At 66.3% G+C, this 56,539-nt stretch carries 54 protein-coding genes (1 of these 54 cut by a window edge); 37 read left to right on the top strand and 17 right to left on the bottom strand.

Going from position 1 to position 56,539, the window contains the following annotated elements:
- On the bottom strand, positions 1-183 hold a 183-nt coding region (locus ACPT9U_RS10880; RefSeq protein ID WP_435750946.1), incomplete at its 3' end, for a hypothetical protein.
- Between the two features lie 109 nt (positions 184-292).
- Between ACPT9U_RS10880 and ACPT9U_RS10885 the strand changes: the two genes are divergently transcribed.
- The 14 genes from ACPT9U_RS10885 (at position 293) to ACPT9U_RS10950 (ending at position 15,647) form a co-directional block, all read left to right on the top strand.
- Complete coding sequence (locus tag ACPT9U_RS10885) at positions 293-1,258, top strand: methyltransferase regulatory domain-containing protein (protein ID WP_435750947.1); 966 nt, start codon at positions 293-295, stop codon at positions 1,256-1,258.
- Positions 1,251-2,003, top strand: a complete 753-nt coding sequence (locus ACPT9U_RS10890; protein WP_435750948.1) for a hypothetical protein — start codon at positions 1,251-1,253, stop codon at positions 2,001-2,003. The genes ACPT9U_RS10885 and ACPT9U_RS10890 overlap by 8 nt, the downstream gene beginning before the upstream one ends.
- A 31-nt stretch (positions 2,004-2,034) precedes the next feature.
- Positions 2,035-3,147 carry a transposase gene (locus tag ACPT9U_RS10895; RefSeq protein WP_435750949.1) on the top strand — a complete coding sequence of 371 codons (1,113 nt, stop codon included), beginning with the start codon at positions 2,035-2,037 and terminating at the stop codon, positions 3,145-3,147.
- Positions 3,148-3,169: 22 nt separating this feature from the next.
- A complete protein-coding gene (locus ACPT9U_RS10900) occupies positions 3,170-3,400 on the top strand; it encodes a DUF4160 domain-containing protein (protein WP_435750950.1) in 231 nt (76 codons plus the stop codon).
- An 8-nt stretch (positions 3,401-3,408) separates the two neighbouring features.
- Positions 3,409-3,657, top strand: coding sequence for a DUF2442 domain-containing protein (locus ACPT9U_RS10905; protein WP_435750951.1), 249 nt, complete (start codon positions 3,409-3,411; stop codon positions 3,655-3,657).
- Between the two features lie 110 nt (positions 3,658-3,767).
- Positions 3,768-4,364 (top strand): hypothetical protein, encoded by a 597-nt coding sequence (locus ACPT9U_RS10910; RefSeq protein WP_435750952.1) that lies wholly within the window; start codon positions 3,768-3,770, stop codon positions 4,362-4,364.
- The gene (locus ACPT9U_RS10915) at positions 4,361-6,115 is read left to right on the top strand and encodes a type I secretion system permease/ATPase (protein ID WP_435750953.1); all 1,755 of its coding nucleotides are present in this window, start codon (positions 4,361-4,363) and stop codon (positions 6,113-6,115) included. The genes ACPT9U_RS10910 and ACPT9U_RS10915 overlap by 4 nt, the downstream gene beginning before the upstream one ends.
- A gap of 34 nt (positions 6,116-6,149) precedes the next feature.
- A complete protein-coding gene (locus tag ACPT9U_RS10920; RefSeq protein WP_435750954.1) occupies positions 6,150-7,904 on the top strand; it encodes a type I secretion system permease/ATPase in 1,755 nt (584 codons plus the stop codon).
- A 61-nt stretch (positions 7,905-7,965) separates the two neighbouring features.
- Positions 7,966-9,312: an HlyD family type I secretion periplasmic adaptor subunit gene (locus tag ACPT9U_RS10925; RefSeq protein WP_435750955.1), complete on the top strand. Its 1,347-nt coding sequence runs from the start codon at positions 7,966-7,968 to the stop codon at positions 9,310-9,312.
- 2 nt (positions 9,313-9,314) lie between these two features.
- Positions 9,315-10,661: a TolC family outer membrane protein gene (locus ACPT9U_RS10930; RefSeq protein ID WP_435750956.1), complete on the top strand. Its 1,347-nt coding sequence runs from the start codon at positions 9,315-9,317 to the stop codon at positions 10,659-10,661.
- A 94-nt stretch (positions 10,662-10,755) separates the two neighbouring features.
- Positions 10,756-11,673: a glycosyltransferase gene (locus ACPT9U_RS10935; protein WP_435750957.1), complete on the top strand. Its 918-nt coding sequence runs from the start codon at positions 10,756-10,758 to the stop codon at positions 11,671-11,673.
- Entirely contained in the window at positions 11,670-12,638 is a 969-nt protein-coding gene (locus ACPT9U_RS10940; RefSeq protein ID WP_435750958.1) for an NAD-dependent epimerase/dehydratase family protein, read from the top strand. Before ACPT9U_RS10935 ends, ACPT9U_RS10940 begins: the two co-directional genes overlap by 4 nt.
- On the top strand, positions 12,635-13,651 hold the full coding sequence (locus tag ACPT9U_RS10945; protein WP_435750959.1) for an MraY family glycosyltransferase: 1,017 nt from the start codon (positions 12,635-12,637) through the stop codon (positions 13,649-13,651). Before ACPT9U_RS10940 ends, ACPT9U_RS10945 begins: the two co-directional genes overlap by 4 nt.
- Positions 13,652-13,775: 124 nt before the next feature.
- On the top strand, positions 13,776-15,647 hold the full coding sequence (locus ACPT9U_RS10950) for a polysaccharide biosynthesis protein (protein WP_435750960.1): 1,872 nt from the start codon (positions 13,776-13,778) through the stop codon (positions 15,645-15,647).
- A 96-nt stretch (positions 15,648-15,743) separates the two neighbouring features.
- On the opposite strand, the gene msbA is transcribed toward ACPT9U_RS10950, so the two are convergent.
- Both msbA and polA read right to left on the bottom strand, forming a co-directional pair.
- Positions 15,744-17,543, bottom strand: coding sequence for a lipid A export permease/ATP-binding protein MsbA (msbA, locus tag ACPT9U_RS10955; protein ID WP_435750961.1), 1,800 nt, complete (start codon positions 17,541-17,543; stop codon positions 15,744-15,746).
- Positions 17,543-20,308, bottom strand: a complete 2,766-nt coding sequence (gene polA / locus ACPT9U_RS10960) for a DNA polymerase I (RefSeq protein ID WP_435750962.1) — start codon at positions 20,306-20,308, stop codon at positions 17,543-17,545. Before polA ends, msbA begins: the two co-directional genes overlap by 1 nt.
- Before the next feature lie 23 nt (positions 20,309-20,331).
- Here polA and ACPT9U_RS10965 point away from each other — a divergent pair, with 23 nt between their 5' ends.
- The 11 genes from ACPT9U_RS10965 (at position 20,332) to rng (ending at position 28,415) form a co-directional block, all read left to right on the top strand.
- Complete coding sequence (locus ACPT9U_RS10965; RefSeq protein WP_435750964.1) at positions 20,332-21,057, top strand: TIGR00730 family Rossman fold protein; 726 nt, start codon at positions 20,332-20,334, stop codon at positions 21,055-21,057.
- 93 nt (positions 21,058-21,150) lie between these two features.
- Positions 21,151-21,474: a DUF2782 domain-containing protein gene (locus ACPT9U_RS10970; RefSeq protein WP_435750965.1), complete on the top strand. Its 324-nt coding sequence runs from the start codon at positions 21,151-21,153 to the stop codon at positions 21,472-21,474.
- Complete coding sequence (locus tag ACPT9U_RS10975) at positions 21,471-22,121, top strand: DNA-deoxyinosine glycosylase (protein ID WP_435750966.1); 651 nt, start codon at positions 21,471-21,473, stop codon at positions 22,119-22,121. Before ACPT9U_RS10970 ends, ACPT9U_RS10975 begins: the two co-directional genes overlap by 4 nt.
- 35 nt (positions 22,122-22,156) lie before the next feature.
- A complete protein-coding gene (locus tag ACPT9U_RS10980) occupies positions 22,157-23,113 on the top strand; it encodes a homoserine kinase (RefSeq protein WP_435750967.1) in 957 nt (318 codons plus the stop codon).
- Between the two features lie 27 nt (positions 23,114-23,140).
- Entirely contained in the window at positions 23,141-23,953 is an 813-nt protein-coding gene (locus ACPT9U_RS10985) for a BPSS1780 family membrane protein (RefSeq protein ID WP_435750968.1), read from the top strand.
- Positions 23,954-23,971: 18 nt separating this feature from the next.
- Positions 23,972-24,772: a BPSS1780 family membrane protein gene (locus ACPT9U_RS10990; protein WP_418364532.1), complete on the top strand. Its 801-nt coding sequence runs from the start codon at positions 23,972-23,974 to the stop codon at positions 24,770-24,772.
- Positions 24,762-25,466, top strand: a complete 705-nt coding sequence (nadD, locus tag ACPT9U_RS10995; RefSeq protein ID WP_435750969.1) for a nicotinate-nucleotide adenylyltransferase — start codon at positions 24,762-24,764, stop codon at positions 25,464-25,466. Before ACPT9U_RS10990 ends, nadD begins: the two co-directional genes overlap by 11 nt.
- 30 nt (positions 25,467-25,496) lie before the next feature.
- Entirely contained in the window at positions 25,497-25,847 is a 351-nt protein-coding gene (rsfS, locus tag ACPT9U_RS11000; RefSeq protein ID WP_418364530.1) for a ribosome silencing factor, read from the top strand.
- 1 nt (position 25,848) lies between these two features.
- On the top strand, positions 25,849-26,319 hold the full coding sequence (rlmH, locus tag ACPT9U_RS11005) for a 23S rRNA (pseudouridine(1915)-N(3))-methyltransferase RlmH (RefSeq protein WP_435750970.1): 471 nt from the start codon (positions 25,849-25,851) through the stop codon (positions 26,317-26,319).
- Between the two features lie 10 nt (positions 26,320-26,329).
- The gene (locus ACPT9U_RS11010; RefSeq protein ID WP_435750971.1) at positions 26,330-26,947 is read left to right on the top strand and encodes a Maf family protein; all 618 of its coding nucleotides are present in this window, start codon (positions 26,330-26,332) and stop codon (positions 26,945-26,947) included.
- 13 nt (positions 26,948-26,960) lie between these two features.
- Positions 26,961-28,415, top strand: a complete 1,455-nt coding sequence (gene rng / locus ACPT9U_RS11015; protein ID WP_435750973.1) for a ribonuclease G — start codon at positions 26,961-26,963, stop codon at positions 28,413-28,415.
- A 73-nt stretch (positions 28,416-28,488) separates the two neighbouring features.
- On the opposite strand, the gene ACPT9U_RS11020 is transcribed toward rng, so the two are convergent.
- The 5 genes from ACPT9U_RS11020 to ACPT9U_RS11040 form a co-directional block, all read right to left on the bottom strand.
- Positions 28,489-29,202 carry an ABC transporter ATP-binding protein gene (locus ACPT9U_RS11020; protein ID WP_435750974.1) on the bottom strand — a complete coding sequence of 238 codons (714 nt, stop codon included), beginning with the start codon at positions 29,200-29,202 and terminating at the stop codon, positions 28,489-28,491.
- Positions 29,203-29,278: 76 nt separating this feature from the next.
- The gene (locus ACPT9U_RS11025; RefSeq protein WP_435750975.1) at positions 29,279-30,034 is read right to left on the bottom strand and encodes an ABC transporter ATP-binding protein; all 756 of its coding nucleotides are present in this window, start codon (positions 30,032-30,034) and stop codon (positions 29,279-29,281) included.
- Positions 30,031-30,984, bottom strand: a complete 954-nt coding sequence (locus ACPT9U_RS11030) for a branched-chain amino acid ABC transporter permease (RefSeq protein WP_435750976.1) — start codon at positions 30,982-30,984, stop codon at positions 30,031-30,033. Before ACPT9U_RS11030 ends, ACPT9U_RS11025 begins: the two co-directional genes overlap by 4 nt.
- 8 nt (positions 30,985-30,992) lie before the next feature.
- Positions 30,993-31,913, bottom strand: coding sequence for a branched-chain amino acid ABC transporter permease (locus ACPT9U_RS11035; protein ID WP_435750977.1), 921 nt, complete (start codon positions 31,911-31,913; stop codon positions 30,993-30,995).
- A 21-nt stretch (positions 31,914-31,934) separates the two neighbouring features.
- A complete protein-coding gene (locus ACPT9U_RS11040; RefSeq protein ID WP_435750978.1) occupies positions 31,935-33,101 on the bottom strand; it encodes an ABC transporter substrate-binding protein in 1,167 nt (388 codons plus the stop codon).
- A 307-nt stretch (positions 33,102-33,408) separates the two neighbouring features.
- Between ACPT9U_RS11040 and ruvA the strand changes: the two genes are divergently transcribed.
- The 3 genes from ruvA (at position 33,409) to ACPT9U_RS11055 (ending at position 35,494) form a co-directional block, all read left to right on the top strand.
- Positions 33,409-34,008: a Holliday junction branch migration protein RuvA gene (gene ruvA / locus ACPT9U_RS11045; protein WP_418364521.1), complete on the top strand. Its 600-nt coding sequence runs from the start codon at positions 33,409-33,411 to the stop codon at positions 34,006-34,008.
- Positions 34,009-34,072: 64 nt separating this feature from the next.
- Positions 34,073-35,134 (top strand): Holliday junction branch migration DNA helicase RuvB, encoded by a 1,062-nt coding sequence (gene ruvB, locus ACPT9U_RS11050; RefSeq protein WP_435750979.1) that lies wholly within the window; start codon positions 34,073-34,075, stop codon positions 35,132-35,134.
- 9 nt (positions 35,135-35,143) lie between these two features.
- Positions 35,144-35,494 (top strand): hypothetical protein, encoded by a 351-nt coding sequence (locus ACPT9U_RS11055; protein ID WP_418364519.1) that lies wholly within the window; start codon positions 35,144-35,146, stop codon positions 35,492-35,494.
- An 82-nt stretch (positions 35,495-35,576) separates the two neighbouring features.
- Here ACPT9U_RS11055 and ACPT9U_RS11060 read toward each other — a convergent pair whose 3' ends face one another.
- From ACPT9U_RS11060 to ACPT9U_RS11085, 6 genes are all read right to left on the bottom strand, one after another.
- On the bottom strand, positions 35,577-36,119 hold the full coding sequence (locus tag ACPT9U_RS11060) for a helix-turn-helix domain-containing protein (protein ID WP_435750980.1): 543 nt from the start codon (positions 36,117-36,119) through the stop codon (positions 35,577-35,579).
- A 167-nt stretch (positions 36,120-36,286) separates the two neighbouring features.
- Positions 36,287-37,207, bottom strand: coding sequence for a tyrosine recombinase XerC (locus ACPT9U_RS11065; protein WP_435750981.1), 921 nt, complete (start codon positions 37,205-37,207; stop codon positions 36,287-36,289).
- A gap of 59 nt (positions 37,208-37,266) precedes the next feature.
- Entirely contained in the window at positions 37,267-37,932 is a 666-nt protein-coding gene (locus ACPT9U_RS11070; RefSeq protein WP_418364516.1) for a DUF484 family protein, read from the bottom strand.
- A gap of 119 nt (positions 37,933-38,051) precedes the next feature.
- On the bottom strand, positions 38,052-38,885 hold the full coding sequence (gene dapF, locus ACPT9U_RS11075; RefSeq protein ID WP_418364515.1) for a diaminopimelate epimerase: 834 nt from the start codon (positions 38,883-38,885) through the stop codon (positions 38,052-38,054).
- Between the two features lie 21 nt (positions 38,886-38,906).
- Complete coding sequence (locus ACPT9U_RS11080) at positions 38,907-39,779, bottom strand: lysophospholipid acyltransferase family protein (RefSeq protein WP_435750982.1); 873 nt, start codon at positions 39,777-39,779, stop codon at positions 38,907-38,909.
- A complete protein-coding gene (locus ACPT9U_RS11085; RefSeq protein ID WP_435750983.1) occupies positions 39,776-40,657 on the bottom strand; it encodes a lysophospholipid acyltransferase family protein in 882 nt (293 codons plus the stop codon). Before ACPT9U_RS11085 ends, ACPT9U_RS11080 begins: the two co-directional genes overlap by 4 nt.
- A gap of 402 nt (positions 40,658-41,059) precedes the next feature.
- Here ACPT9U_RS11085 and metK point away from each other — a divergent pair, with 402 nt between their 5' ends.
- Positions 41,060-42,223, top strand: coding sequence for a methionine adenosyltransferase (metK, locus tag ACPT9U_RS11090; RefSeq protein WP_435750984.1), 1,164 nt, complete (start codon positions 41,060-41,062; stop codon positions 42,221-42,223).
- Between the two features lie 161 nt (positions 42,224-42,384).
- Positions 42,385-43,464 carry a calcium/sodium antiporter gene (locus tag ACPT9U_RS11095; protein ID WP_435750985.1) on the top strand — a complete coding sequence of 360 codons (1,080 nt, stop codon included), beginning with the start codon at positions 42,385-42,387 and terminating at the stop codon, positions 43,462-43,464.
- Between the two features lie 15 nt (positions 43,465-43,479).
- Here the strand turns inward: ACPT9U_RS11095 and ACPT9U_RS11100 are convergent, their stop codons facing one another.
- The gene (locus ACPT9U_RS11100) at positions 43,480-45,114 is read right to left on the bottom strand and encodes a methyl-accepting chemotaxis protein (protein ID WP_435750986.1); all 1,635 of its coding nucleotides are present in this window, start codon (positions 45,112-45,114) and stop codon (positions 43,480-43,482) included.
- Between the two features lie 439 nt (positions 45,115-45,553).
- On the opposite strand from ACPT9U_RS11100, the gene ahcY reads away from it, so the two are divergent.
- From ahcY to ACPT9U_RS11135, 7 genes are all read left to right on the top strand, one after another.
- The gene (gene ahcY / locus ACPT9U_RS11105) at positions 45,554-46,969 is read left to right on the top strand and encodes an adenosylhomocysteinase (RefSeq protein WP_435750987.1); all 1,416 of its coding nucleotides are present in this window, start codon (positions 45,554-45,556) and stop codon (positions 46,967-46,969) included.
- Positions 46,970-47,039: 70 nt separating this feature from the next.
- Positions 47,040-47,696, top strand: a complete 657-nt coding sequence (locus tag ACPT9U_RS11110; RefSeq protein WP_435750988.1) for a GNAT family N-acetyltransferase — start codon at positions 47,040-47,042, stop codon at positions 47,694-47,696.
- A complete protein-coding gene (locus ACPT9U_RS11115; protein ID WP_435750989.1) occupies positions 47,693-48,568 on the top strand; it encodes a carbon-nitrogen hydrolase family protein in 876 nt (291 codons plus the stop codon). The genes ACPT9U_RS11110 and ACPT9U_RS11115 overlap by 4 nt, the downstream gene beginning before the upstream one ends.
- 7 nt (positions 48,569-48,575) lie before the next feature.
- Positions 48,576-49,427, top strand: coding sequence for a TlyA family RNA methyltransferase (locus ACPT9U_RS11120; protein WP_435750990.1), 852 nt, complete (start codon positions 48,576-48,578; stop codon positions 49,425-49,427).
- Positions 49,428-49,459: 32 nt separating this feature from the next.
- On the top strand, positions 49,460-50,299 hold the full coding sequence (gene metF, locus ACPT9U_RS11125; protein WP_418364505.1) for a methylenetetrahydrofolate reductase [NAD(P)H]: 840 nt from the start codon (positions 49,460-49,462) through the stop codon (positions 50,297-50,299).
- 20 nt (positions 50,300-50,319) lie between these two features.
- The gene (locus ACPT9U_RS11130) at positions 50,320-52,686 is read left to right on the top strand and encodes an ATP-binding protein (RefSeq protein ID WP_435750991.1); all 2,367 of its coding nucleotides are present in this window, start codon (positions 50,320-50,322) and stop codon (positions 52,684-52,686) included.
- A 105-nt stretch (positions 52,687-52,791) separates the two neighbouring features.
- A complete protein-coding gene (locus ACPT9U_RS11135; RefSeq protein WP_435750992.1) occupies positions 52,792-54,693 on the top strand; it encodes a diguanylate cyclase in 1,902 nt (633 codons plus the stop codon).
- 21 nt (positions 54,694-54,714) lie between these two features.
- Here ACPT9U_RS11135 and ACPT9U_RS11140 read toward each other — a convergent pair whose 3' ends face one another.
- Together ACPT9U_RS11140 and ACPT9U_RS11145 are read right to left on the bottom strand one after the other, a co-directional pair.
- Positions 54,715-56,226 (bottom strand): helicase HerA-like C-terminal domain-containing protein, encoded by a 1,512-nt coding sequence (locus ACPT9U_RS11140; protein WP_418364502.1) that lies wholly within the window; start codon positions 56,224-56,226, stop codon positions 54,715-54,717.
- A 38-nt stretch (positions 56,227-56,264) separates the two neighbouring features.
- A protein-coding gene (locus ACPT9U_RS11145; RefSeq protein WP_435750993.1) for a hypothetical protein crosses the window boundary here: on the bottom strand, positions 56,265-56,539 show its end. Its footprint extends 370 nt past the window's final position; 275 of the gene's 645 nt are visible here — the last part of the coding sequence; its start codon lies beyond the right edge, outside the window — the gene reads right to left on this strand; it ends in the stop codon at positions 56,265-56,267.

Raw genomic sequence — 56,539 nt, forward strand, 5'->3', positions numbered from 1 at the left:
GAACGTCGACAGCGCCAGGCCGGTGGCCTGGCAATACTGCGGAATGCTCAAGCCTTGCCGACGCCGCTGCTGCTCATGCGCGCGCCAGAATGCATCGTCGCGGTGTACGCGCCGCTGTACGGCCACCTCGCCACGGCGCTGAGCCGGTAGCTCCGCCTGCGCCATCAGTCTCTCCTGCTCCATCGTCGTTCTCCAGAAGTGAGTTCGGAGATGCAACGATCGATGATTCAGCTCTGATCGGGAACTACGGGGTTGCTCGGACGGTTACAGTGCGCTCGCCTTTGCCGACCAGTTGCTCGCCGCCAACCCGGCCTACGCCCGCGCCAACCCGCAGATCGCCGAGCGCATCAAAATGATCAAGGGCCAGGACCGCCACTACGTCGCCCACGAATACTTCAACCGCGACTGGCAGCCCATGGCTTTTGCCAAGATGGCGCAGTGGCTGGAGCCGGCCAAGCTGCAATGGGCCTGTTCGGCCAATTATCTGGACGCCATCGACGCGGTGAACCTCACTGCCGAGCAGCAGGCGCTGCTGGCCGGCATTCCCGACCCGATGTTCCGCCAGACCACGCGCGATTTTTGCGTGAACCAGCAGTTCCGCAAGGACTACTGGGTCAAGGGCGCGCGCAAGCTCTCCGCGCTGGAGCAAGCCGAAGCGCTACGCGCCCAGCGCATCCTGCTGGTGCAACCGCGCGCCGACGTCAGCCTGAAAGTCACCGGCGCCCTGGGTGAGGCCAATCTGCAAGAAGCGGTGTACGGTCCCATCCTCGACCAACTCGCCGACCACAAGCCCAAGACGCTCGCCCAGCTGGAGCAGGCCCTGCAGGCGAGCGGCGTCAATTTCCCCCAGCTCGTCCAGGCCGTGATGGTGCTGGCCGGCGCCGGCGTTGTGCTCGCCGCCCAGGAAGACACCGCCGCCACCAAAGCGAGAAAGCATACCGAGCGCCTCAATACGCATCTGATGCAGAAAGTCAGGAGCAGCAATGACCTGAACTACCTGGCCAGCCCGCTCACCGGCGGTGGCGTCACCGTGCCCCGCTTCCAACAGCTGTTTCTGCTGGCCAAGCAGCAGGGCCACAAGCAGCCGCAGGACTGGGCCCGCCTCGTGTGGAATATCCTCGCCGCACAAAGCCAGCGCCTGCTCAAGGACGGCAAGACGCTGGAAAGTGCCGAAGAGAATCTGGCCGAGCTCACCCGCCAAGCCAGCGAGTTTGCCGAGAAACGGCTGCCGATTTTGAAGGCCTTGCAGATTGCGTGAAGCCAGCTTGGGGCGCCTGCGCCCGCTGCTGCCCAACGAACCCTGCCTGCACCTGCCCGCTGCTGAAAGGGCGCTGAGCGAGCGCCATCTGCTGCCGGTGCTCGCCGAGTTGGAGGCCTTCTTTATGGCCGTGCGCTTGCAGCTCGACCCCGCACTGGAACGCCTGCAGCCGGTGAAGCTGGGCAAGCCGTATCCGCTGGGCCAGTGCCTGGAAATTGCGCTGGCGGTCGAAAAGCGCCTGCGCAAGGTGAAGGAAGCGGCGCTGCCGCCGCAGGCTGTGCCGGGGTGGCGGGCTTTCAAAGCCTTCCTGCGTGCAGGCGGTTCGTTCCGCCAGGTGTGGGGTGACCTGCGCGGCCAGTATTTCCAGAACGCCTTTCAGTTGGGCAGCCTGTATGTGGATGTCTCCAACGACACGGTGGTGCCGACCAAGCCCAAGGTGGAGGTGCTGCCCTTCGAGGCTGCCCGTTTCGGCCCTGTCCGCTGCTTCGCCCAGTTCCGCCAGATTGCCACGTCCTACTGGCAGGACCAGGTGTACCCCAACCATGTGCTGCCCGAACTTGCGCCGCACTGCCCGCTGATCCACGTCAGCAAGGCAGGCCGCATCAAGCTGCACGACGCCACCCTGTACATGCTGGCCATGACACGTAGCCAGGCATTCGAACCCAGCGAGGCCGTGCTGCGCGAAGCCCCCATGCCGCGAGCGGTGTTCGAGCGTGCAAAACCAAAGGACACCCACTTTGTTTGACGTTGGCATGTTGATGGTCTAGTCTTACGTCATGACGCGCCCACGCTCCACCCTCGTCTCCGTCTCCGATACCCCGTGGTATCACGTGGTATCGCGCTGTGTCCGCCGCGCCTTTCTGTGCGGTTCAGACGCTCATAGCGGCCAGAGCTTCGAACACCGCCGCGGCTGGATCGTCGAGCGGGTCAAGCAACTGTCCGGGGTGTTCGCCATCGATGTGGCGGCTTACGCGGTGATGAGCAATCACTACCACCTAATACTGCGCATCGACGCTGAGCGCGCCCGCAGCTGGACCCGCGACGAAGTGCTGCGTCGCTGGACCCAGCTCTTCGACGGTCCGTTGGCTGTGCAACGCTTGCTGGCGGGCAAGGGCGATGAGCTGGATGCAGCCACCCATCTGGCCATCGACGAATGGGCGCAGAAGGTCCGCGCCCGCCTGTGCGACCTGTCCTGGTTTATGCGGGTGCTCAACGAAACCATCGCCCGCAAGGCCAATGCGGAAGACGACGTCACCGGTCGCTTCTGGGAAGGGCGCTTCAAGAGCCAGGCCTTGCTCGACGAGCAAGCCATCCTGACCGCGATGGTCTACGTGGATCTCAACCCCATCCGCGCCCAGATGGCGCAAACGCCGGAAGACTCCGAACACACCTCGGTGGCCGAGCGCATCAAGCAGCTCAAGCCCGCGGCCCAGCGGCAACGCCGCAAGTCACCCACAACCGCCCCCGCACGGAGCAACGCCGCGGCGCCGCAATCGGTCAGCGCCGTCGCGACCCCTATCGTCGCCCTCAAGTGCGAAACCCACCTCGCCCAGTTGCCCCAGCAGCCGCTGATGCCCTTCGACGCCACCGCCCGGCTCAAGGCGGCGATTCCCTTCGCTTTTGACGACTACCTGGACCTGGTCGACACCACAGGCCGCTGCATCCGCCCCGACAAACGCGGTGCCATTGCCGGGCGTACGCCGAAGCTGCTTAACCGCCTGAACATCGACCCCGAGCACTTCATCGACTGCGCTACGAACCTGATGAAGCAATTCGGCAGCGCCGTCGGCGCGCCTGCGCACCTGACCGAGTTGTGTGCGACACGGCAGGTGAAGTATCTGCGCGGGATGACGGTGGCGAAAGCGGTGTTTGAGCTTAGGGCGGCGTGAGAGAGCCGGACGGCTGGTTCTGATGTTCAACCGGGATAACCGCCGCTACCATCTTGCTCACATCAATGGGCGCTACCAGGGCTACGGGGCGGCTGTCGCCACTGAAGATGGCAATATTCTCGACGAGACCTTTCCGGCTAAACAGCTCAAGATGGTGCAGGCGTGGATCGAGACTCACAAGGAAGAACTCTATGTGGATTGGGAACTGGCGGTGAATGGCGATGCCCCATTCAGGATTGCCCCTTTGCAGTGAGGAATCTCATGTTGCTTGATGTGGTTGCGGTTCAGATACAACCGGATTTTCAGATGGATCTTGAGTTTGATAACGGCGAACGCCGCCGCTTTGATATGCGTCCCCTGCTGGCGATGAAGCCCTGGAATCGAGTCGCTGCGACGGCCCTTTTCGAGCGCGCCCGAGTCGATTACGGGACGGTCGTCTGGCCAGGCGAAATCGATATCGCGCCTGAGACGCTATACGACGATTCGGTGCCCTTGGATAACTACTCCTGAGACGGGGGCGGCTACGGTAGGTCCTAGGTGTTAGTCCCGCGCTCGCCGGATCGTCAGTTCTTTGCGCGGCAGAAATTTCATATAGGACTTGCTGTACAATCGCGCCGCACATGTACATCCTTCGCCTCCGGCTCGATACCTCACCCGAACAGAAAGCCCGCCTGCTCACCCTGCAGGCCGCCTTTGCACGCCTTTGCAACACCCTGGCGCCCGTGGTCCGCGACACTCGCTGCTGGAACCGGGTGGCGCTGCATCACATGACTTACAAGGGGCTGCGCGAGCAGTTTCCCGAGATTGGCTCACAGATGGTGTGCAACGCGATCTACTCGGTGTGCCGCGCCAGCCGCCTTGTTTATCAACATCCGAAGAGCCCCTTCAACGTAGCACGCCTGGACAACAGCCCGCTGCCGTTGCTGCGCTTTGCCGACAGCTGCCCGGTGTATTTCGACCGTCACACCCTCAGCCTCAAGGCGGGACAGGTGTCGATGTATACGCTCGACGGCCGCATGCGCTTTCAGCTTGCGCTGCGCCCCGAGGACGAAGCCGCCTTTCATGAACAGAAGCTACGCGAGATCGTGCTGTCACAGCAGTCCGGCGGGGGCTTCGAACTTGCGTTTTCGTTCGCAGAGACCGATACGGATGCGGCCGACGCGGCGGCGGCTGCCGACGAGATTCCCGAATACCTGATGGTTGAAGAGACCGCATGAACCCGAACAAAAAACCGTCCGAGCTTCACGAGGCTGTGCTGGCTTTCAAGTCGCATTACTGGCGCGCGTTCTGCTTCGCTCTTATCGGCGCCTTGCTCGTGCTTGCGCCCACCGCATACATGTTTGAAGTGTACGACCGCGTGGTGAACAGCCGCAGCTACATTACCCTGGGCATGCTGACCCTCGTGGTGGTGCTGGCCTATATTGTAATGGAGGTGCTCGACTGGGCGCGCTCCGAAACCATGCGCGAAGCCGGGCAGTTGCTCGATCGCCGTATGGCACCGCGCGTGTTCCAGGCGATGTATCAATCCAACCTGCGCCGCCTGGGGCCGCCGAGCGTGCAGCCGATGAACGATTTCCGCACCGTGCGCGACTTCCTGCCCAACCCGGTGGTTGGCGCCATGATGGAGTCGCCAGTGTCGCTGGTTTTCATGGTGATCCTGTTCCTCGCCCACCCCCTGCTCGGCTGGGCTGCGGTGGCGGGCGCAGTGGTCCAGGTCGGACTGGCCTGGCTCAACGAGCGCAGCACCAACCCGCCACTCACCGAAGCCAACCGTTCGGCGATCGCCGCGCAGCAGTATGCCGACGGATCCCTGCGTAACGCTGAAGTCATCGAGGCGATGGGCATGCTGCACCATATTCACCACCGCTGGATGGAAAAGCAGCACGAGTTCCTCGGCAAGCAGGCGCAGGCTTCGGACAAGGCCGGCGCCTTTCAGGCCGGCACCAAGTTCGTGCAGACCACGATGGGTTCGCTGCTGCTTGGTCTCGGCGGCTGGCTGATTCTCGAGGATGCACTCGCCGGTGGCCCCGGCATGATGATCGTAGCCTCGGTGCTGGGCGGGCGAATGCTGGCGCCGCTGGTGCAGATGGTTAGCCAGTGGCGCGCGGTGGTGAACGTGCGCGATGCTTGGCGCCGTCTCGACCAGTTGCTCACCCAGGTGCCCGACACTGCACCGGCGATGGCGTTACCCGCGCCGCGCGGTCAGCTCAGCGTGGAGAACGTGATCGCAGGCGCACCTGGCAGCAACACGCCGATCCTGCGCGGCGTCGCATTTGCCCTGCAGCCGGGCGAGGTGCTTGCAGTGGTGGGGGCCTCGGCCTCCGGCAAGACCTCACTCGCCAGGCTGCTTGTGGGGTTGTGGCCGTGCATCAGCGGGAAGGTACGCCTGGACGGCGCTGACGTATTCGCATGGGACAAGCTCGAACTCGGCCCCCACCTCGGCTACCTGCCGCAGGGGGTGGAGCTGCTAGAAGGCACGCTCGCCGAGAACATTGCCCGCTTCGGCGAGGTGGACACCGCTAAGGTGCACGCGGCAGCGAGCCTGGTGGGGCTGCATGATTTCATCCTGTCCCTGCCCCAGGGTTATGACGCCCCGGTCGGGCGCGACGGCGCCATTCTGTCTGGCGGCCAGCGCCAGCGTGTGGCCCTAGCGCGTGCCCTCTATAACGACCCAGTGTTCGTCGTACTCGACGAGCCCAACTCCAGCCTCGATGAGGCTGGCGACGCTGCGCTGGCACAGGCGATCGCTCAGCTCAAGGTGCGTGGCACAACCTTCGTCATCATGACCCACCGTACCAGCGTACTCGCCGTGGCAGACAAGATGCTGGTACTGCGCGACGGCGTGCAGCAAGCCTTCGGGCCGCGTGATCAGGTCCTGGCCGCGCTCAACCAGGCGGCGCAGGCCGCCCAGCAGCCCCAGGGCGGACAGGTCTCTGCACCGGCGCCCGCGATGGTAGCCGCACGCTGAACGCTCCCTCACACACGAATCGATCGAATCCAACATGGCAGCCTCCGGCTTCTTCGGGCGCAGCGAACTCGCCGCCACCCTCTACGCTTTCCGGCGTGAATTCCTCATCGTGGGCATCTTCAGCATGGTGGCCAACGTGCTGATGCTCGCCCCCACGCTCTACATGCTGCAGGTCTACGACCGCGTGCTGGTCAGCCGCAGCGAGCTCACCCTGCTGGTGGTGTCGCTGATCACGCTTTTCTTCTTCGCGGTGATGGCGTTCGCCGAGTGGTCGCGCTCGCGCCTGCTGGTGCGCGCTGGCGTACGCCTCGATGCGGTGCTCAGCACCAGGGTCTTCAACGCCAGCTTCGAGGCCAACCTCAGCCAGTCGGGCGCCCCCGCGCAGCGTGCATTCAATGATCTCACCGAGGTGCGCCAGTTCCTCACCGGCAATGGCATCTTCGCATTCTTCGATGCGCCCTGGGCACCGATCTACATCGCTGTGCTGTTCTTCCTGCACCCCTTTCTGGGCTGGGTCTCGATCGGCTTCGCGCTGGTGCAGGCGGCGCTTGCCTGGTTCGGCCACCGCCGCACCATCGCCCCGTCCGAAGCGGCTTCCAAGGCAGCGCTCGACGTCAACCTCTACCTGCAGGGCAAGATGCGTAATGCTGAGGTAGTCGAGTCGATGGGCATGCTGTCCGGCTTGCGCGAGCGCTGGCGCAGCCGCCATGCCGAGTACATGGACCGCCAGGGCGAGGCACAGGGGCTTACCCACCGCATCACCGCAATCAGCAAGTGGGTGCGCTACTGCCAGCAGTCGCTGGCACTGGCCGCCGGCGCGCTGCTGGTGATCGAAGGCGAACTCACCGCCGGCGGCATGATCGCTGCCAACGTGCTGATGACGCGTGCCCTGGCGCCGATCGATCAGATGGTCAATACCTGGCGCAGTTTTATCGGCGCGCGCAGCGCCTTCCTGCGTCTGGAAACACTGCTCCGGGCCCACCCCGAGCGCGACCCCGCGCTCAGTCGCGTGCCGCCGACCGGTCAGGTGGTGGTACGCGATGTGGTGGCGAGCGCACCGGGCCGGGCACAGCCGATCCTGCAGGAGGTGAGCCTGCAGGCCAGTCCAGGCACGGTCACCGTGGTGCTGGGTCCGTCGGGGTCGGGCAAGTCGACGCTGGCGCGCGTGCTGATGGGGATCTGGCCAGATGTCTCTGGAGAGGTCCTGCTCGATGGCCAGCCACTCGGTGGCTGGAGCCGCGCCGAACTGGGACCTCATGTCGGCTACCTGCCGCAGGACGTCGAACTGTTCGACGGCACCATTGCCGAGAACATTGCGCGCTTCGCCGAGGTCGAGTCCGATAAGGTGATCGCCGCCGCACGCAGTGCCGGGCTGCATGACATGATCCTGCGCTTCCCCAAGGGCTACGACACGCCGATGGGCGAGGCCGGCAGCCTGCTCTCGGGCGGCCAGCGCCAGCGCGTCGGGCTGGCGCGCGCGATCTATGGCGACCCGGCGCTGATCGTGCTCGACGAGCCCAACGCCAACCTCGACGACGTCGGCGAGGTCGCGCTGATGCGGGCCGTCCGCGAGCTCCGGGACAAGGGGCGCACGGTGTTTCTGATTACGCACCGCCCCGGTGCGGTCGCAGTCGCTGACCAACTGCTGGTGCTGCGCGACGGCCGCGTGCTGCGCCAGGGGCCGCGCGACGCAGTGCTGACCTGGCTGCAGGCGCAGGTCCGCCCGGCAGCCGCCGCGCCGACTGCACCGGCCTCGTCCGCAGCGCCGCCAGCACACGCGCTCGGCTGAGTGCGGCGCCGACTTCACTCGCAGACCGAATTCGCAACGATTTCAGCTGGATACGACAAACATGGCTAATTCCGATTTCAACAACCTTCCGACGGCGGCGCCCGGCAAAGGAGCGCCTCCGGCCGACACCGGCCGCGCCGCCCGCGTCGGCCTGTGGGCGCTCGGTCTCGGCTTCGGCGGCTTCCTGCTGTGGGCGGCCTTCGCGCCGCTCGACGAGGGCGTGCCCGCGCAGGGCACGGTGATGGTGGACACCAAACGCAAGACGGTGCAGCACCTGAGCGGCGGCATCATCAAGCGCGTACTGGTGGGCGAGGGCGAGCTCGTCGAGGAAGGCCAGATCCTAATCGAACTCGACGCTGCTACCGCACGCGCCAACTTCGAATCTGTGCGCCAGCGCTATCTCGGCCTGCGTGCGATGCAAGGCCGCCTCGAAGCAGAGCAGACTGATGCCGACCGCGTGAGCTTCCATCCCGACCTGGTCGAGGCCGCGTCCGATCCGCTGATCAAGATCCAGATGGACACCCAGCGCCAGCTCTTTCAATCGCGACGTGCCTCGCTGCGTGCCTCGCTGCAGGGCATCGAAGAAAGCATTCGCGGTCAGGAGGCACTGCTGCAGACCTACCAGAGCATGCTCGGGCCACGCCGCAGCCAGCTCGCGCTGGTGATGGAGGAACTCGGGCACACCCGTGGCCTCGTCGCCGAAGGCTATGCGCCGCGAAATCGTCAGCTCGAACTCCAACGACAGGTGGCCGAATCCAACGCCGCCATCGCTGAGTTGCTGGGCAACTCGGTGCGTGCGCAACGTGCCATTGCCGAACTGCGCCAGCAGGCCATCTCTCGCCGCCAGGAATACCGCAAGGAAGTCGAGACAGAGTTGGGCAACGTGCTGCGCGAGGTGCAGTCCGATGCCGAGAAGCTGGTCGCCGTCCGCGCCGACCTCGAGCGCACCGAGATCCGCTCCCCAGCCTCCGGTCAGGCCATTGGCCTCGCCGTGCAGACGGTGGGCGGCGTGATCCAGGCCGGCCAGAAGCTGATGGACATCGTGCCGGAAGGCGAGCCGCTGCTGCTGGAGGCGAAGATCGAACCGCACCTGATAGACAAGGTACGCACCGGCCTGATGACCGACGTCCGCTTCAACGCCTTCTCGCATTCGCCGCAGCTGGTGGTCGAGGGCGAAATCGTGTCGGTATCGAACGACTTGCTCACCGAGCAGGTTGGCGGCGGGCAGATTTCTTACTATCTCGCCCGCGTGAAGGTCACGCCCGAAGGCATGCAGGTGCTCGGCAACCGGCGCTTGCAGCCCGGCATGCCGGTCGAAGTCATCGTCAAGACCGGTGAGCGTTCAATGCTGACCTACCTGCTCAACCCGCTCACCAAGCGTCTCGCAGCTTCAATGAAGGAGGAATGAGCATGCGCGCATCTCGCTTCTTGTTGGCGGCAGCGCTGGCTGGACTGCTCGGTCCGCTAAGCGCACCTGCCTGGAGCCTGGACCTGATGCAGGCCTACCAGGCCGCCCTCGCCCAGGATGCCCGCATCCGCGCCGCGCGTGCAGCTCGCGATTCGGCCATCGAGCGCCTGCCCCAGGCTCGCGCCCAGATGATGCCCAATATCGCCATCAACCTCGGCCGCAACAAGAACGACATCGATCGCACGCAGGAAAACGCGCTCGGTCAGGACGTCAAGTTCAACGAGGAATACTTCAGCTACAACCAGACCCTGCAACTGCGCCAGCCGCTGTTCCGGATGCCGCTTTTTGCCGGCCTGCGCCAAGCCGGTTTTGTCGTTGACGATGCCGAAGCCACGCTTGAGCGAGAGCTGCAGGACCTGGGGGCTCGCGTCACGGGTGCCTACATGGAGGCCCTGCTGGCTCAGGATGCGCTCGACCTGGTGCTGAAGCAAAAGGCGGTTACCACCACCCAGCTCGATGCCGCCCGCAAGTCGCTGGAAGCCGGCTTCGGCACCCGGACCGACATCGACGAGGCGCAGGCCCGGCTCGACATGAACATCGCCGATGAACTCAGCGCGCGTCAGCACGTCGAGTTCACCCGCCGTCAGCTCGAGATCCTCATCAACCAGCCGGTCGATACCCTGCTTGCAGTCGATGCCCGGCGCTTGCCGCTGCTGCCGCCCGAGCCGGCGGAGGTGGCGGAATGGATCCGACTGGCGGAGGACGGCAGCCCCGAGGTCCGCGCACTCAAGGCTCGTGTTGAAGCTGCCCGAGCCGAGATCGCCAAGGCCCGCGGCGGGCACTACCCCACCGTTGATGCTGTGGCCCAAATCTCCAAGAGCGGGAGCGAAAACGTCACCTCGCCCCGTTCGAGCTATACCAACCACCTCATCGGCCTGCAGGTTAACATTCCATTGTTTGCAGGGGGTTACGTGAACTCCACTGTGCGTCAGGCCATCGCCGAGCAGGTTCGCGCCGAGGAAAATCTGGAAGCTGCCCGCCGCGATCTGGCTGTGCGGGTGCACCGCGAGCACCGCGGCGTAACCGAAGGGGTTTTGCGGGTGCGGGCACTCGAACAGGCCGTACGCTCGGCGCAACAACTCGTGACCTCCAGCAAGCGCTCTTTCGAGGCCGGCAGCCGGACCATGGTGGATGTCCTGAATGCCGAACAACAGCTGCAGACCACGCTGCGCGACCTGGCCGAGGCCCGCTATCTTTACCTCGTGTCACGAGTCCGACTGCGGGCGCTGGTGGGGATGGATCGGGAGAGAAGCATCAGGGAGGTCAACGGCTGGCTATCGCAAGGCTAAAGTACTGTAGCGATCCCTGGCCTTTCCCCGCAGCATTCACACCAATCTCATGCCCGACGAAAGACTCGTACCCTCCCCTGAGGCCAAACCCCGCGTGGCGGTGCTGCTTGCGGCGTACAACGGGGTGCGTTGGCTACCGGCTCAACTGGCTTCGATCCTGAATCAGGAAGGTGTGAGCGTGACGGTCTTCGCGAGCATCGATCAATCGAGCGATGGCACCCAGCAGTGGCTGGAGGCGCAGACGCGATACGATGCTCGCGTCGTGTTGCTGGCGCCTGGATACTTCGGCGGTGCCGCGAGCAACTTCTTCCGTCTCTTTCGTGATGTGGCGGTTGAAGACTTCGACTTCGTCAGTCTGGCCGACCAAGATGATGTATGGCTGCCTGACAAACTCTCGAGGGCTGTCCGCCGTCTGATTGAAACGCAGGCGGCGGGGTATTCAGCTAACGTTACCGCCTTTTGGGACGACGGCAGAAAGCAAGTAATCGACAAGGCCCAGCCGCAGAGGGCGTTTGATTTCGCCTTCGAAGCGGCGGGGCCCGGCTGCACCTACGTCATGCGGCGAGATCTGGCGATCACGCTGCAGGATTTTGCTCACGCCCGCCCTCTGGAACTTGCACAGGTGTACCTGCACGACTGGTTCATCTATGCGTTCGCGCGGGCACGTGGATTTTGCTGGGTGATCGATCCGTCGCCCTGCATGTACTATCGTCAGCACGCCTCGAATCAGGTGGGGGTGAACAAGGGCTTGGGGGCCCTGCTGCGCCGGGTGCGCATGATCATCGACGGCAGGGCATTCACTCAAGCGAAGACCATTGTCCGCCTCGTCGGCGCGGACCGCATGCCACGCGTTGCAGCATTGCTGCATGGGGGACGCATCGGGCTACTCCGGCTGTCGCTCCATGCTCGTGAATGCCGTCGTCGCCCGCGGGATCAGGTCTTCTTCTTTTTCGCCTGCCTGGCGTACGCGCTGAGCCCAGGCCCATCGGTTGGCAGGGGTGCCGACAAATGATTCAGAGCAGTCATCATCACCGTCCGAACCGGTTGCTGGTGACCGGTGCGAACGGCTTCATCGGTTCGCGAGTGCTGGATCGTCTTGCAGCGGAGTGCTGCGAGGCGGTCGGTGCCGTTCGCCAAGGGGCAATGAAGCACCCTGGCTGGACGAAATGGATGCACGGACCCGACCTCGGCCCGGACGCGGACTGGGAGCCCCTGCTCACCGGCACGGACGTCGTGATTCATACGGCCGCGCGGGTGCACATGATGCAGGAGGATTCGAACACGGCCGGCGAGGCGCATAGGCTGGTCAACACGCAGGGGACTCTTGCCCTCGCCAGACAGGCCGCGGCGGCAGGCGTGAGGCGCTTCATCTTCATCAGCACGATCAAGGTCATGGGTGAACAGTCAAGGCGACCTTTTCGTGCGGGCGACACCCCGGCGCCAAGTGATGCCTACGCAAGATCGAAGCTCGATGCAGAACAAGGCCTGGAAGCCATCGGCCACGAGAGTGGTATGGAATGGGTGATCATCCGTCCACCGCTGGTCTATGGCCCCGGCGTGGGGGGCAATTTCGCAACACTGGTGAAATGGCTCGCGCGGGGCATTCCCCTGCCGCTGGGCGCGATCGACAATCGACGCTCGCTGGTAGCACGCGACAACCTGGTGGACCTGATCGCAACCTGCGTGGACCATCCTGCCGCGGCAAACAGGACGTTTATGGTGTCGGACGGAGAAGATCTTTCGACAACGGCACTGATCAGACGCCTGAGTGAGGCGATGGAGATCCGGCCCTGGCTGATCCCGGTTCCGGCGCGCGCACTGTTGCGTGTGGGCAGGCTGCTTGGTCAGGGCCCGCTACTAGAGCGCCTTTGCGGCGACCTGCAGGTCGATATCGAAGACACCAAAAGCCGCCTGGGTTGGCACCCCAGGATCGACGTCGATACCGGTTTGCGCCAAGCGTTAATGGAGCCGCGATGAAAGTCGCGCCGGCTGTTATCGCCTTGCTCGGTATCGCTCTGGCAACTGGCATGCTTACCGCTGTGCTGCGCCATTACGCCGTGCGAAGACGCTTGATCGACGTCCCCAATGCGCGCAGTTCCCATACGGTACCAACGCCGCGTGGCGGCGGGCTGGCCATCGTGGGCTGCATGTCGGTGGTCATGCCGATGCTGGCATGGTCTGACGCAATCTCGTGGGCGGCGGGCTGGGCGTTGCTGGGTTCTGGCCTGTTGATAGCGGGGGTCGGTTTTGTCGATGACCATGGCCATGTCCCCGCACGCTGGCGCCTGCTGGTGCATTTTGCGGCAGCAGGTTGGGCGCTGTGGTGGATGGGCGGCGCTCCCCCGGCAACAATCGGTGGCCACGAGTTCGAAACCGGGTTGATCACGAACTTGATCGCCACGGTGTACCTCGTGTGGGTGTTGAATCTTTACAACTTCATGGACGGTATCGACGGCATCGCGGGCGTGGAGACAATCACCGTGTGTCTGGGCGCAGCAGCACTTCATTTACTTACCGGAACATCGGGAGCGGCACTCCTCGCGCTGACTCTGGCGGCGTCAACGTCTGGCTTCCTCTACTGGAACTTTCCTCCAGCACGGATCTTCATGGGAGACGCGGGCAGTGGCTTCCTGGGAATCATCCTGGGCGTCATGTCCCTTCATGCAGGATGGATGAGACCAGACCTATGGTGGGCTTGGCTGGTCCTGCTCGGCGTATTCATCGTGGATGCCACGGTCACGCTGCTGCGGCGCATGCTGCGTGGCGAGAAAATCTACCAGGCGCATCGTAGTCACGCCTATCAGCATGCTTCACGCCGGCTGGGACGACATCTGCCGGTAACGGCGGTGGTGGGTGTCATCAACTTGTTCTGGCTGTTGCCGATTGCACTTTGGGTCGGCTCGGGTAGCCTGGACGGTGCCTTGGGCTTGGTCATTGCCTACGCCCCGTTGGTACTGCTCGCACAGCGTCTTGGCGCAGGCCACCCGTAACCATTCGACATGACACTGCCAGAAAGCAAGCGTTTGTTGCAAAACGCATTTTTTGCCGACTCACGAGCTTAGAATCCTGGCCCATTCGGCAAGAATGGACTCTCGCCCGCGCCACGCCCTCTAGATGATCAATACGACCCTTCTTTCGTCACTCGTTTTTCTGTTCGATCTGATTGCGGCAGCGCTCGCATGGACCGGGGGTCTGCTACTGCGCTTCAACTTCGAGTGGCCGCTTGACTACGGAGCCAGGCCGCTCGTGGCGGGTGCAGTACTGTTGCTGGTGCATGCCGTCGCGTGCCGGCTGGCGGGGTTGTATCGCGGGATGTGGGTCTTTGCTAGCCTGCCCGACCTCAAGCGAGTGCTGAAGGCCGTCGCAATGACCTCGACGGCGATGCTCCTGGTGCTCGCCCTCGACCATGGCAGCCCGGCACTGCCGAGATCGATGATGGTCCTGTTTCCGATCCTTCTGCTGGTGATCATGGGCGGAGGACGCGCAACCTGGCGCATGTGGAAGGAACATCGCTTGTATGGCGGCCTGATCGGCGCAGGCAAGCCGGTAGTAATCGTGGGCGCTGGCAGCGGTGGAGCGATGTTGGTACGGGAACTCGAGCGAAGCCCCGACTGGCAAGTGGTAGCGCTGGTAGATGACGATCCGAGTAAGTGGCGGCGCGAGCTTCACGGTCATCTGGTGGCTGGCGCTATCGAAATGCTGCCGCGCGTGCTCGAGGACACCAAGGCCCAGCATGTGATTCTGGCCATGCCCTCAGCCGCAGGCGGACAACTGAAGCGAGCCGCCGACTTGGCAATACGCGCCGGAGCGCATGTATTTACCGTGCCCGGCCTGGAAGACCTGATGAACGGTAAGGTGGCCATCAATGCGATGCGCCCGGTCGACATCGAGGATCTGCTTGGCCGCGAACCGGTGTCGATCGACTCGGCCCACGTTCGTCAGATGTTAGATGGCAAAACGGTGTTGATCACCGGAGCGGGGGGCTCGATTGGCAGCGAACTGTGCCGCCAGATTGTGCGCTTCCGGCCCGCGCGCCTGATATTGCTCGAGTCAAGCGAGTTCGCGCTGTACAACATCGAGCAGTGGTTCGCCAATACGCAATCCGGGCTGGAGATCGTAGCCCTGACGGGCGACGTGAAGGATCCTGTGAGAGTGGAAGCAATCTTCGCGGGCTGGAAGCCCCAGTTGGTGTTCCACGCCGCAGCGTACAAGCATGTTCCGCTGATGGAGGTCGGGAACGCTTGGGAGGCGGCGCGCAACAACGTGCTCGGCACGCTGCAAGTTGCCTCGAACGCGCGGCGACATGGAGCCGAGCGCTTCGTGCTGATTTCCACCGACAAAGCCGTCAATCCGACCAACGTGATGGGGGCCACAAAACGGCTGGCGGAAATGGTGTGCGAGGCACTGCAACGACCGCTTAGCCGCGTCGGCGCAACCGATGAGCAAGAACAGGGCACGGCAAGTACGCAGTTCGAGATGGTGCGCTTCGGAAACGTTCTGGGCAGTACCGGTAGTGTGATCCCGAAGTTTGCTGAGCAGATTGCGCGCGGCGGCCCAGTAACGGTAACTCACCGGGACATCACGCGCTTCTTCATGTCGATCCCGGAGGCCGCGCAACTCGTCTTGCAGGCTTCGGCGATGGGGCACGGCGGCGAGATCTTCGTTCTCGACATGGGCGAGCCCGTGCGCATCGCGGATCTGGCACGCAACATGATCCGGCTGTCAGGCTACAGTGAGGACGCAATCCGCATCGAATACATCGGACTGCGTCCAGGCGAGAAACTCTACGAGGAGTTACTCGTGGACGCCGAACAGACTCGAACGACACCACACCCCAAGCTTCGTATTGCACAGTCACGCCCGGTACCGGCAGGCTTTATCGAGGAACTGGAGCAATGGCTGTCGCAGCGCGGACCACTCGGCGACGACGAGGTCAGGCAAGCGTTGAAGCGCTGGGTGCCTGAATACTCGCCCGCGCAGCACTGAAATGCGTCGCCCCGGCTTGAGAAGACAGCTGGTATGTCAGCACTTGAATCTGCACATCGCAGCGCGAGGAATCACGGTCGGATGAAGAGCCGTGGATTAAGCCTCGCTTACATCTGCTCCCATCGCCTGCAACCTCGCATACACCCCGCCCCGCGCCACCAGCTCGGCATGCGTCCCCCGCTCCACGATCCGCCCCGCCTCCATCACCAGGATCTGATCCGCCTTCTCGATCGTCGATAGCCGGTGCGCGATGACGATGGTCGTGCGCCCTGCCATCAGGCGCTCGATCGCCGCCTGGATGAGCCGTTCCGACTCGGTATCCAGCGCAGACGTCGCCTCGTCCAGAATCAGGATCGGCGCGTTCTTCAGCAGCGCGCGCGCGATCGCCAGGCGCTGGCGCTGGCCGCCGGAGAGGAGCACGCCGTTCTCGCCGATCTCGGTGTCGAAGCCCTGCGGCAGGCGGTCGATGAACTCGCGCGCGTTGGCGGCTTCGGCGGCGGCGACGATCTCTTCCCGGCTGGCGCCGGCGAGTTCGCCGTAGGCAATGTTCTCGGCCACCGTGCCGTTGAACAGCGTGACCTGCTGGGTGACGAGCGCGATGTGGTGGCGCAGGTTGGCGAGCGTGTAGTCCTCGACCGCCACGCCATCGACCAGCAGGCGGCCTTCGTCGTGCTGGTAGAAGCGCGGGATCAGGTTGGCGAGCGTCGATTTGCCGCTGCCCGACTTGCCGACCAGCGCGATCATCTGGCCGGGCTCGGCCCGGAAGTCGATGCCGTGCAGCGCGCGGCCTTCCGCCCCCGGGTAGCCGAAGCCCAGCCCCTGCGCCTCGACGCGACCGGCGACGCGCTCGCGCTCGACCGTGCCGGTGTCGGGCTCGGGGGCCTCGTCGAGCTGCTCGAAGATGCTGTCGGCCGCCGCCACGCCGCGCTGGATGCGCGCGCTGACGCCACCGAGCAACTGGATCGCGCGCGGCAGCAGGCCGGCGGCGGTGATGTAGGCGACCACGTCGCCGGCCGAGGCATCACCGCGCACCTTGAGCACGGTGAATAGCAGCAGGCCCATCGACGAATACACGATCAGGTGCATCAGCGCGGAGAAGGTCTCCTGCGTGCGCACCATCTTCAACTGGCGCTTGGTGTTGTCGGTACTCGCCTTGACGAAGCGCGTGCGCTCGTAACCCTCGCCGCCGAAGCTGCGCACCACGCGATAGCCCTGGATGGTCTCGGAGGCGACGTGGGTGACCTCGCCCATCGAGGTCTGGATGTTCTTCGACAGGCGGCGGAACTTGCGGCTGGCGTTGGACACCAGCCAGGCGATCACCGGCAGCACCACGAGCAGAGTCAGCGTCAGCCGCCAGTTCATCCACAGCAGGTAGCTGAGCAGCGCGATGACGGTGAGGCCCTCGCGAAACAGGATCTTGACCGCGTCGGTGGCGGCGTCGGTCACCATCGACACGTTGTAGGTGAGCTTGGAGACCAGGTGGCCGGAATTGTTGGCGTCGTAGAAGCGGTTGGGCAGCACCAGGAAGCTGCCGAAGAGCTGGGTGCGCAGGTCGTGGATGAGGCCGAGCGAGACGCGCGAGATGCCGTAATTGCCGAGGAAAGTGCCGAGGCCCTCGATGAGCGCGATAACCACGATCATCAGCGGAATAGCGAAGATGAGATCGAGCGCGTCCAGCCAGGGCAGGCCGGTCGCGATCGGTGCTTCGGGCGAGGCGAGGCCGTCGATGAAGTACTTGAGCACGCTCGCCAGCCCGGCCTTGCAGGCGCCAGCAATCGCGAAGCCGAGGATGCTTAGCAGGAAGTAGGCGAGGAAGGGCCTCGTGTAGCCGAGCAGACGCAGGTACACCTTCATGCTGCTGGCGGCAGGCCTCTCCGCGAGCGTCTGCGAGTTCATCAGTGCGCCTCATCCCAGTTGTCGCCCGCACCGACTTCGACCAGCAGCGGCACCTTCAGCTCGGCAACGCCGCCCATCAGCCGAGGCAGCGCTTCACGGATGGTGTCGAGTTCGACCGCCGGCACCTCCAGCACCAGCTCGTCATGCACCTGCAGCACCAGCTTCGACTTCAGGCCCGACGCCGCAAGCCAGTCGCTCGCCGCGATCATCGCCCTCTTGATCAGGTCGGCTGCGGTGCCCTGCATCGGCGCGTTGATCGCCGCGCGCTCGGCGGCCTGGCGGCGGCCGGCCTGGCTGGCGCGGATGTCGGGCAGGTACAAGCGGCGGCCGAAGACGGTCTCCACAAAGCCCTTGTCGCGCGCCTCGTTGCGGGTGCGCTCCATGTACTCGGCCACGCCCGGGTAGCGCGCAAAGTAGCGGTCGATCCAGCTCTGCGCCGCGGCGCGCTCGATGCCCAGGTTCTTGGCCAGGCCGTGCGCGCTCATGCCGTAGATGAGGCCGAAGTTGATCACCTTGGCGTAGCGGCGCTGCTCGCTGCTGACCTCCGCCGGCGGCATGCCGAAGACCTCGCCGGCGGTGGCGCGGTGCACGTCCTCGCCTTTCGCGAAAGCCTCGAGCAGGCGGGCATCGTCCGACAGGTGGGCCATGATGCGCAGCTCGATCTGCGAATAGTCGGCGGAGACGATGAGGTGGTCGCGCGGCGCGATGAAGGCGGCGCGGATGCGGCGGCCTTCCGGCGTGCGGATCGGGATGTTCTGCAGGTTGGGCTCGGAGCTCGACAGCCGGCCGGTGACTGCGGTGGCCTGCGAGAAGCTGGTGTGCACGCGGCCGGTCTTCGGATTGACCATGCGCGGCAGCTTGTCGGCGTAGGTGCTCTTCAGCTTGGCCAGGCTACGGTGCTCGAGCAGCAGCTTGGGCAGCGGGTAATCTTCGGCGAGCTTCTCCAGCACCTCCTCGTCGGTGGAGGGCTGGCCGGTGGCGGTCTTCTTGACCACCGGCAGGCCGAGCTTGCCGAACAGGATCTCGCCGAGCTGCTTGGGCGAGCCGAGGTTGAAGGGCTGGCCGGCGAGCGCGTGGGCCTCGCCTTCGAGCGCATGCAGGCGGCGCCCGAGCTCCTCGGAGTGCTGGCTGAGCAGGAAGGGGTCGATCAGCACCCCGGTGCGCTCCATCTGCTGCAGCACGGACAGCACCGGCAGCTCGATGTCGCGATACAGCGCGGCGAGCTGCGGCGTGGCCTCGAGCTGCGGCCACAGGCGCTGGTGCAGGCGCAGGGTGACATCTGCGTCCTCGGCCGCGTACTCGGTAGCGCGGTCCATGGCGACCTCGTCGAAGCCGATCTGCTTGGCCCCCTTGCCGCACACCTCGGTGTAAGGGAGGGTTGTCAGCCCGAGGTGGCGCTTGGCGAGCGAATCCATGTCGTGCGGCTTGTCGCTTTCGAGCACGTAGGACTGGAGCAGCGTGTCGTGTGCGATGCCGCGCAGCGTAATGCCATGGTTGGCGAGCACGTGGGCGTCGTACTTCAGGTTCTGGCCAACCTTGGCGTGCTGATCCGACTCCAGCCAGGGACGGAGCTTCGCCAGCACCTCGTCCAAAGGCAGTTGCGCCGGCGCGTCGCTCCCCCGGTGCGCCAGCGGCAGATAAGCCGCCTCGCCCGGTTCAACCGCAAACGACATCCCCACCAGCTTCGCCGCCATCGGATCGAGGCTGGTGGTTTCCGTGTCGAAGGCGGTGAGTTCGGCCGCGAAGATCTTCACCAGCCAGACGTCGAAGCTCGGCCAGTCGAGGATGGCAACGTAGCCCGCACGGTGCGCGCCGGGCGGGTCATCGGAAATAGCGGAAATTGGGTTCTGTCCCCTATTTCCTTGGTCATCGAACCGGCGAGCCTCGGCTGCTGCCTTCGACGCAGCGACACTCTCCGCGCCGCCATCCAGATCCTTCAGCCAAGACTTGAACTCGAAGCGCTCGTACAGTGCGCGCAGCACTGCCTTGTCGTCCTCACGCGCCGGCAGTTCGTCCAGCGCCGCCGGTAGTTCGACGTCCGTTGCCACGGTCACCAGCTTGCGCCCGAGCGGCAGGAAGTCCAGGTGCTTGCGCAGGTTCTCGCCCACCTTGCCGCCGACCTTTTCGGCGTTGGCGACGAGATTGTCCAGGGTGCCGTATTCGGTCAGCCACTTTACCGCGGTCTTGGGGCCACACTTTTCCACCCCCGGCACGTTGTCCACCGTGTCGCCGACCAGCGCCAGGTAGTCGACGATACGCTCGGGCGGCACGCCGAACTTCGCCTCGACGCCGGCCGCATCCAGCACCTCCTCGCTCATGGTATTGACCCAGCGCACCCCGGGACGCACGAGCTGGGTGAGATCCTTGTCGCCGGTGGAAATCACGACTTCCCAGCCACGCTCAAGCGCCTGGCGGGTCAGGGTGCCGATGACATCGTCGGCCTCCACGCCCTCCACCGACAGCAACGGCCAGCCCTCGGCCTGCACCGCTTCGTGCAGCGGTGCGATCTGCACACGCAGATCGTCGGGCATCGGCGGCCGATGCGACTTGTACTCGGGATACCAGTCGTCGCGGAAGGTCTTGCCCTTGGCATCGAACACGCAGGCGCGAAATTCTGCCTTGTAGTCGCTTTCCAGCCGCCTTAGCATCGACAGCACCCCCCGGATCGCGCCCGTCGGCTCGCCTTGCGAATTGCGCAGGTCGGGCAAGGCATGGAAGGCGCGATAGAGATAGCTCGAGCCATCTACGAGCAGCAGCGTGGGCATTCTGGATCCTAGAGAACGACAACATGACCGCGAAAGAAAAACTTCCCCGCAGCGTGCCCGACAGCACCGCGCCGCGCTACAACGCGCGCGAATCCTGGCGGATCTTCGGAATTATGGCAGAGTTCGTCGAGGCGACCGAACGGCTGTCTTCCATCCGGCCGGCCGTTTCGATCTTCGGCAGCGCACGCACGCCGCCCGACCACATGTACTACATTCTCACCGAGCAGATCGCCCGTCAGCTCTCCGACGCCGGCTTCGCGGTGATCTCTGGCGGCGGGCCGGGCATCATGGAGGCGGCAAACAAGGGCGCCTTCTTCGGCAAGAGCCCCTCGGTGGGCCTGAACATCCAGTTGCCACTGGAGCAGAACGCCAACCCCTACCAGGACATCTCGCAAACTTTCCAGCACTTCTTCGCACGCAAGTTCATGTTCGTGAAGTTCGCGACCGCCTATGTGGTGATGCCGGGCGGTTTCGGCACCCTGGACGAGTTGCTCGAGGCGATGACGCTGATCCAGACCCGCAAGAGCCGCCGCATCCCGATCATCCTGGTGCACCGCCCCTTCTGGCAGGGCCTGATCGACTGGTTCCGCGACCGCTTGGTAAGCGAGGGCATGATCAAGGTCGAGGATCTCGACCTGGTGCAGATCATCGACGAGCCGGGGGAGGTCGTCGAAGCGATCTTCAAGCACTACGAACGCCGCGGCTTCCAGCCCCTGCCCGCCGAGCGGGAGATGATGCTCAACCTGTGAATGTAAAGGGGCTCACAGATCCCAGCCTGCAGCCGGCCCACGGGCGAAGCGCGCGCATTGCAGCTAGAATTCCACCATCTTCAGGAGATCATCATGCGTCGCACCCTGTTCGCCCTCTTGCTGGCCGCCAGTGCCCCGGTTTTCGCCCAGCAGCCTGCCGGCCTCGAGCCCATTCCCGAGCCGCCGCCGATGCCCGCCGAGGATGCGCTGGCCGACGAGCCGGAGGTCACCATCGTCAAGCGCGGCGACGACACGGTCACCGAATACCGCATCCGCGGCAGGCTCTATATGGTCAAGGTCACGCCGCCGCATGGCGTGCCGTACTATCTGGTCGACAAGGAAGGCAACGGCCAGATGGTGCGCGACGACCGCGGCCCCGAGCTGGCCGTGCCGATGTGGGTGATCAAGTCCTGGTGAGCACGCCGTTCGCGAGCCGCTGCGTTCGGAATGGCAGCGAGCCGCCACCGCTTGCTGGCGCCGCACCCAGCTCTGCCACGCCTCGGCTCTGCCACAGCTTTCCGCCGGTCTGCTCGGCCGATGCCCGGGTGCTCGTGCTCGGCAGCATGCCGGGAGCCGCCTCGATCGCCGCGGCCCAGTACTACGCTCACCCACGCAATGCCTTCTGGCAGATCATGGGCGCACTGTTCGGCGCAAGCCCGGCCCTTCCCTACGAACAACGCCTGCAGCGCCTGGCCGTCGCGGGCGTGGCGCTATGGGACGTGATCGCATGCGGTGAGCGTGAGGGCAGCCTGGACAGCGCAATCCGCCCGGACAGCATCGAAGCCAACGACTTCGCCCGTCTGTTCAGCGATTGCCCGCGCATCCGCCATGTGTTCTTCAACGGTGCCGCTGCCGAAACCATCTTTCGCCGCCATGTGTCTCCGCGGATGGCCCTGCCTGAGCTGCGCTTCACCCGCCTGCCCTCGACCAGCCCTGCGCATGCAGCCCGCAGCTTCGATGCCAAGCTCGCCGCATGGCAGGCAGTGAAGAGCGCGACGTGCGACGGCGCAGACCCCCGCCCGTCCAGCGCCCGGGTGCCCGCGGCGATCGCCGCCAGTACCTGACCCAAACCTCGCCGAACGTCCCTTCCGGAGCCCGCATGTCCGTCTTCACCCCCGTCCCCGAATCCGTGCTCGCCTGCTGGCTCCAGGACTATGCCGTCGGCCGCCTGGAGGAACTCAGGGGCATCTCGGCCGGCGTGCAGAACAGCAACTTCTTTGTCACTACCACGCTCGGCCGCTACGTGCTGACGCTGTTCGAAGGCATCCCGCGCGCCGAGCTGCCCTACTACCTGCACCTGATGGCCCACCTCGCGCGCCATGGCTTGCCGGTTCCGGCGCCGATCGCCAACCGTCACAACGAATACCTCGGCACCCTGCAGGAACGGCCCGCCGCACTCGTGGTGCGCCTGTCTGGCAGTTCCGAGATGAGTCCGGGCCTGCCCCATTGCGAGCGCGTCGGCGCCATGCTCGCCGGCCTGCACCTGGCCGGCCAGTCCTACGGCCGCCGCCAGGAGAACCCGCGCGGTACCACCTGGCGCACAGCCACCGCAAGCGTCGTGCGCCCCTTCCTGCCCGCCGACGAGCAGGCGCTGCTTGACGCCGAACTCGCCATTCAGGCCACGACAGACCTCGCCACCCTGCCCGCAGGCGCGATCCACGCCGACCTCTTCCGCGACAACGTGCTGTGGGACACCGACGCCGATGGCAACGTACGCATCGGCGGCGTCATCGACTTCTACTTCGCCGGTTACGACGCACTGCTGTTCGACGTGGCCGTGACCGTCAACGACTGGTGCTCCGCCGCGGACGGCAGCCTGGACGAAGCCCGCACTGCAGCGCTGCTCGCCGCCTACCATGCCGAGCGCCCGTTCTGCGACGCCGAGCGCACCGCCTGGCCAGCGATGCTGCGCGCCGCCGCGCTGCGCTTCTGGCTGTCGCGCGCAGCGGATTTCCACCTGCCGCGCGCAGGAGAAATGGTTCTGGTGAAGAATCCGAACGAGTACCGCGACATCCTGCGCCTGCGCAGTGCGGGCGTGCCCGACCTTCCGCGCTGAACCGCCGCCTGCCCCGATCGACACCCAATGGACCAGGATCCGCAAGCGCCCCGCCGCCCCCACCCGCCACCGCCGCCCGCTCCGGGCGACGTCGCGCCCGGCCACGCCCTGAACTGGCTTGCCGAAGGCTGGCGCCTCTTCATGCTCGCTCCCGGCGCCTGGGCCATCCAGGCGCTGATCTTCTTCGTCATCGTCGCCGCACTCGGCATGCTGCCCTTCCTCGGTTGGGCCGCTGCGCCGATCGCGCTGCCGGTGCTGGTCGGCGGCATGCTTTCAGGCGCGCAGCGCCTCGATCGCGGCGAAACCCTGAACATCGACGCACTCTTCGAAGGCATCCGCAAGCAGGCCAGCAGCCTGCTGCTGTTAGGAGTGTTCCACCTTCTCGGCATGCTGCTCGCCGCAATCACCGCCGCGGCCATCGGTGGCAGCGCGGCGCTCACCGGCATCGCGGTCGGGGCGCTTGCAGGGATGGGTATGGCCGCCGGGGGCATGATGCTGGGCGTGGTCGTATTCACCGTGCTCTGGGCGCTGCTGATGATGGCGCTGTGGTTCGCCCCGGCGCTGGTGATGCTGCACGAGGTCGCGCCGCTCGACGCCATGAAGCTCTCGGCCCGCGCCTGCATGCACAATCTGCTCGCCTTCATCGTGCTCGCCGTGCTGCTCTATGTCAGCGTGTGGGTGGCGATGATTCCCGCCGGGCTGGGCATGCTGGTCCTGATCCCGGTGATCACGGGCGCACTCTACGCCGCCTGGAAGGAAACCTTCTCGCCACTGCTCGCACTGCCGCCCCCGGGCGGGGCGACACCGAGTGAGCCTTCCCCTCCCCCGATATCCGAATAAGGACTACAAGACTCCGACATGCAAGCACGACAACTCCCGATGCAGCGCGGCTGGGCCTGGTTGCGCGAGGGCGTGGCGATCTGGCGGCGCAACCCTGCGCTGGTCACCTTCGCTACCTTCGGCTACCTGCTCTCCATCGTCCTCCTCAGCATCGTCCCCATCCTCGGACAACTGGTCGCCTCGCTGCTGATGCCAGCCCTGTCCGTAGGCGTGCTCAACGCCTGCCGCGCAGTCGATGCGGGGCGCAAGGCCGGGCCGGACGTGCTTTTTTCCGGCTTCAAGAGCAACCTCCCGTCGCTGGTCGCGGTCGGCGGCCTGTATCTGGCTGGCACCATCCTGGTGCTCCTCCTCGTGTCGCTCGTCGATGACGGTAGCCTGTTCGCCCTCATGCGCGGCGAGGACATCGAGGAGCAGATGCGTGGCGACTCCACGCTCGGCTTCACCCTGCTCGTGGCTCTGGTGCTGAGCACGCCGGTGATGATGGCCTACTGGTTCGCCCCGGTGCTGGCCTCGTGGTGGCAGGTGCCAGCGGCGAAGGCCCTGTTCTTCAGCTTCTACGCCTGCCTGCGCAACTGGCGCCCGTTCCTGGCCTACGCCATCGGTCTGGCGATCTTCGGTGCCATCCTTCCGGGCATCGTCATCGGGGTGCTCGGCCTGGTCTCGCCGACGCTGGGCAGCGTACTCTCGCTGCCGATCCCACTCATCATCCTGCCGGTGATCTTCTGCACCTTCTACACCGCCACCCGCGACGTGTTCGGCCTGCCGGAAGGCGAGCGCCGCCGCATCGACACCCGCCCCGAAGACGCCGATGCAGGCTGAGCAAGCCCTCTCCGGCGACACTGCAGCAGACCTGCCCCTGGGCCTGCTCGGCGGCACCTTCGATCCGATTCACTTCGGCCATCTGCGTCTGGCCGAGGAAGCGCGCGAGGCGCTCGGCCTGGGCGAGCTGCGCTTGATGCCCGCAGGCCGACCGCCGCACCGCGGCGAACCCGGCAGCACGCCTGAAGACCGCCTTGCCATGGCCCGCCTGGCCGCTGCCGGCAATCCCGCGCTGCGGGTCGACGACACCGAAGTGCGCGCGCAGCAGAAGAGCTACACCGTGCTCACGCTCGAGCAACTGCGCGCCGAAAGCGGCCCCCTGCGCCCGCTGGTGCTGATCCTGGGTGCCGATGCATTCGAGGGGCTGCCGGGCTGGCACCGCTGGAAAGAGCTGTTCGCGCTCGCCCATATCGCGGTCGCCAACCGGCCGGGCTACGCCCCCCACGGCCGGCGCTGGCCCGCCACACTCTCGGCAGAACTCGCCGCTGCCTGCCGCGACCGCCACAGCACCGACATCGCGGACCTGCGCACCACACCCGCCGGGCGCGTGATCGCCTTCGACATGACGCCCCTGGCGATCTCCGCCTCGCTGATCCGCGACCTGGTGCGGGATGGCCACAGCGCCCGCTATTTGCTGCCCGATTCCGTTCTCGACTATATTGCCGCGCACCGTCTTTACCGCAAGGGAAGATAGGCCCTATTTTCCCGCCTCACCAGGAAGCACATGGACACCCCCACCCTCGAGAAGATCGTCATCAACGCGCTGGAAGACATCAAGGCGCGCGACATCGAAGTCATCGACACTTCGACGCACACCCCCCTCTTCGACCGCATCGTCATCGCCAGCGCAGAATCCGGCCGCCAGACCCGCGCGCTGGCGCAGAACGTGCACGACAAGGTCAAGGAGGCCGGCGGCGAGATCATCGGCACGGAAGGACAGGAAACCGGCGAGTGGGTGCTGGTCGACCTCGGCAACATCGTCGTACACGTGATGCAGCCCGCAGTGCGTGCACACTACAAGCTGGAAGAGCTCTGGAACACGCCCTCCGCGGGCCGTCGCGCCACCGCCCGCTGAAATGAAGCTTTTCGTCGTCGCCGTCGGCCATCGCATGCCCGCCTGGGTGCAGGCCGGCTTCGACGAATTCGCGCGCCGCATGCCGCGCGAGTTGCCTCTGCAACTGGTCGAGGTCAAGGCCGAGCCGCGCACCAGCGGCAAGACGGTGGAAGCGATGATGGCTGCCGAAGCCACCCGCATCGAAGCCGCGCTGCCGCCGCGTTGCCGCCGCGTCATCCTCGACGAGCGTGGCACCGAGCTCACCACCCTGGCGCTCGCGCGCAGGCTCGAAGCCTGGCAAGGCGAAGGCCAGGACATCGCGCTCATCGTCGGCGGGCCGGACGGGCTCGCGCCCGAGTTCAAATCCGGCGCACACGAGGCGATCCGCCTCTCCAGCCTGACCCTGCCCCATGCACTGGTGCGCCCGCTGCTGGCCGAGGCGCTGTACCGCGCGTGGACGGTGCTGCGCAATCACCCCTATCACCGCGAATAGCCAAGCATCCATGCCGCTCACGCCACGCATCTACCTGGCCTCGAAGAGTCCCCGCCGTCGCGAACTGTTGCGCCAGATCGGCGTAAATTTCGACGTCCTCACTTTCCGCTCCGGCGAGCGCGGAGAGGACGCGGATGTCGATGAAACCCCGTTCCGGGACGAGGCGGTCGACCGCTACGTCGAGCGTCTAGCGCTCGCCAAGGCCGAGGCGGGCACACGCCGCGTGATCTGGCGCAAGCTGATGCTCCGCCCCGTCCTGGCGGCAGATACCACGATCGAGCTCGACGGCGCCATCATCGGCAAGCCCGCCGACGCGGCCGAGGCGCAGGAGATCCTCAAGCGCCTGTCCGGGCGCAGCCACCGCGTGCTCACCGCCGTGGCGATGAGCGACGGGGAGCGTACACGCAGTCGCCTATCGGTCAGCGAAGTGCGCTTCCGCACCCTCCCCGAGCAGGAGATTCGCCGCTACGTCGCCAGCGGCGAGCCCATGGACAAGGCAGGCGCCTACGGCATTCAGGGTCACGCCGCCCTGTTCGTCGAGGAGATTCGCGGCAGCTACTCCGGAATCATGGGATTGCCACTGTTCGACACCGGCATCCTGCTCGAAACCTTCGGCTACACCCTGTGAGCGCAGACAGCACATGAGCATCGAATTCCTCATCAACTTCACGCCGCAGGAAACCCGCGTCGCCCTCGTCGAACAGGGCGTGGTGCAGGAACTGCACGTCGAACGCACCGCCAGCCGCGGTATCGTCGGCAACATCTACCTCGGCAAGGTGGTGCGCGTGCTGCCCGGCATGCAGTCCGCCTTCATCGACATCGGCCTGGAGCGCACCGCCTTCCTGCATGTAGCCGATATCTGGAGCGACCGCCAGAACGGCGAATCGGCGCGGCCGATCGAGAAGATCCTCACCGAAGGCCAGAGCCTGATGGTGCAGGTGCTCAAGGATCCGATCGGCACCAAGGGCGCACGCCTGTCCACGCAGATCAGCCTGGCTGGCCGCCTGCTCGTCTATCTGCCGCAGGAAAAGCACATCGGCATCTCCCAGCGCATCGAGGACGAGGCGGGGCGCGAAGCCCTGCGCGGGCGACTTACGGCGCTGGTACCCGAGGACGAGCCCGGTGGCTTCATCGTGCGCACCATGGCCGAGTCCGCATCGGACCCGGAACTCGCCGCCGACATCGCCTACCTGCGCAAGCTGTGGCGCGAGGTTTCCAGTTCCACCGTGGGACTGTTTCCGCCCAAGCTGCTGCACGAGGATCTTGGCCTCGGGCAACGCACCCTGCGCGACCTGGTCAACGACGAAACCGACCGCATCCGCGTCGACTCGCGGGAGAACTTCCAGAAGCTCACCGCCTTCGCCGCCGAATACACGCCCAAGGTGCTGCCCCTGCTCGAGCACTACAGCGGCGAGCGTCCGCTGTTCGAGCTCTACAATGTCGAAGAGGAAATCCAGAAGGCGCTGGCGCGACGCGTGGACCTGAAATCGGGGGGCTACCTGATCATCGACCAGACCGAAGCGATGACCACGGTCGACGTCAACACCGGCGGCTTCGTCGGTGCGCGCAACTTCGACGACACCATCTTCAAGACCAACCTCGAAGCCAGCCAGGCCATCGCCCGCCAACTGCGCCTGCGCAACCTCGGCGGCATCATCATCATCGACTTCATCGACATGGAAAACGTCGAGCACCGCGAGATGGTGCTGGAGGAGTTCCGCAAGGCGCTGTCACGCGATCACACGAAGATGACGATCAACGGCTTCACTGCGCTCGGTCTGGTGGAGATGACGCGCAAGCGGACCCGCGAGTCGCTCGCCCACCTGCTGTGCGAACCCTGCCCGACCTGCAGCGGCCGCGGCGAGGTGAAGACCGCGCGCACGGTGTGCTACGAGATCCTGCGCGAACTGCTGCGTGAGGCGCGCCAGTTCAATGCGCGTGAATTCCGCGTGCTCGCCGCGCCCAACGTCATCGACCTCTTCCTCGACGAGGAAAGCCAGTCGCTTGCAATGCTGTCCGATTTCATCGGCAAGAAGATCTCCCTGCACGCCGAGGCCAGCTACACGCAGGAGCAGTACGACATCGTGCTGCTGTGAGCAGCAGACGAGCCGAAAACAGATCGGCCCCTTCTGATGCTCCGTGGGCGCAGGCTTGCACGCAAATGGGCGCCTACACCCCGAGATAACGCGTCCACAGCTCGCGCCGGGCATACAGCTCGGTCGAGCCACCCTGCCATGCGATGCACCCGCGCTCCAGGATGAGGTTGCGGTCGGACAGCGGCAGCAGCTTCTCGACGTACTTATCCACCACCAGCGTGGTCTGCCCCTGGGCCTTGAGCAGCGCCAGGCAGCGCCAGATCTCCTCGCGAATCACCGGCGCCAGGCCTTCGGTCGCTTCATCCAGGATCAGCAGGCGCGGGTTGGTCGACAGCGCGCGCGCGATGGCCAGCATCTGTTGCTCTCCGCCCGAAAGCTGATTGCCCATGTGTCCAGCGCGCTCAGCCAGGCGAGGGAAGAGCGCATACAGGCGCGACAGCGTCCACGGCTCAGCCACGCCGTTGCGGCGATCGGCGAAGGCGACCAGGTGCTCACGCACGCTGAGATTGGGGAAGCACTGTCGGCCCTCCGGCACGATCGCCACGCCGAGGCGGGCGATATGGTCGGCGCGCGCGGCGTGGATCGGACGGCCGTCGAACAGGATCTCACCACGCTGCGGGCGCAGGCCGCCGACGATGGTCTTGATCGTCGTGCTCTTCCCCATACCGTTGCGTCCGAGCAGGGCAATGACCTCGCCGGGCTGGATGTCGAAGTCGAGCCCGAACAGCACCTGGCTGACCCCATAGCCCGCCTCGAGGCCGCGGCACCTCAACAACGGCGGGCTCATCGTGCGCCTCCGCGGTCGCGCGTGCGCAGGGATCGCGCCTGCAGGCATGGGCTTGCCCGTTCCCACCGGGAACGCGTCATCCGCATGCCGGCACCTCCGTGCCCAGATAGACCGACTGCACCTCGGGATGCCCCTTCACGTGCGCCGCATCCCCCGTCGTCAGCACGCGGCCATAGACCAGCACCGAGATGCGGTCGGCAAGTTGAAACACGGCATCCATGTCGTGCTCGATGAGCAGGATTGCGGTGTCGGAACGCAGGCTGTGGATCATCGCCACCATTTGCTGCGAGTCTTCCGGCCCCATCCCGGCCATGGGCTCGTCCAGCAGCAGCAGCCTGGGCCGCGCAGCAAGCGCAAGCGCCACGTCCAGCCGCTTCTGCAGCCCGTGCGGCAGGGTGCCGGCGTTGCGGTCGAGCACCTCCGCAAGGCCAGTACGCACGGCCAGCGCCTCGGCCCGCGCAGCCAGCGAGCGCTCAAGCTCGCGCCGGCGCAGGAAGCGGAAGCTCGACCCGGCCTGCGCCTGGACCGCGAGCAGCAGATTGTCGCGCACGCTGTCGTTACGGAACACGCTGGTGATCTGGAAACAGCGCGCCAAACCATGGCGCACACGCTGGTGCGGCGACAGGGTGCTCAGATCGACACCATCGAGCACGACACGTCCGGCATCGGCCGGCAGCAGGCCCGAGATCAGGTTGACCAGAGTGGACTTGCCCGCACCGTTCGGGCCGATGAGGGCATGGATCTCGCCCGCCTCCACGGCAAGCTCGACGTGGTCGGTGGCAAGCAGCCCGCCGAAGCGCTTGACCAGGCCTTGCGCATGGAAAAGGCTCATGTGCGCGCCCCGCGGCGCTCGAGCAGTGCCGCCAGCCCCTGCGGGGCGTGGAACACGACCAGCAGCAGGAGCAGGCCGAGTGGCCAGTGCCAGTAGTCGGTGTACAACTTCAGCACCTCCTCCAGCGTCAGCCACAGCGCCACGCCTAGCGGCGCGCCCCAGCGCCGCCCGGCACCACCCAGCATCACCATCACCAGCAGCAGTGCAGACTGCGTCCAATGCATCATGCCGGGGCTGACGAAGGCGTTATGGCTGGCCAGCAACCCGCCCGCCAGCCCTGCAACCGCGCCGGCCGCAACGAAACCCGCGAGCTTGAGCCAGAACACCGGATAGCCGAGCGCCACCATGCGCGTCTCGTTGTCGCGGATGCCGCGCAGCGCATGGCCGTAGCGCGAATGCGCAACCCGGCTGAAGAGGGCAAACACCCCCGCTGCAATCGCCAGTACCACCCAGTAGAAGATCTGCGCATGCGCGGCGTCCAGCCAGGCCCCCATCACCAGCGGCGTATAGATGCCATAGCCGTCGTCCCCGCCCCAGGTACGCAGCGACACCGCCAGGTAGTACAGCATCTGCGCGAAGGCGAGCGTGATCATGATGAAATACACCCCGCGCGTGCGCAGCGACACCGCACCGATTGCCGCCGCGGCCAGGCCGGCGACCAGCGCCGCACTCGCCCACGCCAGCCAGGCCGACGAGAACCCCGCCTCGACCAGCGCCACCACGGTGTAGGCGCCGACGCCGACGAAGCCCGCGTGCCCGAGCGCCGCCATGCCGCCGTAGCCGAGGATGAAGTTGAGACTGGTCGCCGCGATTGCCACGATCAGCACGCGACGCACGAAGCCGACGTAGTACTCGAGACCGAGCGCAGGCGCAGCGAGCGGAAACAGCACCAGCAGGATCAGGACAACCCAGGGCAGACGACGCGCCAGTCCGGGGAAACGTTCGTGCATACCCACCCTCACCCGCGCGCGGGGAACAGCCCCGCGGGTTTGAGCGTCAGCACGGCCGCCATCAGCACGTACATGGCGATGCCGGCGAGCGCCGGGCCAAGGTCTGCCGCCACCGAAGGCGGCAGCACCGCCCGCAGTGCCGGCGGCAGGAAGGCGCGTCCGGCGGTATCCACCAGCCCGACCAGCAGCGCAGCCACGAAGGCACCGCGCACCGAGCCGATACCGCCGATCACGATCACCACCAACGCCGGGATCAGGATCGCCTCGCCCATGCCGACCTGCACCGAACTGATCGGTGCCATCAGCGCTCCGGCCAGCGCCGCCAGCCCGGCGCCGAGCGCAAATACGAAGGAGAACACCGCGCCCACGCGCACGCCCATGAGCTCCGCCATCTGCCGATTCGACGCGCCGGCGCGCACCAGCATGCCGATGCGGGTGCTGTTCACCAGCAGATACAGCCCGAGCGCCACTGCCAGCCCGGCGCCGATCAGCAGCAGACGATAGGACGGATAGGGCAGACCCTCGAACAGCTGCACCGGCCCGGCGAGCGCCGCGGGCGTGGAGGCCAGCAGCGGCGCCACGCCCCAGATCGCCTTCACCGCGTCGTCGGCAATCAGGATGATGCCGAAGGTGGCGAGCACCTGTACCAGATGGTCGCGCCGGTACAGGCGGCGGATGACGAGGAGTTCGAGCACCCCCGCCACCGCCACCGTCAAACCAACTGCGACCAGCACCGCGAGCGCGAACGAGCCGCTCGTTTCATGGACACGCGCGGCCACGTACGCGCCGGCCATGTAGAGCGAGCCGTGGGCGAGGTTCATGGTGTCCATGATGCCGAACACGAGCGTGAGCCCGGCGGCGATCAGGAACAGCATGAGCCCGTAGCCCAGGCCGTTGAGCAACTGCTCGAAGACGAAGATGGCATCCATCGGGCGAAGATAGCGTCCAGCTTACATCTTGCACTCGCTGACGTAGGCGTCCTGGTGCTGCTCGAGCACGGTGCCGACCAGCTTGTTGGTCAGGCGGCCCTCAGCGTCCTTGCCTACCTCGCGCAGATAGTAGTTCTGCACCGGGAAGTTGTTGGCGCCGTACTGAAACGCACCCCGTACCGAGGCAAAGCTCGGGTTCTTCAGCGCCTTCAGCACTGCCTCGCGGTCCTCGAGCTTGCCGCCGACATCGCGCACCGCGGCGTCCATCGCCATCAGCGTGTCGTACGCCATCGCTGCGTACACCGAGGGGTAGCGGCCTTCGTACTTGTTGCGGAAGGCTGCGACGAACTCGGCATTGGCCGGCACATCGAGGTCGTGCGTCCAGTGCGCGGTATTGAGCACGCCGAGCATCGGCTCGCCCACGGCCTGGATCACATCTTCGTCGGCGGAGAAGCCGGGCGCGATGAGCGGAATGTCCTTGAGGCCACCACCGACGAACTGCTTGACGAAGTTGATGCCCATCGCGCCCGGCAGGAAGAAGAACACTGCGTCCGGCGCAGCCGCACGGATCTGCGCGATCTCGGCGGCGTAGTCGATCTGTCCCAGCCGGGTGTAGATCTCGTCCTTCACCGCGCCCTTGTACAGGCGCTTGAAACCGTTCAGGTGGTCCTTGCCGGCCGGGTAGTTGGGCGCGATCAGCACCACGTTCTGGTAACCCTTTTCGTTGGCGACCTTGCCCGCTGCCTCGTCGTAGGTGTCGTTCTGGTACTGGGCGAAGAAGTACGGGCTGCACTTGGCACCGGCGTAGGCGCTCGGGCCGGGGTTGGCAGACAGGTAGGGCACCTTGGCGGCAAACAGCGCGGGCCCGACCGCGAGCGCGGCATTGGAGCCGATCGGGCCAGTGAAGAAGTCGATCTTGTCGCGCTGCAGGTAGCGCGAGACGAGCTGGTTGGCCTGCTCCGGGTTGCCACCGAAATCGGTGCGGATGAACTCCGCCGGCCGCCCCCCGAGCTGTCCGCCGAGCTTCTCGATCGCAAGCTCGAAACCGTCGCGCGCCTCGGCGCCGAGCGCCGAGAACGGCCCGGAGATGTCGAGCGCGATGCCGACCTTGATGTCGTCAGCGTGTGCGGTGGCGACCATCGCACCCAAAAGGGCAAGAGCGGCGGCGAGTTTCTTCATCGGCTGCATGGGAGTCTCCTCTTTGATTATGGCCGTCAGGCATCGGCGGCCCTCCACGGGCTGGCGTGCCGGCCGGCAAATTCGGGCGCTGGCCCGCGAAACCGCTGGATTCTAGCCTGATAAGCGAATGGCTGTGGATGCGCACGCCCCTGCAAGCGCAGCGGTCCCGCTCCGCAGCCACCGGGCGTGGACCGCCCAGGAGGCCTCGCCCTGCTGTCCAGGCGCTGTATGAAATCCCACCCTTGCTGCTGCGGCAGGGCCCAGCCCTGATAGACTTGCGCATCGCGCCATCGAGGCGTTCTTCCCGAAGCCCCCCATGATCGGACGCATCACCGGCACCCTGCTGGAAAAGAACCCGCCGCAGATCCTCGTCGACGTGCACGGCGTCGGCTACGAGATCGACGTGCCGATGAGCACCTTCTACAACCTGCCCGCCACCGGCGGCGCAGTGAGCCTGCACACCCATCACGTGGTGCGCGAGGACGGCCATTTCCTGTTCGGCTTCGCCACCGAAGAGGAGCGCGCTGCGTTCCGCCAGCTGCTCAAGGTCTCCGGCGTGGGCGCGCGCATGGCGCTGGCGGTGCTCTCCGGGCTCTCGGTCAACGACCTCGCGCAGGCGGTGGCCTTGCAGGAGGCCGGGCGCCTGGTGAAAATCCCTGGCATCGGCAAGAAGACCGCCGAGCGCCTGCTGCTGGAGTTGCGCGACAAGCTCGGCAAGGCGCTGCCCAGCATGGCTGGCGCGCGCCTCACCGCAGCGCCGGGCGCCGCACCCGACGCGCGGAGCGACATCCTCAACGCTCTGCTCGCGCTCGGCTACAACGAGCGCGAGGCACTGTCGGCGATGAAGGCGCTGGCCGAGGGCGTCGGCGTCTCCGACGGCATTCGCCAGGCGCTGAAGGCGCTCTCGAAGCCATGATGCACAGGCTCCATGCGTCCCGCGCTGCGGGGCGCCGCCCGGTGATCCCGGCAAGGACACACCCATGATCGAAACCGACAAGCTCAAGGCCGCCCCCCCCGCCGAGCGCCTGATCTCCGCCGCCCCCGCCGACCGCCAGGAAGACGCGATCGAGCGCGCGCTGCGGCCCAAGCGACTGACCGAATACGTCGGCCAGGCCAAAATCCGTGAACAGCTGGAGATCTTCATCCAGGCCGCACGCAATCGCAGCGAGGCGCTCGACCACGTGCTGCTGTTCGGTCCGCCCGGGCTGGGCAAGACCACGCTGGCACACATCGTGGCCGCCGAAATGGGGGTCAACCTGCGCCAGACCTCGGGCCCGGTGCTCGAACGCGCGGGCGACCTCGCCGCGCTGCTCACCAACCTCGAGCCGCACGACGTGCTGTTCATCGACGAGATCCACCGCCTGTCGCCGGTGGTCGAGGAAATCCTCTACCCGGCGCTGGAAGACTTCCAGATCGACATCATGATCGGCGAGGGCCCGGCCGCCCGCTCGGTCAAGCTCGACCTGCCGCCCTTCACCCTGGTCGGCGCCACCACCCGCGCCGGCATGCTGACCAACCCGCTGCGCGACCGCTTCGGCATCGTGTCGCGGCTGGAGTTCTACACGCCGGAGGAGCTCGGCTTCATCGTCGGGCGCTCGGCGCGCCTGCTCAACGTCGAGATCGACGACAAGGGCGCACTCGAGATTGCCCGCCGCGCGCGCGGCACGCCGCGCATCGCCAACCGACTGCTGCGCCGCGTGCGCGACTATGCCGAAGTCAAAGCCGGCGGCCACATTACCGCGGCGGTGGCGGACGCGGCGCTGCGCATGCTGGACGTGGACACCCTCGGCCTCGACCTGATGGACCGCAAGCTGCTGTCGGCAATGCTGGAGAAATTCGGCGGCGGTCCGGTCGGCCTGGACAACATTGCCGCGGCGATCGGTGAATCCACCGACACCATCGAGGACGTCATCGAGCCCTACCTGATCCAGCAGGGCTACCTGCAGCGCACCCCGCGCGGGCGCATGGCCACGCACGCCATCTGGCAGCACTTCGGGCTCGCGCCGCCGCGCGCGGGCGGCGACCTGTTCGACGCGCGCTGAGAGCGACCGGTGCGTTCGCTGCAGGTGGTGGCACTGACGCTGTGCCTGCTGGGGGGGCTGTATCTGCTCACCCAGGCACCGGCATTCTTCCTGCCCTCGCGCTGGGATCCCTCCATGGGTCACGACTTCGACCCAAGCGCTGCGCGGCTGCTGGGCGCCGGCATGCTGGCGCTCGCGCTGGCAGGCATGCGCTACATGAAGGAGATGTACTACAGCGCGGCACGGCATCTGCCCGGTGCCGCAGGGCAGCGCCAGTATTTCGCGCTGATCGTGCTCGCCATCGTCCTGATCGCGAGCGCCTTCCAGACAGCCGAACCCGGCCCGAACCCGGACTATCGTCCGCCCTCGCATACGCGCTGATGGCGTGGCCGACCACCCAGGCCTTCACTGCCGCGGGCTAGCGCGGCAGCACCCGCTCAACGGATGACGCGAGCCTGAGACCTCAGGCTGCCGGCCCTTCGATCAAGGCACGCAGGCGGTCCGCGGTCTCAAGCAGTTCGCACAGCGCGCTTGAACTGAGCAGGGCGCCGAACTGCGCCAGCGCCGACTCGGTGATGTACAGGTGGCCGTTCCCGTTGCGGACGATCCAGCCCATCTCGATCAGGCGGGCGATCTTTCGTCGCACGGTCTCTCGCGGCAACCCCGTCGCTGCAGCGATGGAGTAGGCATTACAGGGGTTCATCTTGCGCATGAACGCCTCGGCGAGCACATCCTCGCTATCGGCCTCGTCGTGCCCATTGCCATTGTGCCCGCGCCGGGCAAGGCCATGCTGCAGCGCACCGACATTGTGGAGCGCGATCTCGCCGAGCAGGATGGCCAACAGGATGTCGCGATCGAACTCCTCGAACCACCGACGCACGCTGCGAATCTCGTGCTGAGCCAGAATGAGCGCTACCGAACGCAGCACGCGGCGCGCGTCGCTGCCTGACGGGCCATTGTCCTGCGGTGCATTGTGCAGAGGAGCGGGGAGAACTGGAGGAGGCATGGTTTCCACATTGCTGCCTTGCCCTGCTTTACCACTTTTGCAGGCTTGAGGCGGTATTGGAATAGTTATGGAGTCTTTAGCGACTACTTGGACACCATGAGCATATCCGATCGGAGAATATGCTTACTTTCCAGGCTACCCAATATGGGGATTGTCAAGGGCGTAAGCTATTTTTTTGCGCGCGGATGGGTTGCGTCATAGACCTTCGCCAGGTGCTGAAAATCAAGGTGAGTGTAGATCTGCGTACTGCGAATGCTCGCATGACCGAGCAACTCCTGCACCGCGCGCAGGTCGCCGCTCGACTGCAGCAGATGGCTCGCGAAGCTGTGCCGCAGCATGTGTGGATGGACATGCACGCTGAGCCCCAGCGCCCGTGCCCGCTGGCCGAGCCGGTTGGCGATGCCGCTGATGCTCAGACGGCCGCCGCTGCGGGTGACGAAGAGCGCGGGCTCTCCCGCAGGCGCAAGTTGTCCCCGCACTGCGAGCCAGGCACGCAGAGCGCACACGGCCCGGCTCCCCACGGGCACGCTGCGGTTGCGGTTGCGCTTTCCGCGCACCGTGACCATGGCCTCGGCAAGATCCAGTCCGCCCTCGATGTCGAGGCCGGCGAGTTCGGAGACACGTAGACCGGATGAATAAAAAAGCTCGAACATCGCGATATCTCGCGTTTCGAGCAGATTTTCTGCCGCCGGCTCAAGCAATGCCGCCGCCTGGTCGGGCGACAGCACACGCGGCAGCGTGGAGGCCGTCTTGGGCGGCCGGACACCCAGCACCGGATTGGCGCGCAGGCCGCGGTGACGGATCAGCCAGCGGTACAAACCCCGCCAGGTCGAAAGGTGGCGGGCGATACTGCGCCCCTGCAGCCCCTCGCCATGCAGACGGGCGACGAAGCGGCGCACGTCCTGGCTTTCCAGCTCCGCAACCGGGCGCCCGTCGGCCATGCGCAACAGCGCCTGCAGGCCCACCCGGTAGGCCTTGAGCGTAAGCGGTGACGCCCGCCGCTGCGTGGCCAGCCAGTCGAGCCAGGCCTCAAAATCCGCTGGAAGCGGCACGGCCGCATCTTGAGCGCTGTGGAGCGACGCTTTCATCGGCGAGGTACGCAGGTCACGGCGTGCGGCCGGCATCGCCGGACGACCTGTGCGCACACTCAGCGCGCGCGCGCCGCCAGCGCGGCGGCGGCCATGTCGCCAATGCGGTTGAGGTACAGCGTGCCCATCTCCGCATAGAAACGCTCGGCCTCCTCGCTCCCCAGGGCGAGCAGACCGAAACACCCACCCGCGTCACGCAGCGGCATCAGCGCCAGCGAGCGAATGTGGGGAGCAGCCTCGCCGAACCAGCTCGCCATCTCCATGCTTTCGGGCGCACCGCAATAAGGGTGGCGCAAGGCATCGATCTGCCGGCGCACCGCCTCGCTGACCGCCATGTCGCCCAAGGGCGAGCCCTCGCCTATTGCCTCCGCAACCGCGCCCCACAGCTTGAGGCTGACATGCGGGACTGCGAAATCGTCGCGCAGCCCATCGACCAACGCGGCACGGACCGAAGCTTGCGAGCCAGCCAGCAGCAGCGCGACCGCAAGCCGGTGCACCTTGGCGCTGATGTCGTCGTTCTCCTCGCCGAAGCGGATCAGTTCAGCCAGCTTGACCTCCAGCGCGCGGATCTTGTCGCGCAGGGCATGGAGCTGACGCTCGGCGAGCGAGATCGCCTGCCCACCATGCTGTGGATGCGGCACGGTCAACTCGGTGAACAGCTCGTGATGCTCGTTGAGGAAATCGGGGTGCTCACGCAGGTAGCGCGCGACATCTTCGGCATTCATTCTTTTCACTCCAGTGCGGCAACAGGTACGGCGACAGTCGGCAATCCTCAGTGCTGCCATCCGGCGCGGGGCGGGCCGCAAAAAACGGGGCCCGCGCCTGGTGGGCAGTCCTGCACCCTTCAGTCGAGCGTCATTTCGCCTTCGAATACGGTCACTGCCGGTCCGGTCATCGACACCGGCGCACCTGGTCCGGCCCAGGCGATTTCCAGCTCGCCACCGCGGGTGTGCACCCGCACCGGCGATTCGATCAGGCCACGCAGGATGCCCGCGACCACCGCCGCGCAGGCGCCAGTGCCACAGGCAAGCGTCTCGCCTGCGCCGCGCTCGAACACGCGCAGGCGCACGGCATGGGCGTCCAGCACCTGCAGGAAGCCGGCGTTGACCCGCGCCGGGAAGCGCTCGTGGCGCTCGATCAGCGCCCCTTGTTCGACCACCGGCGCAGCATCGACATCGGCCACGACCTGCACCGCGTGCGGATTGCCCATCGAAACTGCCGTGATCGCAACCACGCGCTCACCCACCGCGAGCGGCTGCACCACCGCATCCGAATCGGACACGAAGGGGATCTTCGCCGGTGCAAGCTCGGGCACTCCCATGTCCACCGTAACCAGTCCGTCGGCACGCAGTCGGGGGGCGATGATCCCGGATTTCGTCTCAACCCGGATCTCATCCTGGTCGGTGAGCCCCTTGTCGTGCACGAAGCGCACGAAGCAGCGCGCGCCATTGCCGCACTGCTCGACCTCACCGCCATCGGCGTTGAAGATGCGGTAGCGGAAGTCAACGCCGGGACGACTCGCCGGCTCGACCACCAGCAACTGGTCGCAGCCCACACCGAAGTGTCGATCGGAAATCGCCCTGACCCGAGCAGGCGTGAGTTCGACGGGCGTTCGGGTGGCATCGATGACGACGAAGTCGTTGCCCAGGCCATGCATCTTGGTGAAGCGCAATTTCATCTCGCAGGTCTTTCCAGTGTCTCAGTAAATCCGCGGCTCACCCTCGGGCCGGGTCTTGAAGCGGCGATGCACCCAATAGTATTGCTCGGGCATGGTGCGTACCACACCTTCGAGCCAGGCATTCATGCGCAGGGTGTCAGCCTCGACGTCGTCCGTGGGATAGTCGGCCCACGGCGCGCCGAGTTCAAGCAAATATCCGCCACCGCCCGGCAGCATTCGCACCACACAGGGCACCACCGCCGCACCCGCCAGCCGCGCCAGCCGCGGCAGGCCGGTGATCGTGGCCGCCTGCACGCCGAAGAAGGGCACGAAGATCGACTCCTTGCGGCCGTAGTCGAGGTCGGGCAGGTAGTAGAAGGGACGGCCGGATTTCATCGCCTTGACCGTAGCACGCACGCCGTCATGGCGCGAAAGCAGCAACTGATTGTTGAAGCGGCTGCGGCCGTGATGCAGCCAGCGATCGAAGACCTTGTCCTTCTGCGGCGCATACACGCTGACGAAGTCGCCTTCCAGCGTGAGCCGGGTGCCCGCCATGTCGAGACCGAGGAAGTGTGGCGCGAGCAGCAGCACCGGTCGCCCCTCGGCGCGCAGCCTGTGCAGATGCTCGAGCCCGTCGATGCGCACCGTCGCCCGCAGGCGCGCGGGACCGGCCCACCAGGCGAGGCCGCGCTCGAGCATGCTGCGTCCGGCGAGGGCGAAGTGACGCCGCGCCAGCCGTCGCCGCTCGGTTTCGGACAGTTCGGGGAAGCACAGGCGCAGGTTGGTCAGCGCCACCTTGCGGCGCGGCACCACCACCCAATACAGCAGCCAGCCAAAGCCCGAGCCCACGCGCGCGAGCACCGCCAGCGGGAGCCAGTGCAGGAGCCAGATCAGGGCGATGACGAGGCTGCTCACGATGCGCGCTCCGCGTCCGCTCCGGGCACATCCTCCTCGCGCTCACGGCGCGGCCCCTTGTAGCGGTTGTAGCCCCACAGGTACTGCTGCGGACACTGCAGGATCATGCGCTCGACCTCGCGATTGATGATCGCGACATCGGCTTCCAGTTCGCCGGTCAGCGCCTCGGTAGGCGCCTGCAGGCGGAACACATAGCCCTCGCCACGCGGCAGGCGCTCGGCCCAGGTGTAGATCACGCGCACGCCCTTCACCGCCGCCAGGCGCGCAGCCAGCGTCATCGTCCATGCCGGCTTGCCGAAGAAGGTGGACCACACCCCCTCGCCCGCGCCCGGTACCTGGTCGGGCAGCATGCCCACCGCCTCATGGCTGCGCAGGGTCTTCACCAGCTTGCGCACGCCCGACAGGTCCGCCGGCGCGGTGCGCATCTGCCCGCGTGCGCGACCGGCTTCCATCAGCGGCTGCAGCACTGCCTTGCGCGGCGGGCGGTAAAGCACGGTAATCGGAATCTGCGCCGCAATGCACTGCGCGGTGATCTCGAAGCAGCCCAGGTGAGGGGTGATGAAGAGGATGCCCGCGCCCTCGGCGCGCGCGGCCTCGACCAGCGCCCAGCCTTCGGTGCGCACGGCGCTCGCCACCACCTCGGATGCAGGCCGCCCCCAGATGAAGGGCAACTCGAGCGCCTGGCGCCCGGCCTCGACAATCGCCGCGCGCAGCACCGCCTCGTCCTCGCGACCGAGCGCGTTGAACAGGTTCTCGCGCAGGCGGCGAGCGTAGGACGGTGAGGCCTTGTAGGTCAGCCAGCCCGCCCAACCGCCGAGGCGGTGCAGCCAGGACAGGGGCAGGCGCGAGAGCAGTCGAAAGAAGCTTTGAAGCAACACGAACGGGATCCCATGAAAGTGCCCGAAGCGTCGCGGCACGACAACGACGAGAGAACGAGAAACGACAGCGACAAGTGACCGCGACAAGAGAGATTGTGGGCGCGGGCGTATCTGCGAACATCGCCTGTTCGGTCGCAGCCATTCGCACGCCAGCCCGCCTCCACAGCCGCTTTCACGGAGAGACGCAAATCACCGTGCGCCCCGAATGCTTACACACCCGGCCGCTTCGGTCTATAATCCGCGACTTGCCGCCGAGTTAACTCGACAACTTGCAGGGCGGCATGGCAGCGGGGCTGCCTCACAAATACTGCTAAAGCGTCGGCTGCTCGACGAAATCCCCGGAGCTGGCCGCAGACGCAAGGCCAGAATGACGGGGATTTTTGCTTTTCAAGGAGCAGCAGCATGGCTGAGTTTCTCTTCACCTCCGAGTCGGTCTCCGAAGGCCATCCCGACAAGGTCGCCGACCAGGTGTCCGACGGCGTGCTCGACGCCATCCTCGCCGAAGACCCCAAGGCGCGCGTCGCCTGCGAGACGCTGGTGTCCACAGGCCTCGTCGTGATCTCGGGCGAGATCACCACCACCGCTCACCCCAATTACCGCGAGATCGCGCAGGACGTGATCCGCCGCATCGGCTACGACAACTCCGACATCGGCTTCGACTACAAGAGCTGCGCGGTGCTGGCCGCGATCAACCGCCAGTCGCCCGACATCGCTCAGGGGGTCAATGCTGCCAACGACGACCCGCTCGACCAGGGCGCCGGCGACCAGGGCCTGATGTTCGGCTACGCGACCAACGAGACCGACAGCCTGATGCCGCTGCCGATCTACTACGCCCACCGCGTCATGCAGCGCCAGGCCGAGGTGCGCAAGGACGGCCGCCTGCCCTGGCTGCGCCCCGACGCCAAGAGCCAGATCACGGTCAAGTACGTCGACGGCAAGCCGGTGGCGATCGACACCGTCGTGGTGTCCACCCAGCACGACCCCGACGTCACCCAGGAGCAGATCCGCGAGGCGGTGATCGAGCTGATCATCAAGCCGGTACTGCCGCCCGAGCTGATGAAGGGCGACGTCCGCTACCTCGTCAACCCCACTGGCCGCTTCGTGGTCGGCGGCCCGCACGGCGACTGCGGCCTGACCGGGCGCAAGATCATCGTCGACACCTACGGCGGTGCGGCCCACCACGGCGGCGGCGCCTTCTCGGGCAAGGATCCGTCCAAGGTCGACCGCTCGGCCGCCTACGCCGGCCGTTACGTGGCCAAGAACATCGTCGCCGCGGGCCTCGCCGACAAATGCGAGGTGCAGGTGGCCTACGCAATCGGTGTCGCGCGTCCGGTGTCGCTGATGGTCAACACCTTCGGCACTGGGAAAGTGGCCGATGAGAAGATCGTCGAACTGATCGGCCACCACTTCGATCTGCGTCCGAAGGCGATCATCCAGGCCCTGGACCTGCTGCGCCCCGTCTATTCCCGCACCGCGGCCTACGGCCACTTCGGCCGCGATGAGCCGGGCTTCACCTGGGAACAGACCGACAAGGCGGCCGCCCTGCGCGCCGACGCCGGGCTGTAAAATACTGCCCCGTACCGCACGCCCCTCTCCGGCAACGGTGAGGGGCGTCTTCTTTTGATCGTCCGCGCAGGACCGCGCAGGATCGTACTCGCGTGCGAACCTCTGGCCTGCGCAACAGTCTGCACTGTCCCGCCCCGAACCAGAACGCAAGACTCTTCCTCATGCTCCAGCAAACCCTGATGTTCGTCCTCGGCCTCGTCGTCCTCGTCATCGGCGCCGACGTCCTCGTGCGCGGCGCTTCACGCCTGGCGGTGTCCTTCGGCGTGTCGCCCCTGGTGGTAGGCCTGACTGTGGTCGCTTTCGGCACCAGTGCGCCAGAGATGGCGGTTTCAGTGGGCTCCGCGCTCTCGGGCAGCCCGGATCTGGCGATCGGCAACGTGGTCGGCAGCAACATCGCGAACATCCTGCTGATCCTCGGCATCTCGGCCCTGATCACGCCGCTACTGGTCGATGAGCAGATCATCCGCCAGGAGATCCCGATCATGATCGGCGCCTCGGCGCTACTGGTGGTGGTTGCGCTCGACGGTCGGATCGGTCTGATCGAGTCGATCACGCTGTTCGCTCTCGTGATCGCGTACACGGTGTTCCTGGTCGTTCAATCGCGGCGTGCCTCGAAGAGTGTTCAGGATGAGTTCGAAACCGAGATCCCCACCTCGAACTGGGACCGCCACTGGAGCGTGCAGATCGGGCTCATCGTGGTCGGTCTGGTGATGCTGGTGGTCGGTGCCAACTGGCTGGTGGATTCGGCGGTCGCCTTCGCACGCGCCTTCGGCGTCAGCGACCTGGTGATCGGCCTCACCGTGGTCGCGGTCGGCACCTCGATGCCCGAAGTCGCCACCTCGATCGTCGCCGCGATGCGCGGCCAGCGCGACATCGCGGTAGGAAACGTGGTGGGCAGCAACGTGTTCAACATCCTCGCCGTGCTCGGCCTCACCGGCATCGTGTCGGGTGCCGGCCTGCCGGTGTCGGAGGCGGCGCGCAATTTCGACCTGTGGGTGATGCTGGCGGTGGCCTTCGCCTGCCTGCCGATCATGATCAGCGGGCGCGAGATCGCACGCTGGGAAGGCGGCGTGTTCCTGGCCTACTACGCTATCTACACCGCCTGGCTCGTGCTGCAGGCGCAACAGCACGAAAGCCTGCCGGCCTTCTCGGGCGTGATGCTCGGCTATGTGCTGCCGATCACGGTGATCACACTGATCGTCAGCATGCTCCGCCAATCCGACAGCAACCCGCGCCGCTGAACGCAGCGCCTGCCCTCAGGCCGATACGCGGAAGCGGCGCACTGCCTGCTCGAGCGCGTCCGCGAGCTGGCTCAGCTCTCCGGCGCGCTGCAACGAGTCGCGCGTGGCGCCGTGGCTTTCTTCGCTCATGCGGGCGATGCTCTCGACGCGCTGAGCAATATCGGAGCTGGCCTGACGCTGTTCGCCAAGGGCGGCGTTGATCGACCCGACCACCTCCCGCACCTCGACCGCGCCGCCCTCCAAAGCAGCCACAGCGGCGCGCGCGCGCTCGGCGTTCTCGGCGCCGCGCTCTGCCAGTTGGCGCCCCTCCTCCATCGTCCCCACGGCTTGACGGGCATTGGCCTGAACGCGCTCGATCATGGCATTGATCTCGTGTGTCGACTGGCGGGTACGCTCGGCGAGCTTGCGCACCTCGTCCGCCACGACGGCAAAACCACGTCCCTGCTCACCCGCGCGCGCAGCCTCGATCGCGGCATTGAGCGCCAGCAGATTGGTCTGGTCAGCAATGTCCTGAATGACCTGCGCGATGTTGGAGATGCTCTCCGCACTGATGCCGAGGTCCGCCACCACCGCGGCTGACGCGGTCATGCGTTGCTCCACCAGGCCGATGGTTTCGACCGCCTGGTTGATCACCTTCACGCTGTCGTGCATCTGAGCTTCGGAGTTGCCGCTGAGGCGGTCAGCGTCGTTCGCATGTTCAGCGACGACCGAGATGCTGGTGCTCAGCTCCTCGATCGAAGCCGCGATCGCCTGCGCCGCGTCGGTCTGCGCCAGGGAAGCGGTTGCCACCTTCTCCTCGTTGTTGCGCAGCGCGTCCGCCGCGGCGACGAGCCGCCCGGCGTCCGCGCGAATCCCCCGAATGATGGTTTGCAGTCCGCCCTGCATGTCCTGCATCGCGGCCAGCAGGCTGCGCCCGTCGCCACCGCGGATCTCGACACGCTGCTGAAGATCCCCGTCCGCGATACGCTGCGCCACCTCCGCCGCGTAGGCGGGCTCGCCGCCCAGGCGGGACAGCACATTGCGCGTCACCAGCACCGAAGCCACCACGCACACCAGCAGCGCAAAAGCGCCCAGCCCGAGAACGACGAGCCGACTGCGCTCCAGTGCCTGTGCCGAATCCGATCGCATTCCGGCGGTCAGCTTTTCGAGATGCGCGATCTGCTTCATCAGCTCACCGCGGATCTCGCGCCAGGCCGGCGTCTCGCTGCGCACCAGCACCTCGCGTGCAGCCTGCAGGTCCTCGGCGCGCACCCTTTCGATCACCTGCGCCTGCAGCGGCGCCCAGCGCTGGACGATCTCCTGCATGCGCGCGGCCGAGGCCGCACCCCCCTCGAGGACGTGCCCGCGCGCGACGATCTGCGCCAGCATCCCGTCGAACTGGTGCTTGGCCTGATCGAAGTTCTCGTAGGCCTTGGGGTTGCCGGGATCGAGCAGGATATTGCGCAAGGCCTGGCCCATCTGCAGGCCTTGCGCATAGGTGCGCGTGACATCTCGCTCAACGGCGAGCTCGGTCTCGATGAAGCCGGACAGGCGTTCGCCCGCAAGCTGCATCTGCCACAGCGCGCCGCCCAGGGCAAGCAGGAAAAGGCCGCAGGTCGAAGCGGCCAGCAATACAAGCTGGGATCTTACGGACAGGGTCTTGGAAGCCATCTTCGTTCTCGTGCGTGCATTCAGTGGGTCGGCCCGGCTTCATCGCCCCGGCCGTCATAAGCGTATCCTGATGAGGATATCGGCAGGGTGACGAAAACCTTTAGGCACGATGTCACATGCCGGGGGCCGTCCGGCACGGAGCGCCACGACCTCATCGATCACCACCTCACCGTCTCTTCCTGCACCGTCTCTTCCATCACGGTCCACGCGGACATCCATCGGATATAATGCCGCGCTACCGAGGAGCGCTGCGAGGCGCCCGCCGGCTCTGCCGGCTGCGGCCCCCAGGCTCGGACCCCGCCGCCCGGCGGGTTGCAGTACAACGGCGCTCACCTGCTAATCGTCTCAACCCCTGCCGGGTCCGGGATGTCGGGTGAGCCGCCTGCGGCGCGTTGCGCCGCCCTCCCCCGCCCCGCCCGGCCATAGCATGGAGCTTTTCATGAACGCTGTGGCTGACACCCGTTTCACCGATTTCGTCGTCGCTGACCTGTCGCTCGCCGACTGGGGCCGCAAGGAAATCCGCATTGCCGAAACCGAGATGCCCGGCCTGATGGCGATCCGCGAGGAATACGCCGCCAGCCAGCCGCTCAAGGGCGCGCGCATCACCGGTTCGCTGCACATGACCATCCAGACCGCGGTGCTGATCGAGACGCTGACCGCGCTCGGCGCCCAGGTGCGCTGGGCCTCGTGCAACATCTTCTCGACCCAGGACCACGCCGCCGCGGCCATCGCCAAGGACGGCATCCCGGTGTTCGCGGTCAAGGGCGAGTCGCTGACCGACTACTGGGACTACACCCACCGCATCTTCGAATGGAAGGACGGTGGCTACTCCAACATGATCCTCGACGACGGCGGCGACGCCACGCTGCTGCTGCACCTGGGCGCACGCGCCGAGCAGGACCTTTCCGTGCTTGCCAAGCCGGGTTCGGAAGAGGAGACCGTGCTCTTCGCCGCGATCAAGGCCAAGCTGGCGCAGGACCCGACCTGGTACTCGACCCGCCTGGCGCAGATCAAGGGCGTGACCGAGGAAACCACCACCGGCGTGCACCGCCTGTACCAGATGCACGCGCGCGGCGAACTCAAGTTCCCGGCGATCAACGTCAACGATTCGGTGACCAAGTCCAAGTTCGACAACCTGTACGGCTGCCGCGAATCCCTGGTCGACGGCATCAAGCGCGCCACCGACGTGATGGTGGCAGGCAAGATCGCCGTGGTGTGCGGCTACGGCGACGTAGGCAAGGGCTCGGCCCAGGCGTTGCGTGCGCTGTCGGCCCAGGTGTGGGTGACCGAGATCGACCCGATCTGCGCGCTACAGGCCGCGATGGAAGGCTACCGCGTGGTGACCATGGAGTACGCCGCCGACAAGGCCGACATCTTCGTCACCGCCACCGGCAACTACCATGTCATCACCCACGACCACATGGCGAAGATGCGTGACCAGGCCATCGTGTGCAACATCGGCCACTTCGACAACGAGATCGACGTCGCCAGCGTCGAGGGCTATCAGTGGGAGGAGATCAAGCCGCAGGTGGATCACATCATCTTCCCCGATGGCAAACGCATCATCCTGCTCGCCAAGGGCCGCCTGGTGAACCTGGGCTGCGCCACCGGGCACCCGAGCTACGTGATGTCGAGCTCCTTCGCCAACCAGACCATCGCGCAGATCGAACTCTTCACCCGCACGGCGGACTATCCTGTAGGCGTCTACACGCTGCCCAAGCACCTGGACGAGAAGGTCGCCCGCCTGCAGCTGAAGAAGCTCAACGTGCAGCTCACCGAGCTCACCGACGCGCAGGCGGCCTACATCGGCGTACCGAAGCAGGGCCCGTACAAGACCGACCAGTACCGCTACTGATGCCGCGCCGGCGCCGCGGGCAGACCCTCTCCGGGCCGCCCGCCCGCGGCGCGCAACGAGGAGGATCAGCATGCCGTACCCGAGGGTTCGCAACACCCGGGTGGAGGACATCCCCGCCCTGATCGCGCTGCAGGCGCGTGTCTACCCGACCATCCCGCCGTGGAGCCAGCGCAAGCTGCGCGAGCAACTCGACGTGTTTCCGCAGGGCCAGATCGTGGTCGAGACCGACGACGGCGTGGCCGGCTGCGCGAGCGCTCTGATCGTGCTGTGGGACGATTGGGCCGAGTCCCACACCTGGCGCGAGATCACCGGCGCCGGCACCTTCGACCAGCACAACCCGGACGGCCGCACGCTGTATGGCGCCGAGGTCTTCGTCGACCCCGAGGTGCGCGGCCTGGGGCTTGGTCATCTGCTCTACGAGGGCAGGCGCAACCTGTGCCGGGCCATGAACCTCAAACGCATCATCGCCTGTGGCCGGCTGCCGGGCTACGCCGCACACGCCGACGCGATGAGCCCCGAGTTCTACGCGCAGAAGGTGGTGTGGGGCGACTTCACCGACCCGGTGCTGAGCTTCCAGTTGCGCGAGGGCTTCTCGTACTGCGGCGTGATCCCCGACTACCTGCCCGAGGACGTCGAGTCGCATGGCAACGCCTCGCTGATCGTTTGGCTCAACCCCGACTACGACCCCACCCGGCCCACCGAAATCAAGGAGGATATCCACCCATGATCGTACGCATCGCCGCCGTTCAATACCTGCTGCGCTCCATCCACGACTGGGCGGGCTTCGAGAACCAGGTGCGCTTCATCATGAAGGCCGCGGGCGACTACAAGCCCCAGTTCGTGCTCCTGCCCGAGATATTGACCACCCAGCTGCTGTCCTTCATGGACACCACGGACGTCTGCGCCGCGGTGCGCAACATGAACGACTACACCCGGCGCTACAAAGAACTGATGCTCGAGCTGGCGCACGAGTGGAACGTGCACCTCATCGGCGGCAGCCACCCCACGCTGCACGAGGATGGCCGCCTGCTCAACACCGCCTACTACTTCACCCCCGGAGGCGAGGTCTTCGAGCAGGACAAGATCCACCGCACACGTTGGGAGCGCGAGAAGTGGAACACCGACGCCGGCGACCAGCTGCGCCTGTTCGACACGCCCTTCGGACGCATCGCCATCCTGATCTGCTACGACATCGAGTTCCCCGAGCTCGCACGCATGGTGTGCGAGGCGGGCGCCGACATCCTGTTCGTGCCCTCATGTACCGATGACCGCCAGGGCTTCCTGCGCGTGCGCTACTGCTGCCACGCACGCGCGATCGAGAACCAGGTCTTCGTGGCCATGACCAGCACCGTGGGCAACCTGCCGGTCGAGGGCCTCGGCCTGCACTACGGCCAGGCGAGCATCATCACGCCCTCGGACTTCCCCTTCGCGCGCGACGGCATCGCCGCCGAGGGCACGCCCAACATCGAGCAGATCGTGGTCGCCGACGTCGACCTCAAGGACCTGCAGAGCAACCGCCTGAACGGCACGACCATCCCGCTCTACGACAAGCGCAAGGACGTATACGAGCACCCCGTCGAAGTGATCAAGATCGGTTGAGGCAGCCTTGAAGTCCTTCCACCGCCGCAGCAGTCGCCCGCCGCCCACGCCGCAGCCGCACATCCCGGCCCCGGCCGGGCACGGACTGCCGCGCGCCGACCATCTGCTCGTCGCGCAGGGCCTGGCGCCCTCGCGCACCGCAGCGCGCGCCCTGATCGAGGCCGGCCGGGTGAGCTGCGAGGGCAAGCCAGTGAGCAAGCCCGCTCAGCTCCTGCCGCCGTCGGCGCGGCTGGCGGTCACGTCCGACCCCGACGACCGCTTCGTGTCGCGCGGCGGGCTCAAGCTCGCCGGCGCGCTCTCCCGTACCGGGCTGGACGTGCGCGGCTTTACTTGCCTGGACGTGGGCCAGTCCACCGGCGGCTTCACCGACTGCCTGCTGCAGGCGGGCGCGGCGAAGGTCGTCGGCGTCGAGGTCGGCCACGACCAGCTCCATTCCCGGCTGCGGCAGGATCCGCGCTGCATCACGCTCGACGGCTTGAATGCCCGCTATCTGTGCGCTGCCGACCTCGGCGAAAACATGCCGGCCCATGGCTTCGAGCTGATCGTCTGCGACGCCAGCTTCATCTCCCTCGCCCTGCTGCTGCCGCAGTGGCCGGCGCTGCTTGCGCCGGGTGGCCACGTTCTCGCGCTGGTCAAACCGCAGTTCGAAGTCGGGCCCCAGGGCCTGGCCAAGGGCGGCATCGTGCGCGACACCGCCCTGTACTCCGGGGTTGAAACCCGCATCCGCGCCGCCGCTGGGGCAGCCGGCATCGGCGTGCTCGACTGGTTCGACTCGCCGATCACCGGCGGCGACGGTAACCACGAATTCCTTTTTCATGGCAGGCTGGCGGACGCCACCCTGTCCCCACGCATTTCCTGACACCCTTCGCGCCCCCTGCGGGCAAAGCCGACATGACCCCCGAGATCTCCATCGAATTCTTCCCGCCCACCACCCCGGAAGGCGCCGACAAGCTGCGCACCACCCGCGACCGCCTGGCAGCCCTGCAGCCCGCCTTCTTCTCAGTGACCTACGGCGCCGGCGGCTCCACCCGCGAGCGTACCTTCAACACGGTCAAAGAGATCGCCGCCGCAGGCTTCGAGGCTGCACCGCATCTGTCGTGCATCGGCTCCACGCGCGAGAACATCCGCGAGATCCTGCAGGACTACACCGCCGCCGGCATCCGCCGCATCGTCGCGCTACGCGGCGACCTGCCCTCGGGCGTGCAGGATCCGGGCGAGTTCCGCTACGCGAACGAGCTGGTCGAGTTCATCCGCGCCGAAACAGGCGACCGCTTCCACATCGAGGTCGCCGCCTATCCCGAGTGGCATCCGCAGGCGAAAAGCCCCAGGGACGATCTGGCCGCCTTTCAGCGCAAGGTCGAGGCCGGCGCCACTTCGGCGATCACGCAGTACTTCTACAACGTCGACGCCTACCTGAACTTCGTCGACGCGGTGCGCAAGCTGGGCCTGAACGTCCCCATCGTGCCGGGCATCATGCCGATCGGCAGCTTCAGCAAGCTGGCACGCTTCTCCGACACCTGTGGTGCCGAGATCCCGCGCTGGATGCGCAAGACCTTCGAGAGCTATGGGGACGACACGGATGCCATCCGCGCCCTGGGCCTCGACGTGGTCACGCGCCTGTGCGAGAAACTCCTCGCCGCGGGGGCGCCGGGCCTGCACTTCTACAGCATGAACGCGGCTGGGCCGACGCTGGAGATCTGCAGGCGACTTGGCCTGACGGCCCAGGCCTGAGCGTCGCACACTCCGCACCCATGGAAGAACGCGCCCGCCACGAAGCCCCCGCACGCCGGGTTTCACTCGGTCACGCCTTGCGGCGGGCGAACCTCATCGCGCTCGGCGTTGCAGTAGGCCTGGTCGCCGCCCTGCTGATCGTCGGTAATGTGGTGATCAGCGCCATGGCCCTGAAATCGAACAGCCATGCAATGGCCCGCGTGCTGGCCGGAAACGCCGCAGCCAGCCTCGCCTTCGACGACGCCGACTCGGCGCGCCGCGTGCTGGAAACCCTGCAGCACGCGGCGAGCGTGCTGCAGGCAGAGCTTCACGACAACCGGGGCCTGCGCATCGCCCGCTATCCTCACGAAGAAGGCGATGCGCCTGCGTGGCGGGCCGGGCAGACGGCGGAGGGCTCCGACAGCCGCATCGGTGCGCGCACCCTCCAGGTTTCGGAGCCGGTGACCCTGCATGGCGAGAAACTGGGCGTACTGACGCTCGAGGTAGATCTCGGCCCCATCCACCTGCAGAGCCTCGCCTATGCCACGATCACCCTGTTCGCCGCACTGATCGCGATGGCGGTGGCCGCAGCCCTGCTGCGCAACCTCAACGGCGCGATCCTTGCGCCGCTGGCCAACCTCACCCGGCAGATGGGCCGGGTCGCCGACCACGAGTACGACCAGGGCGCGCGCGCCGACACCAGCCACATCGCAGAACTCGATGCCATGGCGCAGCGCTTCAACTTCATGCTCGAACAGCTTGCAGAGCGCGACATCCGCCTCGCCCAGCACACCGAAGCACTACGCCACGCCAAGGAGGCGGCGGAGGCGGCCAGCCTTGCCAAGAGCAGCTTCCTGGCCACGATGAGCCACGAGATCCGCACACCGATGAACGGCGTGCTCGGCATGACCGAACTGTTGCTCGACAGCAGCCTGAACCCCGAGCAGCGCAGCCATGCCGAAGCCGTCCGGCGCTCCGGCCGCCACCTCCTCAATCTGCTCAACGACATCCTCGATTTCTCCAAGATCGAGTCAGGCCGGCTTGCACTCGAACGCATCGAGTTCGAGCTCGGCCAGGTGCTCGAAGAAGCCTTGGCGCTGTTTGCCCACTCCGCGCGGGAGAAAGGACTGCAACTGTTGCTCGAGCCCGGCTCCGGCGCACCCTGCATGTTCTACGGCGACCCCTTCCGCATCCGGCAGATCGTCGCCAACCTGCTCAGCAACGCGATCAAATTCACCCCGACCGGCAAGGTCGTGCTGAGCGCTCGCTTTGCCGAAGGCGCCGGCGAGGACTGCGCGATAACGATTCGCGTCGTCGACTCCGGCATCGGCATCGCCCCGGAAGCCCACGCGCGCATCTTCGAGCACTTCGCCCAAGCCGACGGCTCCACCACCCGCAGCTACGGCGGCACCGGGCTGGGGCTGGCCATCTGCCGCCATCTGGTGGAGCTGATGCACGGCCGCATCACGGTCGACAGCACGCCCGGCCAGGGCGCGCGCTTCAGCGTGGAACTGACCCTGCCCAGGGGGCGGGCGCTGCCCCTGCCGCCAGCCCCGGTGGCCGAAGCACCAGTCCAAGGCTCCGCCCCGACCGTGCCCACAACCCTCAGCGGCCACGTGCTGCTGGCCGAGGACAACCCGGTCAATCAGTCGCTCGCGAGCGCGATGCTGAACCGGATGGGCCTGCAGTGCAGCGTGGTCGAGGACGGTCTCGCTGCGGTGCAGGCGACACAGCAGCGAGACTTCGACCTGATCCTGATGGACTGCCACATGCCGCGGATGGATGGCTACGAGGCGAGCCGCGCGATCCGCGACGCACAGCAGCCTGGCGCGCCACGTACGCCGATCATCGCGCTCACGGCCAACGTCATGGAAGGCAATCGCGACCGCTGCATCGCCGCGGGCATGGACGATTTCCTCGCCAAACCCTACACGCTCGCGCAGCTGCGCGAGACCATCGAGGCATGGCTCCCCACGCGAAGCGAAGCGGCCGGGCCGAAGCGCCCGCCCCCCACCGACCCCGGCGGGGGCGAGGACACTGGCGCCCGTTCCGCGTCGGCGATCGACCCCACCTGCATCGCACAGTATCGCGAACTCGACCCCGAGGGCGGAACACGGCTTGCCGCACGCATCCTCCGCATCTACCTCGAATCCACTCCGGCCCTGTTTGCCGAGCTCGAAGCCGCCGTCCATGCAGGCGACGCCGCGGGTGTCCAGCGCACGGCGCATAGCCTCAAGTCTGCAGCGGGCAACGTCGGCGCCCGTGCGCTGCAATCCGCGATGCAGGCGCTCGAGCAAGCCGGGCGCACAGACGATCGCGCATCCCTGCCGACCCTGTTCGCCCAAGCCTCGCACCTCAACACCGAAGCGCTCACTGCGCTGGAAGCGCTGGCGCGGACGCTTCGATGAGTCTGAGCAAGCAAACCGTGAACTACGGCGCAGGCGTCGCAGCGCAGAGCGTGGCATAGTGCCGCGGAACGCTGAAAAACACACGGCCACACAATACGGGCCAAAATGATAAAAACGCTTGAACACATTCCGCTCGAAGGCGAGTTGCCGAGCCCGAAAGGGGCTGCGCTCGCCATTCTGGAGGCCTGCCGCCGCGACGACACCACGACTGCGGAGATCGCACGCATCTCGCAGACCGACCCCGCACTGGCCGGCCGCCTCATCCGCAACGCCAACACCGCCGCCAATGGCCGGCGCCCTGTGGTGTCGGTCACCGACGCGATCATGAAGCTCGGCACGGGCACGGTGCGCAACCTCGCGCTCGGCTTCTCGCTCATTGACCAACATCATGCCGGCCCGTGCCGCGGCTTCGACTACGACGGCTTCTGGGCACAGTCTCTGCTGGGCGCGCTCGCCATGCAGCATTTCAGCGCCATGGCAGGCATCGGCGTCGCCGAAGAACTCTTCGCCTGCGGCCTGCTGTCGCAGATCGGCAGGCTGGCGCTCGCCACCGCCTACCCCGGCCCCTACGCCGAACTGATCGGCCAGGCCGACGCCCCCGGCCGCCTCGCCACCCTCGAGCGCGAACGGCTGCACACCGACCACAACGAGCTCACCGCAGCCCTGCTCACCGACTGGGGGCTCCCCGGCGCGCTGGTCGAGCCCATTCTGCATCACGAGTGCCCGGACAGCGCGCCCTTCCTTGCCGGTTCGCGGCCGTACCAGCTCACCCGTCTGTTCCACCTTGCCCAGCGCGTGGGCGGGCTCGCCACAGCGGCCGAGGCCGAGCGCAACCGGCTCGTTCCCGAACTGCTGCTGCTGGGCGGAAGAATCGGCCTTGACGCAGAACAGCTGGCCACGCAGATCGACGAGGTCGTGCGCAACTGGCAGACCTGGGGCGAGCTGCTCAACGTGCCCGCCCGCGCCCTGCCGGGATTCGCCGACATGGCGGCCGCGCCATCGCCCGGCAATTCACAAGGTCCGGAACAGTCCGGACTGCGCGTGCTGCTGGTCGATGACGACCCCACCGCCCGCGCCATGCTTGCGGCCGCGCTTGGGGAGACCCTCGGCCATCAGGTGGTCACCGCCTCGAGCGGCGAAGACGCGCTTGTGGCTGCCCTGCAGTTCTCCCCCCAGATCGTGATCACCGACTGGGTGATGCCGGGGATGAGCGGCCTCGATCTCTGCCGTGCCCTGCGTGCGGCCGAGTGGGGAAAGAAGATGTACATCCTCATGCTCACCGGCCTCGATGGGCGCGAGGACGTAGCAGAAGCCTTCGAGGCGGGGGTGGACGACTACCTCGGCAAGCCGGTCGACCTGCGCATGCTGCGCGGACGGCTACGCGCGGCAGCGCACTACGTGCAGCTGCTCGAGGCCTGGGAGCGCGACCGCGCGCAGCTGCGCGAATTCGCCGCCGAGCTCGCGATCTCCAATCGCAAGCTCATGCATGCGGCGATGACCGATCTGCTCACCGAGTTGCCCAACCGGCGCTCAGGGCTGGAGAGCCTGTCCAAGGCATGGGCCGCAGCGAGCCGCTCGGGGCAGCCGCTGTCGGCACTGCTCATCGACGTCGACCACTTCAAGCGCATCAACGACGGTTTCGGCCATGCTGCGGGCGACCTGGTACTGCGCGAGGTTGCGGCAGCCCTGCAGGCGGCCGCGCGCAAGGACGATGTGGTCTGCCGTCTGGGCGGAGAGGAGTTCCTCGTGATCTGCCACAACGCCGACCTGCGCTCGGCGGTAAGCGCTGCCGAGCGTCTGCGCAAGCTGGTGGAGGGCCTGAAGGTGCAGGTCGGCGAACGCAGGCTGGCGCTTTCGGTCAGTGTCGGCGTGGCCAGCCGTGAAGACTCGATGACCGACCCCGACGCGCTCGTCAACGCGGCCGACAAGGCACTCTATGGCGCCAAGGAATCAGGCCGCAACCGCAGCTGCATCACCATCCAGGGCCGTCTGCGCTGCTTCTCCTGAGCACGGGCTGCCCTGGACGCCTCAACGGCGGCTGCTGCCACCGAGCAAAGAGCCCAGGATACCCCGCACGATCTGCCGCCCAAGGTTGCTGCCGATGGTGCGCGTGACCGTTTTGGCGGCAATCTGTACCAGACCGTCGCGCTTGCCGCCGCGCGGGCCGGTAGAGCCGAACAGGATCTCGCTGACCATGCCGCCGGTGTCCTCGCCACCGACCTCCTTCGCCGCTTCACGACCGGCTTCGACCGCAGCCTTTGTGGCCGCGCTGGCCTTGAGCATCTCGTAGGCGGACTCGCGATCGACCGCCTTCTCGTAATGCCCGTAGAGCACTGAGCCGGCGATTGCCGTCTTGCGTTCGGCTGCGTCGATCGGGCCGAGGCGCGAATCGGGCGCGATCACGAAGCAGCGCTCGGTGACCTGCGGACGGCCCTTTTCATCGAGGAAGGAGACCAGCGCCTCGCCCACGCCCAGTTCGGTGATCGCCTCCGCCGCGTCGAAGGCGGGGTTCGGGCGCATGGTGTCGGCGGCGGTCTTCACCGCCTTCTGGTCGCGCGGGGTGAAGGCACGCAGCGCGTGCTGCACGCGGTTGCCGAGCTGGCCGAGCACCTCATCGGGCACATCCAGCGGATTCTGGGTGACGAAATACACGCCCACGCCTTTCGAGCGGATCAGGCGCACGACGTGCTCGATCTTCTCGACCAGCGCCTTGGGTGCGTCGTCGAACAACAGGTGGGCCTCGTCGAAGAAGAACACCATCTTCGGCTTGTCGGGGTCGCCCACCTCGGGCAACTGCTCGAAGAGCTCGGACAGCATCCACAGCAGGAAGGTGGAGTAGAGCTTGGGCGAGTGGTAGAGCTTGTCCGCCGCCAGCACATTGATCACACCGCGGCCGTCAGCGCCGGTCTGCATCAGGTCGGCGATGTCGAGCATCGGCTCGCCGAAGAATACATCCCCGCCCTGCTCTTCCAGTGCCAAAAGATTGCGCTGGATGGCACCGATCGAGGCGGTGGAGATGTTGCCGTACTCGGTGGTGAAGCTCTTCGCGTTCTCGCCCACGTACTGCACCATCGCGCGCAGGTCCTTGAGGTCGAGCAGCAACATGCCGTTGTCGTCGGCGACCCTGAACACCAGCGTGAGCACGCCGGTCTGTGTGTCGTTGAGATTGAGCAGACGCGCGATCAGCAGCGGCCCCATGTCCGAGATGGTGGCGCGCACCGGGTGGCCCTGCTCACCGTAGACGTCCCAGAACACGACGTTGTTGGCGCGCGGCGTGTAATCGGTGATGCCAATCGCCTCGAGCCGCTGCAGCAGCTTGGGCGAGGCGGTGCCGGCGGCACCGATACCGGAGAGATCACCCTTGATGTCGGCCACGAACACCGGCACGCCGATGCTGGCGAAGGACTCTGCCAGCTTCTGCAGCGTCACCGTCTTGCCGGTACCGGTGGCGCCGGTAATCAGGCCGTGGCGGTTGGCCAGACGCGGCAGCAAGCAGATTTCCTTGTCGGCGGTCTTGGCAATCAGCAGCGCATCGGTCATCGCATCACCTCGGAGTTGTCAGCGTGCGCCCGAGTGTATCAGGGCACCCCGCAGCCCGCGATGCAGGCGGCGTACGCCGACTCGCAGTCGGCACACTGACCAGCCGCGCAGCGCGCCTGACAGCGATAAAGCGGTGCGGCACACGCCCGGACGCAGGCATTCCAGCCGGCCTGGCCCGCCGCGGGCGTGCCATAGACCCCACGCCCCGATCCAGCAGCGCAGGCGGCGAGGGCAAAGTCACGGCGCGGCCCGGGTACCCGGGTCCACTCGTCGTCCGCAAGACGCAGGTCGGCCGCCAGCGCGCCCAGCCCTT

This window comes from Thauera sp. AutoDN2 (assembly GCF_051280715.1).
Lineage (GTDB): Bacteria > Pseudomonadota > Gammaproteobacteria > Burkholderiales > Rhodocyclaceae > Thauera.

What these genes read in the sequence shown, in the direction of transcription:
- ACPT9U_RS10895 (WP_435750949.1), top strand. Translation starts at nt 2,035, where the DNA reads ATGACGCGCCCACGCTCCACCCTCGTCTCCGTCTCCGATACCCCGTGG.
- ACPT9U_RS10900 (WP_435750950.1), top strand. Translation starts at nt 3,170, where the DNA reads ATGTTCAACCGGGATAACCGCCGCTACCATCTTGCTCACATCAATGGG.
- ACPT9U_RS10905 (WP_435750951.1), top strand. Translation starts at nt 3,409, where the DNA reads ATGTTGCTTGATGTGGTTGCGGTTCAGATACAACCGGATTTTCAGATG.
- ACPT9U_RS10910 (WP_435750952.1), top strand. Translation starts at nt 3,768, where the DNA reads ATGTACATCCTTCGCCTCCGGCTCGATACCTCACCCGAACAGAAAGCC.
- ACPT9U_RS10915 (WP_435750953.1), top strand. Translation starts at nt 4,361, where the DNA reads ATGAACCCGAACAAAAAACCGTCCGAGCTTCACGAGGCTGTGCTGGCT.
- ACPT9U_RS10920 (WP_435750954.1), top strand. Translation starts at nt 6,150, where the DNA reads ATGGCAGCCTCCGGCTTCTTCGGGCGCAGCGAACTCGCCGCCACCCTC.
- ACPT9U_RS10925 (WP_435750955.1), top strand. Translation starts at nt 7,966, where the DNA reads ATGGCTAATTCCGATTTCAACAACCTTCCGACGGCGGCGCCCGGCAAA.
- ACPT9U_RS10930 (WP_435750956.1), top strand. Translation starts at nt 9,315, where the DNA reads ATGCGCGCATCTCGCTTCTTGTTGGCGGCAGCGCTGGCTGGACTGCTC.
- ACPT9U_RS10940 (WP_435750958.1), top strand. Translation starts at nt 11,670, where the DNA reads ATGATTCAGAGCAGTCATCATCACCGTCCGAACCGGTTGCTGGTGACC.
- ACPT9U_RS10945 (WP_435750959.1), top strand. Translation starts at nt 12,635, where the DNA reads ATGAAAGTCGCGCCGGCTGTTATCGCCTTGCTCGGTATCGCTCTGGCA.
- ACPT9U_RS10950 (WP_435750960.1), top strand. Translation starts at nt 13,776, where the DNA reads ATGATCAATACGACCCTTCTTTCGTCACTCGTTTTTCTGTTCGATCTG.
- msbA (WP_435750961.1), bottom strand. Translation starts at nt 17,543, where the DNA reads ATGAACTCGCAGACGCTCGCGGAGAGGCCTGCCGCCAGCAGCATGAAG.
- polA (WP_435750962.1), bottom strand. Translation starts at nt 20,308, where the DNA reads ATGCCCACGCTGCTGCTCGTAGATGGCTCGAGCTATCTCTATCGCGCC.
- ACPT9U_RS10965 (WP_435750964.1), top strand. Translation starts at nt 20,332, where the DNA reads ATGACCGCGAAAGAAAAACTTCCCCGCAGCGTGCCCGACAGCACCGCG.
- ACPT9U_RS10970 (WP_435750965.1), top strand. Translation starts at nt 21,151, where the DNA reads ATGCGTCGCACCCTGTTCGCCCTCTTGCTGGCCGCCAGTGCCCCGGTT.
- ACPT9U_RS10980 (WP_435750967.1), top strand. Translation starts at nt 22,157, where the DNA reads ATGTCCGTCTTCACCCCCGTCCCCGAATCCGTGCTCGCCTGCTGGCTC.
- ACPT9U_RS10985 (WP_435750968.1), top strand. Translation starts at nt 23,141, where the DNA reads ATGGACCAGGATCCGCAAGCGCCCCGCCGCCCCCACCCGCCACCGCCG.
- ACPT9U_RS10990 (WP_418364532.1), top strand. Translation starts at nt 23,972, where the DNA reads ATGCAAGCACGACAACTCCCGATGCAGCGCGGCTGGGCCTGGTTGCGC.
- nadD (WP_435750969.1), top strand. Translation starts at nt 24,762, where the DNA reads ATGCAGGCTGAGCAAGCCCTCTCCGGCGACACTGCAGCAGACCTGCCC.
- rsfS (WP_418364530.1), top strand. Translation starts at nt 25,497, where the DNA reads ATGGACACCCCCACCCTCGAGAAGATCGTCATCAACGCGCTGGAAGAC.
- rlmH (WP_435750970.1), top strand. Translation starts at nt 25,849, where the DNA reads ATGAAGCTTTTCGTCGTCGCCGTCGGCCATCGCATGCCCGCCTGGGTG.
- ACPT9U_RS11010 (WP_435750971.1), top strand. Translation starts at nt 26,330, where the DNA reads ATGCCGCTCACGCCACGCATCTACCTGGCCTCGAAGAGTCCCCGCCGT.
- rng (WP_435750973.1), top strand. Translation starts at nt 26,961, where the DNA reads ATGAGCATCGAATTCCTCATCAACTTCACGCCGCAGGAAACCCGCGTC.
- ACPT9U_RS11020 (WP_435750974.1), bottom strand. Translation starts at nt 29,202, where the DNA reads ATGAGCCCGCCGTTGTTGAGGTGCCGCGGCCTCGAGGCGGGCTATGGG.
- ACPT9U_RS11025 (WP_435750975.1), bottom strand. Translation starts at nt 30,034, where the DNA reads ATGAGCCTTTTCCATGCGCAAGGCCTGGTCAAGCGCTTCGGCGGGCTG.
- ACPT9U_RS11030 (WP_435750976.1), bottom strand. Translation starts at nt 30,984, where the DNA reads ATGCACGAACGTTTCCCCGGACTGGCGCGTCGTCTGCCCTGGGTTGTC.
- ACPT9U_RS11035 (WP_435750977.1), bottom strand. Translation starts at nt 31,913, where the DNA reads ATGGATGCCATCTTCGTCTTCGAGCAGTTGCTCAACGGCCTGGGCTAC.
- ACPT9U_RS11040 (WP_435750978.1), bottom strand. Translation starts at nt 33,101, where the DNA reads ATGCAGCCGATGAAGAAACTCGCCGCCGCTCTTGCCCTTTTGGGTGCG.
- ruvA (WP_418364521.1), top strand. Translation starts at nt 33,409, where the DNA reads ATGATCGGACGCATCACCGGCACCCTGCTGGAAAAGAACCCGCCGCAG.
- ruvB (WP_435750979.1), top strand. Translation starts at nt 34,073, where the DNA reads ATGATCGAAACCGACAAGCTCAAGGCCGCCCCCCCCGCCGAGCGCCTG.
- ACPT9U_RS11060 (WP_435750980.1), bottom strand. Translation starts at nt 36,119, where the DNA reads ATGCCTCCTCCAGTTCTCCCCGCTCCTCTGCACAATGCACCGCAGGAC.
- ACPT9U_RS11065 (WP_435750981.1), bottom strand. Translation starts at nt 37,207, where the DNA reads ATGAAAGCGTCGCTCCACAGCGCTCAAGATGCGGCCGTGCCGCTTCCA.
- ACPT9U_RS11070 (WP_418364516.1), bottom strand. Translation starts at nt 37,932, where the DNA reads ATGAATGCCGAAGATGTCGCGCGCTACCTGCGTGAGCACCCCGATTTC.
- dapF (WP_418364515.1), bottom strand. Translation starts at nt 38,885, where the DNA reads ATGAAATTGCGCTTCACCAAGATGCATGGCCTGGGCAACGACTTCGTC.
- metK (WP_435750984.1), top strand. Translation starts at nt 41,060, where the DNA reads ATGGCTGAGTTTCTCTTCACCTCCGAGTCGGTCTCCGAAGGCCATCCC.
- ACPT9U_RS11095 (WP_435750985.1), top strand. Translation starts at nt 42,385, where the DNA reads ATGCTCCAGCAAACCCTGATGTTCGTCCTCGGCCTCGTCGTCCTCGTC.
- ACPT9U_RS11100 (WP_435750986.1), bottom strand. Translation starts at nt 45,114, where the DNA reads ATGGCTTCCAAGACCCTGTCCGTAAGATCCCAGCTTGTATTGCTGGCC.
- ahcY (WP_435750987.1), top strand. Translation starts at nt 45,554, where the DNA reads ATGAACGCTGTGGCTGACACCCGTTTCACCGATTTCGTCGTCGCTGAC.
- ACPT9U_RS11110 (WP_435750988.1), top strand. Translation starts at nt 47,040, where the DNA reads ATGCCGTACCCGAGGGTTCGCAACACCCGGGTGGAGGACATCCCCGCC.
- ACPT9U_RS11115 (WP_435750989.1), top strand. Translation starts at nt 47,693, where the DNA reads ATGATCGTACGCATCGCCGCCGTTCAATACCTGCTGCGCTCCATCCAC.
- metF (WP_418364505.1), top strand. Translation starts at nt 49,460, where the DNA reads ATGACCCCCGAGATCTCCATCGAATTCTTCCCGCCCACCACCCCGGAA.
- ACPT9U_RS11130 (WP_435750991.1), top strand. Translation starts at nt 50,320, where the DNA reads ATGGAAGAACGCGCCCGCCACGAAGCCCCCGCACGCCGGGTTTCACTC.
- ACPT9U_RS11135 (WP_435750992.1), top strand. Translation starts at nt 52,792, where the DNA reads ATGATAAAAACGCTTGAACACATTCCGCTCGAAGGCGAGTTGCCGAGC.
- ACPT9U_RS11140 (WP_418364502.1), bottom strand. Translation starts at nt 56,226, where the DNA reads ATGACCGATGCGCTGCTGATTGCCAAGACCGCCGACAAGGAAATCTGC.